The organism is Rapidithrix thailandica (assembly GCF_039710355.1).
Classification (GTDB): domain Bacteria; phylum Bacteroidota; class Bacteroidia; order Cytophagales; family Flammeovirgaceae; genus Rapidithrix; species Rapidithrix thailandica.
In genome coordinates this window covers 1-57,671 of the sequence record NZ_JBDKWZ010000002.1, presented here as the reverse complement: position 1 = coordinate 57,671, position 57,671 = coordinate 1, and the positions used below count along the sequence as shown (strand labels likewise).

41 protein-coding genes and 1 CRISPR repeat array (1 of these 42 running past the window's edge) are annotated in these 57,671 nt (G+C 40.7%); of the genes, 7 read left to right on the top strand and 34 right to left on the bottom strand.

Annotation, left to right across the window (positions count from 1 at the left end; genetic code table 11):
- The 3 genes from chrA to AAG747_RS03695 all read right to left on the bottom strand — a co-directional run.
- Positions 1 to 325, bottom strand: the 5' portion of a protein-coding gene (chrA, locus tag AAG747_RS03705; protein WP_346819784.1) for a chromate efflux transporter. It extends 845 nt beyond the left edge of the window; 325 of the gene's 1,170 nt are visible here — the first part of the coding sequence; the start codon lies at positions 323 to 325; its stop codon lies beyond the left edge, outside the window.
- 102 nt (positions 326 to 427) lie between these two features.
- Positions 428 to 1,360, bottom strand: coding sequence for an AraC family transcriptional regulator (locus AAG747_RS03700; RefSeq protein ID WP_346819783.1), 933 nt, complete (start codon positions 1,358 to 1,360; stop codon positions 428 to 430).
- Positions 1,361 to 2,237: 877 nt separating this feature from the next.
- The gene (locus tag AAG747_RS03695) at positions 2,238 to 2,678 is read right to left on the bottom strand and encodes a VOC family protein (RefSeq protein WP_346819782.1); all 441 of its coding nucleotides are present in this window, start codon (positions 2,676 to 2,678) and stop codon (positions 2,238 to 2,240) included.
- A 202-nt stretch (positions 2,679 to 2,880) separates the two neighbouring features.
- Between AAG747_RS03695 and AAG747_RS03690 the strand changes: the two genes are divergently transcribed.
- Positions 2,881 to 3,861 (top strand): GlxA family transcriptional regulator, encoded by a 981-nt coding sequence (locus AAG747_RS03690; protein WP_346819781.1) that lies wholly within the window; start codon positions 2,881 to 2,883, stop codon positions 3,859 to 3,861.
- Positions 3,862 to 3,956: 95 nt separating this feature from the next.
- Here the strand turns inward: AAG747_RS03690 and AAG747_RS03685 are convergent, their stop codons facing one another.
- Together AAG747_RS03685 and AAG747_RS03680 are read right to left on the bottom strand one after the other, a co-directional pair.
- Positions 3,957 to 5,393, bottom strand: a complete 1,437-nt coding sequence (locus AAG747_RS03685) for a pyridoxal phosphate-dependent decarboxylase family protein (RefSeq protein WP_346819780.1) — start codon at positions 5,391 to 5,393, stop codon at positions 3,957 to 3,959.
- Positions 5,394 to 5,539: 146 nt separating this feature from the next.
- Positions 5,540 to 5,932: a rhodanese-like domain-containing protein gene (locus AAG747_RS03680; RefSeq protein ID WP_346819779.1), complete on the bottom strand. Its 393-nt coding sequence runs from the start codon at positions 5,930 to 5,932 to the stop codon at positions 5,540 to 5,542.
- A 130-nt stretch (positions 5,933 to 6,062) separates the two neighbouring features.
- Between AAG747_RS03680 and AAG747_RS03675 the strand changes: the two genes are divergently transcribed.
- The 4 genes from AAG747_RS03675 to AAG747_RS03660 all read left to right on the top strand — a co-directional run bounded on the left by AAG747_RS03675 (position 6,063) and on the right by AAG747_RS03660 (position 8,942).
- Complete coding sequence (locus tag AAG747_RS03675; protein ID WP_346819778.1) at positions 6,063 to 6,953, top strand: LysR family transcriptional regulator; 891 nt, start codon at positions 6,063 to 6,065, stop codon at positions 6,951 to 6,953.
- Between the two features lie 480 nt (positions 6,954 to 7,433).
- Positions 7,434 to 7,679 carry a hypothetical protein gene (locus tag AAG747_RS03670; RefSeq protein ID WP_346819777.1) on the top strand — a complete coding sequence of 82 codons (246 nt, stop codon included), beginning with the start codon at positions 7,434 to 7,436 and terminating at the stop codon, positions 7,677 to 7,679.
- 18 nt (positions 7,680 to 7,697) lie between these two features.
- Positions 7,698 to 7,946, top strand: coding sequence for a hypothetical protein (locus AAG747_RS03665; protein ID WP_346819776.1), 249 nt, complete (start codon positions 7,698 to 7,700; stop codon positions 7,944 to 7,946).
- A gap of 243 nt (positions 7,947 to 8,189) precedes the next feature.
- Positions 8,190 to 8,942 (top strand): hypothetical protein, encoded by a 753-nt coding sequence (locus AAG747_RS03660; protein WP_346819775.1) that lies wholly within the window; start codon positions 8,190 to 8,192, stop codon positions 8,940 to 8,942.
- Between the two features lie 142 nt (positions 8,943 to 9,084).
- Here AAG747_RS03660 and AAG747_RS03655 read toward each other — a convergent pair whose 3' ends face one another.
- The 15 genes from AAG747_RS03655 to AAG747_RS03585 form a co-directional block, all read right to left on the bottom strand.
- The gene (locus AAG747_RS03655) at positions 9,085 to 9,774 is read right to left on the bottom strand and encodes a hypothetical protein (protein WP_346819774.1); all 690 of its coding nucleotides are present in this window, start codon (positions 9,772 to 9,774) and stop codon (positions 9,085 to 9,087) included.
- A gap of 121 nt (positions 9,775 to 9,895) precedes the next feature.
- Positions 9,896 to 10,449: a CRISPR direct-repeat array (repeat unit 38 nt; unit sequence TGTCTTAATCCTTCTTATAGTGGACAATGCATTCTGAC).
- Positions 10,450 to 10,575: 126 nt separating this feature from the next.
- Positions 10,576 to 10,878, bottom strand: coding sequence for a CRISPR-associated endonuclease Cas2 (gene cas2 / locus AAG747_RS03650; RefSeq protein ID WP_346819773.1), 303 nt, complete (start codon positions 10,876 to 10,878; stop codon positions 10,576 to 10,578).
- Between the two features lies 1 nt (position 10,879).
- The gene (locus tag AAG747_RS03645) at positions 10,880 to 11,416 is read right to left on the bottom strand and encodes a DUF3761 domain-containing protein (RefSeq protein ID WP_346819772.1); all 537 of its coding nucleotides are present in this window, start codon (positions 11,414 to 11,416) and stop codon (positions 10,880 to 10,882) included.
- 96 nt (positions 11,417 to 11,512) lie between these two features.
- A complete protein-coding gene (gene cas1, locus AAG747_RS03640) occupies positions 11,513 to 12,502 on the bottom strand; it encodes a CRISPR-associated endonuclease Cas1 (protein ID WP_346819771.1) in 990 nt (329 codons plus the stop codon).
- Between the two features lie 243 nt (positions 12,503 to 12,745).
- Positions 12,746 to 13,129 (bottom strand): CRISPR-associated protein Csx20, encoded by a 384-nt coding sequence (csx20, locus tag AAG747_RS03635; RefSeq protein WP_346819770.1) that lies wholly within the window; start codon positions 13,127 to 13,129, stop codon positions 12,746 to 12,748.
- On the bottom strand, positions 13,126 to 14,418 hold the full coding sequence (cmr6, locus tag AAG747_RS03630; RefSeq protein ID WP_346819769.1) for a type III-B CRISPR module RAMP protein Cmr6: 1,293 nt from the start codon (positions 14,416 to 14,418) through the stop codon (positions 13,126 to 13,128). The genes csx20 and cmr6 overlap by 4 nt, the downstream gene beginning before the upstream one ends.
- A gap of 8 nt (positions 14,419 to 14,426) precedes the next feature.
- Positions 14,427 to 14,858 carry a type III-B CRISPR module-associated protein Cmr5 gene (gene cmr5 / locus AAG747_RS03625; protein WP_346819768.1) on the bottom strand — a complete coding sequence of 144 codons (432 nt, stop codon included), beginning with the start codon at positions 14,856 to 14,858 and terminating at the stop codon, positions 14,427 to 14,429.
- The gene (gene cmr4, locus AAG747_RS03620; RefSeq protein WP_346819767.1) at positions 14,845 to 15,876 is read right to left on the bottom strand and encodes a type III-B CRISPR module RAMP protein Cmr4; all 1,032 of its coding nucleotides are present in this window, start codon (positions 15,874 to 15,876) and stop codon (positions 14,845 to 14,847) included. The genes cmr5 and cmr4 overlap by 14 nt, the downstream gene beginning before the upstream one ends.
- 40 nt (positions 15,877 to 15,916) lie before the next feature.
- A complete protein-coding gene (locus AAG747_RS03615) occupies positions 15,917 to 17,347 on the bottom strand; it encodes a hypothetical protein (RefSeq protein WP_346819766.1) in 1,431 nt (476 codons plus the stop codon).
- Positions 17,348 to 17,349: 2 nt separating this feature from the next.
- On the bottom strand, positions 17,350 to 18,486 hold the full coding sequence (gene cmr3, locus AAG747_RS03610; RefSeq protein WP_346819765.1) for a type III-B CRISPR module-associated protein Cmr3: 1,137 nt from the start codon (positions 18,484 to 18,486) through the stop codon (positions 17,350 to 17,352).
- A 1-nt stretch (position 18,487) separates the two neighbouring features.
- A complete protein-coding gene (cas10, locus tag AAG747_RS03605; RefSeq protein WP_346819764.1) occupies positions 18,488 to 20,413 on the bottom strand; it encodes a type III-B CRISPR-associated protein Cas10/Cmr2 in 1,926 nt (641 codons plus the stop codon).
- Positions 20,414 to 20,444: 31 nt separating this feature from the next.
- Complete coding sequence (locus AAG747_RS03600) at positions 20,445 to 21,152, bottom strand: HNH endonuclease (protein WP_346819763.1); 708 nt, start codon at positions 21,150 to 21,152, stop codon at positions 20,445 to 20,447.
- A gap of 6 nt (positions 21,153 to 21,158) precedes the next feature.
- Positions 21,159 to 22,874, bottom strand: coding sequence for an AAA family ATPase (locus AAG747_RS03595; RefSeq protein ID WP_346819762.1), 1,716 nt, complete (start codon positions 22,872 to 22,874; stop codon positions 21,159 to 21,161).
- Between the two features lie 4 nt (positions 22,875 to 22,878).
- Positions 22,879 to 23,742 carry a type III-B CRISPR module RAMP protein Cmr1 gene (gene cmr1 / locus AAG747_RS03590; protein ID WP_346819761.1) on the bottom strand — a complete coding sequence of 288 codons (864 nt, stop codon included), beginning with the start codon at positions 23,740 to 23,742 and terminating at the stop codon, positions 22,879 to 22,881.
- Positions 23,743 to 23,768: 26 nt separating this feature from the next.
- Positions 23,769 to 24,539: a CRISPR-associated endonuclease Cas6 gene (locus AAG747_RS03585; protein ID WP_346819760.1), complete on the bottom strand. Its 771-nt coding sequence runs from the start codon at positions 24,537 to 24,539 to the stop codon at positions 23,769 to 23,771.
- A gap of 337 nt (positions 24,540 to 24,876) precedes the next feature.
- Between AAG747_RS03585 and AAG747_RS03580 the strand changes: the two genes are divergently transcribed.
- Positions 24,877 to 25,095 carry a hypothetical protein gene (locus tag AAG747_RS03580; RefSeq protein ID WP_346819759.1) on the top strand — a complete coding sequence of 73 codons (219 nt, stop codon included), beginning with the start codon at positions 24,877 to 24,879 and terminating at the stop codon, positions 25,093 to 25,095.
- Between the two features lie 110 nt (positions 25,096 to 25,205).
- Here the strand turns inward: AAG747_RS03580 and AAG747_RS03575 are convergent, their stop codons facing one another.
- The 6 genes from AAG747_RS03575 to AAG747_RS03550 form a co-directional block, all read right to left on the bottom strand.
- On the bottom strand, positions 25,206 to 26,564 hold the full coding sequence (locus AAG747_RS03575; protein ID WP_346819758.1) for a cadherin repeat domain-containing protein: 1,359 nt from the start codon (positions 26,562 to 26,564) through the stop codon (positions 25,206 to 25,208).
- Between the two features lie 129 nt (positions 26,565 to 26,693).
- A complete protein-coding gene (locus tag AAG747_RS03570) occupies positions 26,694 to 27,446 on the bottom strand; it encodes a LytR/AlgR family response regulator transcription factor (RefSeq protein ID WP_346819757.1) in 753 nt (250 codons plus the stop codon).
- Positions 27,447 to 27,448: 2 nt separating this feature from the next.
- Entirely contained in the window at positions 27,449 to 30,358 is a 2,910-nt protein-coding gene (locus AAG747_RS03565; protein WP_346819756.1) for a sensor histidine kinase, read from the bottom strand.
- A 404-nt stretch (positions 30,359 to 30,762) separates the two neighbouring features.
- Positions 30,763 to 31,740: a hypothetical protein gene (locus AAG747_RS03560; protein ID WP_346819755.1), complete on the bottom strand. Its 978-nt coding sequence runs from the start codon at positions 31,738 to 31,740 to the stop codon at positions 30,763 to 30,765.
- 116 nt (positions 31,741 to 31,856) lie between these two features.
- Positions 31,857 to 32,441 carry a hypothetical protein gene (locus AAG747_RS03555; protein ID WP_346819754.1) on the bottom strand — a complete coding sequence of 195 codons (585 nt, stop codon included), beginning with the start codon at positions 32,439 to 32,441 and terminating at the stop codon, positions 31,857 to 31,859.
- A 216-nt stretch (positions 32,442 to 32,657) separates the two neighbouring features.
- Complete coding sequence (locus AAG747_RS03550; protein ID WP_346819753.1) at positions 32,658 to 33,050, bottom strand: hypothetical protein; 393 nt, start codon at positions 33,048 to 33,050, stop codon at positions 32,658 to 32,660.
- Positions 33,051 to 33,384: 334 nt separating this feature from the next.
- Between AAG747_RS03550 and AAG747_RS03545 the strand changes: the two genes are divergently transcribed.
- Positions 33,385 to 33,852, top strand: coding sequence for a DinB family protein (locus AAG747_RS03545; RefSeq protein ID WP_346819752.1), 468 nt, complete (start codon positions 33,385 to 33,387; stop codon positions 33,850 to 33,852).
- Positions 33,853 to 33,907: 55 nt separating this feature from the next.
- Here the strand turns inward: AAG747_RS03545 and AAG747_RS03540 are convergent, their stop codons facing one another.
- From AAG747_RS03540 to AAG747_RS03505, 8 genes are all read right to left on the bottom strand, one after another.
- Complete coding sequence (locus AAG747_RS03540; RefSeq protein WP_346819751.1) at positions 33,908 to 34,870, bottom strand: archaemetzincin; 963 nt, start codon at positions 34,868 to 34,870, stop codon at positions 33,908 to 33,910.
- A gap of 281 nt (positions 34,871 to 35,151) precedes the next feature.
- A complete protein-coding gene (locus AAG747_RS03535) occupies positions 35,152 to 35,622 on the bottom strand; it encodes a retropepsin-like aspartic protease (RefSeq protein ID WP_346819750.1) in 471 nt (156 codons plus the stop codon).
- 232 nt (positions 35,623 to 35,854) lie between these two features.
- The gene (locus AAG747_RS03530) at positions 35,855 to 36,604 is read right to left on the bottom strand and encodes a 4'-phosphopantetheinyl transferase family protein (protein WP_346819749.1); all 750 of its coding nucleotides are present in this window, start codon (positions 36,602 to 36,604) and stop codon (positions 35,855 to 35,857) included.
- A 159-nt stretch (positions 36,605 to 36,763) separates the two neighbouring features.
- Positions 36,764 to 37,609 (bottom strand): 3-deoxy-7-phosphoheptulonate synthase, encoded by an 846-nt coding sequence (locus AAG747_RS03525; RefSeq protein WP_346819748.1) that lies wholly within the window; start codon positions 37,607 to 37,609, stop codon positions 36,764 to 36,766.
- 194 nt (positions 37,610 to 37,803) lie between these two features.
- On the bottom strand, positions 37,804 to 41,574 hold the full coding sequence (locus AAG747_RS03520; RefSeq protein WP_346819747.1) for a non-ribosomal peptide synthetase family protein: 3,771 nt from the start codon (positions 41,572 to 41,574) through the stop codon (positions 37,804 to 37,806).
- 98 nt (positions 41,575 to 41,672) lie between these two features.
- Positions 41,673 to 42,962 carry a diaminobutyrate--2-oxoglutarate transaminase gene (gene ectB / locus AAG747_RS03515; RefSeq protein WP_346819746.1) on the bottom strand — a complete coding sequence of 430 codons (1,290 nt, stop codon included), beginning with the start codon at positions 42,960 to 42,962 and terminating at the stop codon, positions 41,673 to 41,675.
- Between the two features lie 111 nt (positions 42,963 to 43,073).
- Positions 43,074 to 50,987 (bottom strand): amino acid adenylation domain-containing protein, encoded by a 7,914-nt coding sequence (locus AAG747_RS03510; RefSeq protein WP_346819745.1) that lies wholly within the window; start codon positions 50,985 to 50,987, stop codon positions 43,074 to 43,076.
- 131 nt (positions 50,988 to 51,118) lie between these two features.
- Positions 51,119 to 57,671: SDR family NAD(P)-dependent oxidoreductase (locus AAG747_RS03505; RefSeq protein ID WP_346819744.1), on the bottom strand; the 6,553-nt coding region annotated here is incomplete at its 5' end.

Sequence of the window (57,671 nt, the reverse complement as noted above, 5' to 3'; positions counted from 1 at the left end):
ATATGCCGGTGGAAATGGCCGCGGGAAGGATAAAAGAGATGCCGGCCAAAAATAAGCCTTTCCATCCCGCTCTTTCATGCCCGCAATGCATCGTCATCTCCGTAGAATTCGGCCCGGGAATTAAATTGGTCGCCCCTACCAAGTCCAGAAAATGCTGTCTGTCCATCCATCTTCTTTTGGTCACTATTTCTTTTTCCATCATGGCAATATGAACCGCAGGACCGCCAAAAGCGAAGAGGCCTAATTTGGAAAATACTTTTACAACTTCTATCAAGTCCTTTTTTTGATTCACTTCTGGTGGAGCACTAGGAGTCTTTTGCATCATAACGCGTCAAATTTCAAACAATAATTTCTTTATTTTAGCAATTCCAAAATTAGACAATGATCTCCTTGTAATATGGTCGATTTGAAAATAATCTGGTATCCTTTACTCTTGGCTGTTTCTAAAGGATTGCGGGGTGGTACCCACATGACGTTTGAAATACTTTACAAAGTGGGAGGGATCTTTAAAATTCAGCGAAAAAGCGATTTCGGCAACTGACAATGCCGTGTAAATCAGTAGTCTTTTGGCCTCATGGATGATATACCCGGCAATGACTTTTGTGGCAGCTTTCCCCGTATTTTTCCTACACAGTTGATTCAGGTTTTGCGGAGTAGTATTCAAAACCTCCGCATAGTAAGCAATGTTGTTTTTTACCGTTTCCGAGTTGTTCAGCAACTCCCGGAAAGCATGAAATAAATCTTCCTTGGGTTTTACAACCCCCGGGCGGGTTTTGGGATAGGACGCGACCTTGGCAAAAAAAGCTTTCAACAAACCTTCAAGGATGGTAAACTGGCACTTACCAGCTGATGCACTTTCCGAAAGGATAATCTTCAGAAGGTTTTCTATGGTAGAGCTGTCTTTTAATTCTATGCAATTCAAATTACTGATTTCCGAAAGCAAGGCCTTTAATTCCTGATCCAGACTTTGCTCCAAAAAGCTCTTTTTTAAAATCATGACATACCCTTCCGGCTCACTTGTCAACTCCCAATGATGAACTTGCTCTTTCCGGATAAAAAACAACACAGGAGGAATCACCTTGAATTTTTGGTGGTCAATGGTATGAAATCCGGTTCCTTTCGAAAGATAAATCACTTCAAAATAATTATGATGGAGATGTGGCTTAGTCTTTCTTATATGCTTTCTGAAAGGTGAAATTTGTATACTTTGGCTATTGTTCGACTTATCTTTGGTTTCTATTTCTCTGGTCATAGGATCATGATAAATTTCCGGGTAAAAATAATCAACACAGGAATAATTTACTTTGTGCTTTCTACTGTGGTAAAAAAACTGAACCACATAGGGCACAGTAGCGCACATAGGTTTGGAATCAGGGAACCGCTTTTTCTATTGCGGCTCTATGTCTCTATTATGGTAAAAAAAACTCTGAACCACATAGGGCACAGTAGCACATATAGGTTTTGAATCAGGGAACCGCTTTTTTCTATTGTGACTCTATATTACTACTGTGGTAAAAAAACTGAACCACATAGGGTACAGTAACACATATAGGTTTTGAATGAGAAGATCGCTTTTTTCTATTGCGGCTCTATGTCTCTATTGTGGTTAAAAAAACTGAACCACATAGGGCACAGTAGCGCACATAGGTTTTGAATCAGGGAACCGCTTTTTCTATTGCGGCTTATCTCTCTATTGTGGTAAAAAAACTCTGAACCACATAGGACACAATAGTGCACATAGGTTTGGAATGAGGGAATCGCTTTTTTCGATTGTGAATCTATGTCTCTATTGTGGTAAAAAAACTCTGAACCACATAGGACACAGTAGCGCACATAGGTTTTGAATCAGGGAACCGCTTTTTCTATTGCGGCTCTATGTCTCTATTGTGGTAAAAAAACTCTGAACCACATAGGACACAGTAGCGCACATAGGTTTTGAATCAGGGAACCGCTTTTTTCTATTGTGAATCTATGTCTCTATTGTGGTTAAAAAACTGAACCACATAGTGCACAGTAGCACACATAGGTTTGGAATCAGGGAATCGCTTTTTTCTATTGTGAATCTATGTCTCTATTGTGGTTAAAAAAACTGAACCACATAGGACACAGTAGCACATATAGGTTTTGAATGAGAAGATCGTAAATGCTATTAAATACCTACAACCCGGACAGGGTAAATACGACAATCTTGATCATTGTACATATTTAAAAATCAAATGAAGAATAATTGAGCTATTTTAACGGGGCGACCTTCCGTTCACCAGAGTATTTTCGAATTTAAAATTAAACAGCCAACGGTTACCAAATTTATCAATCAGTCCCCCGAACAATGCTCCCCAATAGTTTTTTTCAATCGGATGAACAGATTGGCCTCCCTCTGACAGTTTTTCATAGTAGTCCCTCATTTCCAGCTCACTATTACAATCTATCAACATGGACATGGCATTACCTCGAACCAAACCTTGTTCTTCTACCATATCCGTTCCCATAATCACCAAATCGTTGATTTTCAACGAAGCTTGTACAACACAGTTTTTGAAAGACTCGGGCAGTTCTTCATTCAATGGGGAATCTCCTAAAGTTTGAAGATGAAGTTCACCTCCCAAACATTCATGATAAAATTCCATCGCACAGCGACAGTTCCCATTAAACGTAAGATACGTAATGATTCGGTTCATATAAATTGTTCTTAGGGTTCCATACATCTCATTTCCATCCAGGTATTCTTCCAGGCAATACCCACCTTTATCCGATGTTTGGCTGTATTTGCACTAGTTGTTATTCTCACTCAAAGATGGGGAGTTCGCACAAATTTCAGGAGGCGTAAAAACGACAGTTTAAAGGGTTGATTCCGCCAACACAAAAATTTATATTTGCTTTATGAAAAATGTGTCCATATTCGTTCCGGAGTCTGCCGTACTGGAAGCGGTGGCAGACCCCCGTTACCTGTTTTCCGCAGCCAACCAGTTTCTGCAATCCTCCGGCAGACCACCTCTGTTTGAAGTACAGTTGGTCGGACTCAACAAAGAAGTTAAATTACATGACGGCTCTTTTTCCGTTCATACGGATAAACTACTGGAAGAAGTCGAGCAGACCGACCTGATTGTTATTCCAGCCTTGTTTGGCGATATGTCCTCGGCCATTGAGAAAAACAAAGAGGCCATCTCCTGGATTATCCGGCAGTACGAAGGTGGAGCCGAAGTTTCTTCTCTCTGTGTGGGCGCCTTTTTGTTGGCATCCACAGGACTACTCAACGGAAAGAGGTGTTCTACGCATTGGGCATTTTACAATGAATTCCAAGAAATGTTTCCCGAGGTAGAAATCGTAGACGGAAGTATTATCACTGAAGAAAACCGTATTTATTCGAGTGGAGGCGCGAACTCCTATTGGAACCTGCTTTTATACTTATTGGAAAAGTATACGGACAGGGATACGGCTATTTTGGCGGCCAAATATTTTGCCATTGATATCGACAGGGAAAGCCAAGGGGCCTTTGCCATGTTTAACGGACAAAAAAGTCATAAGGATGCGGAAGTAAAAAAGGCGCAGGAATATATTGAGGAAAATTATTATGAGAAAATTACGGTGGATGATTTGGCAAACCTGGTAGCCGTAAGCCGTAGAAGTTTTGAACGCAGGTTTAAACAAGCCACGAACAATACGATTATAGAATATATTCAACGGATAAAAATCGAGGCGGCCAAACGCAGCTTCGAAGCCACCCGGAAGAATATCAACGAAGTCATGTTTGATGTGGGTTATACGGATACCAAAGCTTTCCGGAATGTTTTTAAGAAAATCACGGGTCTCACACCGATCGAATACCGAAACAAATACAATAAAGGCGCGGTCTACAATTAGTGCTCGAAAGTTGGAAAAGTGAAGCAATAAAGAAATGGACATCCGGCCCGTAAACTTGACCGGATGTCCATTCAGGGCGTTCGGTATACCCCGGTTTACCCCTTTAAATATTTCTTCCTCAGTTTGTTCAATAAGTTCACCAAGTCTCCCACTTCCTTTTCGGTGCTTGTATAATTTGTAATACAAGCCCTTAAAGCAGGCATTTTCTTTATGGTGTAAATCGAAATCCAGGCCTTTCCGGAATTGACTACCTCTTGGCAAAGAGCCGGCACGAATTGGGAATCCGTTGTAAACCTGGCGTCTGTAAAGCAAACGATAGGCAAACAGGTATCGTTGAGCAGTTCCCAATCATGCTCAAGCAATTGTTTCTTTAATAATGCTCCGGTTTCCGACACCGACCTGACCATACCGGCCAATCCTTCCCAGCCCACCATCAAGAGCTGTAAATAGAATTTCAAACCGATAAACCGGCGCGACCACTGAAGAGAGTGCGTATAAGGATCGGTCACCTTCATTTCGCTCGCTTCTTTCGGCATATAGTCGGCAGTAATTCTGAAGGTTTGGTGCAAGGAGGCAGGATGCCGGGTAATAAACATACTGGTAGCCATAGGGGCTGAAAACCACTTATGAATATCAATGGTAATGGAGTCGCTTTCTTCGATACCTTCCAGGTATTTTTTTAGCTCAGGTTCTACAATCAAAGCTCCCCCGTAAGCTGCATCTACATGGTACCAAAGCCCGTACTTTTTGGCGGTTTGCGCCAGCTCTTGTAAGGGGTCCAGAGCACCGGTTCCCGTAGAACCTGCATTGGCGATAAGCATAAATGGCTCGCTCCCGTTCTTCCGGTCAGTTAATAGTTGCGCTTCCAAACAGTCCGGTTGCATTTTTCCCATTGCATCTACAGGAATTGGCCTCAGGGCATCCCAACCTAAACCCACCACCTTTGCAGCCCGGATGACTGAGTGGTGCGCTTCCGCGGAACAATAGAGTACCGGAGATACTTCCAAGCCTCTCAAGCCTTCATTGGCATATTGAGGAAAGTGATGATTCAAGGCACAGAGTACCGCAGTAAGATTCGCCTCTGCTCCACCCGTACAAAACGTGCCGTCAATGTACGACTCCTCATACCCAAACATTTTACCCAAGCCTTTGATACAATAGTTTTCTACTTCCGCAGCAAAAGGCGCATGGCTCCAGGCGGCCATCTGAGGATTAAACACCGCAGTAATCACATCGGCCAGGATGCCGGGAAAATTCGACCTTGGGTTAAAAAGCCCGAAATAAGAAGGGTGAGAAGTATGAACCGTAAATTCGGAAAGTCCTTTGAGCACATGTTCCAATGCCTCCCGGGCAACCAATGGCTTCTGAAAATCGTGCTGCTCCACCAGCTTTCTGATGGCTTGCATTTCCAGTGCCGGCGCAACTTTTTGACGGGAAGTATTTTCATAGTACTCTTCCAAGCGGGTAATCAGAAACTCCCAAATATTCTTTCGTTCCCTTGCCGTAAAGTCAAGTGTTACTTTTGTATTCATATTTTCGAACATAGTTTATCGACTCAAAAAAATCCTCCTTGAAATTTCGAAGTTTTGTTTGTGGGTTGTGCTCCGCAAAATATCAATTTAACCGCCATCATACATTTTAGAACACAACCCATACCTGTTACTCAGGTAGTTGTAATTTAACAAGCACAGGAGACGAACTCTCCGGAAGTTGCCTTTTTCCCTTCGGTGGCATAACCATCGCGTTTCCACCAATCCAAGCCACCCATCAACTCCCTCACGTTAAAGCCTAGTTTTGTCATTTTTAAGGAGCCTCTGGTTGATCCATTACACCCGATTCCGTCACAATAACATACATAAACAGGCCCCCGGTCCAACGCTTGGGTGCTTTGCTCATTCATAAACCGGTGGGGAAAACTAATAGCTCCGGGAATATGCTCTTCCTGATAAGCAAACTCCTTACGGGTATCCACTACTACGATGTGCGTTCCCATCTCCAACGCTTCGAATAAATCAGCCGAATCCCATTGAAAATCCAATTTGTCTTGGTAATGTTTAATTTGTTCGTTCATAAGGCATTTGTTTTTTCACAAAACTGGACATTCCTTCTTGAAAGGAGAAAAATCATGGTTGAGGTCTTTTGCTCGTATAGTTGAAAATTTTTCATTAAAAAATTATGGGAAATTAGCGTAATTCGCTGGTATGGAAATAAAATACTTACGACTGATCCAAACCATTGCCGAAGAAGGGAACATTGTCAATTCGGCTGACAAGTTGTTTCTGACCAAATCGGCATTAAGCCATCAGCTCCGGGAAATAGAAGAACGACTGGGCTTTAAAGTATTCATTCGTGCTCGCAACTCCTGGAAACTGACGGAAGAGGGAATGGAACTGTATCATTTGTCCAAAACCGTTTTGGCTGAGATCGAAGGCCATATGCAAAAAATACAGCATATCAGGGAAGGCTCGAAAGGTCTCATCCGGATCAGTACCGAATGCTATTCCTTTTATAGCGGTTTGCCCGGATTTATTCAAAAAATGGCTTTACTCTACCCCGGTATGGAGATCCAATTGGTAGTAGAAGCCACTCATCACCCCGTCACTAAAATACTCTCCAACGAACTGGATATTACCATCACCACCACTCAACCGGAAAGCAAAACCTTAGGAGCCATAGAGTTGTTTGAAGACGAAATATATGCGGTGGTACACGAAGAAAACAGACTCTCGGAAAAGGCCTATATCGGCATTGAAGACTTTTGGGACATCCATCTCATCATCCATTCTTATCCCCTGGAAACCGTTTCCGTATATCAGAATTTCCTGAGGGTTCACAAAGTGGAGCCTAAGAAAATCACCGCCATTCCCCTCACGGAAATTGCTTTGGAGCTTGTAAAAGCCAACATGGGGATTATGTGTATTCCCAAATGGGCTTTAAAAGCCTTTAAAATCCCGGACCATTTGATGTTCAAACCCATCGGTCAACAAGGTCTGAAAAGAAAACATTACTTGGTTTTTCGAGAGGAAGACCGCCACAAAAAGTACCTACAAAACTTTATTCAAAATATGGAAGAGGAGTTTATGACCTATTAAAACGAATGAAATAAATGCTTTTTGTGAGAATCTATGGATATACCTGTTTAGGTAAAAGAGCTCTACAACATAAAAAAGAGGACAGCAAAAAGCTACCCTCTTCCTACATCTCAAGCCCTTAGGGGGCAACTTCGTTCTTAAAGATTTTTCTTGTAGAAAGGCACTCACCAGCCCCGGATTACGTCAACGACTCTAATAGATAATCACCTCATTCTTATTTGATTATCTTTATTTATTTGATTTCCTATGCAAGATAAGTGGTGTAAGAATAATCAATAAAAGGTATGGGGTACCGGTTTAGAGTACCTTGTAAACAACCTGTCAATATTTAAAAAAAATCAATAGCGACAGTATTTTTTTACGTATTAAATTGTATTTTCGCAAGAAATATCAAAACCATTCAATTTTTATAACAATTTAAGTCTAAAATAAAAGGGCTGAGAAAAACACTGTGTAACATTAGAAAAGGGAACAAGCGAATTGGAACTAATATATACGATTGAAATATCCCCATACGATTACGCCGGTTCAGAATATGAATATCCGAATAGTAGCTTAACAGATTCAGCAGAAGAATGGGATAGGTTTTGGCGGGAGTGTTTGTCGGAGAAGAACCTCGAAAATTTAAAAAACATAAGAAAAGGCTCCTATTTGGTTGACGTTCCTTCAATCGGAGACAAGGAGCTCGAAGAGATCATAAAAAACGAACTTAAAGAAGTTGACTGAACAAATTACAAAGAGGAGGTGTCCAGCATTTCAGGAGGAATTGTCGTTAAAATGGAAGATGAGTTTCCTATTGAGCCGACTTGTTGTGGAGACCTTGGAAACCTGCTGGAATGGGAAAATATTTTTAAAGAGGGTACTGAAAAGTGGCAGCCATTATGGATTGGGCATCCCTGGATATTTTACAGAAAGACAAATAACAAAATTGAGTTTTCCGATTACTTCGAAACCAATATTGAAGCATTGGGAAAGGTACAAGCCTGTACTTGATATTCAAAGGGATGTATTAAACGTAAAAATAGCAAGCATCAAACGCTGGCAAACCGAGTTCGAAAACAGCATTCGGATACTACTTGAAAACATGGGAATTCAAGATTGCAAAATTGATGACAGGAAATGCATAAAATCGCATACACCAGATCGTTATAAACGGCCCAAACCCATAAGCATCACAAATCCCGTTTAGCCCCTATGCTAAACTCAAATAATGTAACCAAACAAAATAAAACAGATATGAGAAAAACAGTACTGATTTTTGTATCAGCTTTGATACTGACTGCATCACATGCATTTTGTCAAAATTCAGAAAAAATGGCCCAGGAATATGTGGTACGAGGAACCATCATCTTGAAGGGAAAAGAAATTGACGGGTACATAAAAAAAATGGGTCATAGCCTTTTAGATGATAAGCGCTTTTCCTCTCCTTGGGAATTCCAGAAAACCATCAGATTTATTTCGAAAGACATTTTTGAAAACAAACAAAAAATTAAGAATAAGGATTATGTCAAATATTCGCCAAAGGATATTGATGGGTATCATTATAATGATGATTCACTGATCTATATAAGTGCTAAGTATTCAGATATGTCAGCGGTAGGAACAGGAATGATTGCAAAACGGAAATTTATGAGAAAGATATCCGATGGAAAAATTTCTTTATTCTTACATTATCAGTCACCTCCATCCGTGTCATTCGAAAAACCTTCTGAGTTACAGAAAATTTATACGGAGTGCGCAGAAAATCCGGATTTGGTATTCAGAAAAGGAGCCGATGGAAAATTAAAGCTGGTGAATAGCCTAAATGTTGAAAAAGAATTCGAGGATTGCCAAAAAGTAGTTCTTAAATTCAAGAATGAAGAATACGGAACGCTGGAAAACAACAAAGAGAAAAAGTCAAAACTAACCAGCCTTGTTAATAAAGTGGTTTTTCGTGACGAAGCCAGGTTAAAAGCAATAAAAGACTATAACGAAACTTGCGGAGAGTAGATAGATATTAAACTATCCTGAGTTTACGAAGGTTTCTGCAAAGGCTGACTGTCAGACCTCGACTTCTAATTTAATTCGCTTTAACCTCAACAAGTACAAAAGCCCCGCCTTCGGGGCTTTTACCTTTCATTTATTCTTCTTCTCATTTACCAGCAGAAGGCGATGCATAAAAACCATCCGGAATTTCGTCTTCTCTCTTACGAGAGAAGGGCTTAGCCACCAGAATGGCTACCAGCTTCGAAAACCAGTCTTCAAAGGAATAGGCCACCGGATCCTTACAGGCATCCTCTATCCACTCTCCCGTATCGACATACTTGGCCAGGTTACATTCGTAATCATTGGATTCACACAAGACCGGAAGTTCCCCTTCTACTTTTCTTTCAATATCCGTATCCGTATAAAAGCACCACCGGGAAGCTTCTACCGAATAGCCAGCCGTAGCAAATGCCGTCAGAAAAGTAGTATGGATTTCCCTTCCGTTAAGCTCCCAACCTCCCCTAGTAAAATATTGACTTTTCACCAATTCAGTGGACCCATACAGGTTAAAGGGTTCATAGGTTTTCCATTTGTCCTTCCCGGTGTTGTACTCAATTCTGGCAAAAGAGTGCAGGCTCATAAAATACCGATAACTTGCAGGGATCACAAATTGTTCGGGCTGAAACGGAACCTTCTGTAGGAATGCAGTAGAAGCCGCGATTAATCCCGGCCATGAATCAATTTCTTTATTATCTACGGGAGGCCCGAGCACCAAGCGGACTTTTTTTTGCGCTGCAGCCCAGCTCTTGAGCTCACTCAGGGCATCTATTATTTTTTGATGTTTATCCGGCTTCATTTGAAAAAGGATTTATCTATTACAAAGAATAGTTACCTGAAAATTTCCTTGTTTATAAGTCAATAAGGGAAAAACAGTGGATGACTTATCTTAAACCAGCCTATAGGAAGCCTCTTCTCCCCGTCTTAATCCTTCTTATAGTGGACAATGCATTCTGACACCGGAATTAAACTTTTTTTAAAAACTTGAAGGGGTTGTCTTAATCCTTCTTATAGTGGACAATGCATTCTGACTCAGAATAATGCCACAATTAGAGCCACTCATGGAACACCTGTCTTAATCCTTCTTATAGTGGACAATGCATTCTGACAAGAGGTTACCTTTATGCCTACTCCTAGTTCTTGTCTTAATCCTTCTTATAGTGGACAATGCATTCTGACTTCAATCCATGAATATCGACATACTTTGCAACATTGCTGTCTTAATCCTTCTTATAGTGGACAATGCATTCTGACTTGTGGAAGGAGAAAAGGCTGAAAAGCATCCAGTAATGTCTTAATCCTTCTTATAGTGGACAATGCATTCTGACTCTCTACTCCTTCTATATGTAAGAATTCTCCGTCTTGTCTTAATCCTTCTTATAGTGGACAATGCATTCTGACCTACTTAAGGTGGCAGGAGTTGCCTTTCTTATCACAGTCTTAATCCTTCTTATAGTGGACAATGCATTCTGACAGCATTTTTCAGAGACCTTGATTATCAGTACTTTGCAAGCAAAAACCTTGAATAATTCTATTTGACCTCATAAAAATCATATAAAATCCAGCGATCTTACCGGGTTAAAGTTACAGGATTTTGCGTTTAAAAGAAGCGAAATCCATTGAATTTTTCACAAGCTTCTTGTATCCGTTCTTCACCGATCAAAGAGATGGAGGCCAGATGGTCTTTTTCAATGGGAATCAACAACACACTGTCGTTTTGACAACTGGCATCACTTAAAAGCTCCTTGAGTTCTTGACGCAGATTTTTAAGTTCTTTCCCGGTGAGCTTGCTGTTAAAATACACCGATAGTTGCACACGGACAAAACCATACCGCAACAACAGCTTGGCCGCTTTGTTGCGATAGCGGTTTTTATGAATATCATAGCTGGCTAAGTAGTGCATATCACTCTTTTAATAGTTTTTTCATACTGATCCACAAGGTGATAAAAGAGCAAAATATCAACAACACATAGAGCAGCAGGCGAAAGGAAGGTTCTTTTTCAACAGGCAACTCTTCCACCGGTATGGGCAAAACGTCTTCTACTTCCAGGGTTTCCTCCAAAGTGGAGGAAGGTGCTAAGGCTTGCCGTTTGCTTTTTGGCACCAAAGCCACTACTGCCCCGGCTATCTGCAGGCTATCGGGATGTTTGTACAACCAATAGGCCACTCCCCCATGCCCCGAACAGGCTCCGTTACGGGTGGCTTTACTCAAAGACCCGTCTTTACACACTGAGCCTATACGTACCTGCCCTTCAGTGGGTGCCGGACGAAGGCGTACATTTTTAAACTTCATCCGGGAAGTCCTCAAGACTTCTTCTATTGCCTCCTCTTCCGGAAAAGCCAAAGGAAATTGGGAGGCCTGGGCCAATAGCAAAGGGCCCGCCCCCGTGCTGTATATAAAAAATAGCAGCAGCAAAAAATACAGTACTTTATTCATCATCAAGATATTGTTTTTTTTAGAAGTTGCAAATCCAGTATCCTCAGTGAAGGGTGAAAAGGAGCAAAGGCTTTTACTCCTTCTCCCCTGCCACCTTACTTACTCCCTTTGCAACAAGCTTTTGGCCAATTGGCGGCATTCCACCGACAAGTGTTGCATCCGGGTTTTCTGCTTTTTTTTCAAGGAATACGGCTCGTACAGGTACTGGTGAAAAGCCGGAATGACTTCCCGTTTACCGGAGCCGGCCAACCAGAGCCCTCCTTCGCAGGGTTCAAAATCCCGTTCATTCAATGCATAGCGTTGGAACAGACGGAAAGCCACTGTGTCGGCCCATATCCGGTAGGACTCGATAAAATCATACACGAACACAGGCCGTTTGTACTGGTCGGCATGCAACACCCCGATATGCGGATCTATCCCGGCTTTCAACAATTCAACCTCCACAAAGGAATACAACATGCCGTACAGGTAGTTCAACACACAATTGAAAGGGTCTTTGGCCGGGCGTTTTGTCCGTCCGGCAAAGTGATAGCCCGGAGGCAAAGCCCAGGCCAAACCCTGAAAATAATGACGCGAAGCGGTGCCTTCCCAACCGCGACAGGAAGCCGCCAAGCCCTTATCCCTTCCCTTGGCACTCCTCAGCAGTTCTTGCAATTGCAAAGCAACGGCCTCTATGGTTTTGATACAAGCGTCTATTTTTTCCGGAGAAAGTACCGAAAAGGAATAGCGCAATTGATATAAAAAAGCGGCTTGTTGCTGCATTTTCTTCCATACGCGTTGGCCCGCCCAAGCCAGTCCCTCTTGGCTCTCGGCAAATTTCAACTGGTTTTTGCGTATGGTGGTCAGCGGCCCGAACTTATGACTCCAAACCCTGGCCTGAGGCTTTCCGGATTTGTCGACAAAAAGAATATCAATTTCATTTTCTACCGCCAGGATGACTGCATCAGAGCTTATTTTGGCAGCACAATTTAAGACAATGGTTCTGATTTTCTGAGGAGAGACTCGCTTTTTGCCCTCTTTATTGACAATTTCAAAAGCATTCTGTTTGCGGTGCACAGAGGTGCCAAAGGTATCAATGACTAATTGCATCTAAATCATTTATTTTTGGTTTGACTCAGCATACACCGAAAATAAGGCCATCCGGCAAAACCAGTTGTACTGGCTGAAAAAGGGGATTTATAATTTAGGGGTGAGCAATTATAGGTGGGATAAATGTCAAAAATTGAGCATAAACGAGGGGCATACCTTGTGCCAAACCCGCAGGAGCAACGCTTACCTCTTGAAGAGTTCGAAACTCTTCAAGAGGTACTATTGCATATACCGTTATTAAAATCAATACTCCCGGAAGCATTGGTGTTTAAAAATCCGCTGGGTCACCACCGAGCCGTCCGGTTGGGTTTCATCCACCGACTGCCGCGCAGTAGTGGCGTATACCGGGATGCCGTAGTTGAAGGATTTGATAAAGTCCACGATTTTGTAGGTAGCCCCGAAGTCCCCCTGCACCAGAAAGTAATCCAGCTCGTTGGCATGTTCCCCGATCCAGTCGTAGACCGGAGTCAGGTATTCGTTCAAGTCATCGATATCCGGCGGTATATTGCTAAAGCGCTGTTGCAAATCCTCCGGCAAGCTCACAAATTCCTCCACCCCCAAACTGCGCCTGGCATCCGCCATTTGTTCCGGAGTGAGGGAATGGGAGAAAAGGAGGTAGAGTTTCATGCTTGTTCCGTTGAGTTCATATAACCGTAGCCTACTGCGGTTTTGGCCCCGATGCCGTGGTTGGTGAGGGCTTCTTTCAGCCACTCTTCAACATTTTTATCTTTATCTTTTTTTCCAATCCCTAATTCCAATGGATTTTTTCCATCAGCGTCTGTTCTGGCAGCTACCATAAATTGGAATGAGCAACCTGTTACCGTAAGGAAAAACACAGGAACAGGGTTATGATAATCTGCCGGCGGTGTTTTAGCGTTATTGGCAGATTCTGAATAATAAGGTTGATAGTGTGGATTCATTACATCAGGCTCAATAGTTGGTGCAGAGGTTGAAAAAGCATCGAAAAAGATTACTTTACCTTGATTTTCTTCTTTTAAGGCTGTTTTTTTCTTTTCGGTCTTATATTCATTTTTTGCTTTGTTTTTATATAAAGGATTCCCATCAGCAGTAAAAAGTATTTTATCACAATCTGAGGGGCAACCAAACCAATGACAAAAGTTTTTATCTTGGTAAGCTCTGTACTCAGCATTGTGAAAAGGATATTTCTTTTCTAAATCAGGGACTCCATGTTCACCAAAGTAGTGTGTTATTATCCAACTCCTCACTACACCTTTTATAGCGCTAGCAGGGATATAGGGAATACCATAAATATGATGGAGGGTGATGCCTGTTTCATATACATTATCAATGCCTAAACCCAATGCTAATCGCCAATCAATCACTAACTCTGTCTCAAAAAAGTCTGATTCTTTTTTATTTATTTTTGCATTTTTCCTATGTTGCCGGGCAATTTCAGCAAATGGAAATCCAGAAAAATCGGCTTTAAGTTGAAAATTCTCACCTTTTCGTTCTCTTTTGAAAAAAGTAAATACTCCCCTTTTCTCATCGTAACGGGCGGCCTTATGGAATTTTAAGGCAAAATTAGCAATCTCCTCCTTTTCGGCTAGACTAAATATTTCTTGAGTATCCTTGGGTAAAAAAGTTTTGGAAATGTTCAGACTATCATCAATTTGGACAATTGAGGTTTGCCTGTTATTTTCCCAAGTCCGATTTTGAGAACCTGTTTTAGGAGATCTTACCTGTTCAGTTGGATATAAAGTCTTTCCATCTACCACTAATTTCATTAATGTACCGCCATTTCTTTCAAACTCACACTCTTTTCCATTTAAAGACCCATCTTGGAATTTATAAACTGAAACCGGCAGTTGCCCACCTTTGCCATTGGGCTTTGTAAACTGAATTATCCCGGCAAATCCTTTTTTAGTAGCATTAATTTTAAGAGTCCCTTTTTCCATTTTTCAATTCAATTGTTTGGGTCATTAGTTTCTCCTTCAATTAAGCCTTCGGCAAACCGCCTAAGCCAACCAAAGAAAGCTAATACTTCTACTGTAACCGCTCGGTAGGTATAGCTTTCAACTTGGGTTAATTTTTGAGCAAGCTTTGTTTTTTCAAAGCTGATTAATCCTTTTTCATCTCCTTCCAATAACCAATTTTCAATTTGGGTATAAATTAAACCCCAAGGGGTATTTGCTTGAGGCACCCCATTTTTACTTCCTTTGGAAAAAGCAAAAGCAATAGCAGCACCTAACCCATTTGTTTTTATGAGCATAGGCATTTTTTTGACATAAGCTTTATATTCTTTAGGTTTTCCTAGACTTTTACTCGCATTTTCAGCACAAGTATAAGCAAAAGCAGCCCTGCCTTGTTCTAGTGTTGTTCTTTTAGTTTCTGCCATTTTCATTTAAAAATTTAGTGGTGACAATTCCTTTTCCCAAGGTGGCATTACCACCAATTTGTACAATTGGAGGAAGGTTTTCATTAAAAAAGTTTCTGATACTACCTTCTTCTATTCTATCCTCGGCTTTAAACTCTGCTGCGGTAAGTACAAGTGAATACATGATGCTTTCTGCCGGGAGATACTCTTCGGTAAACAAAGCACCTGTGGCTACTGTGCCTGTGGAATTGTCTATTTTAGTGCGGGTAATTACTTCTGTACTCAGGTTTACAAAATCTTTAAAATCATCATTAGGGAGTATGATAATGTCTTTTGCCAGCTTTTCTGCCCATACTTGATTGCCCTCATGGAGAATATTATCTGCCAACCATTTTCCTAGATTCTCCAATTCTACTTTCACTTCTGAGACATTAAAGGTATATTCTTCTAAAATAACATTACTGCCTTTATCTCCCTTTAAAATGACCTCTGCTTGAGAAGTGGTAATGCAACTATGTTCTTTAAGGGAAAAGTTGGCAACTTCTTCTAGTGCAGCGATTTGTAGCTTTGCCATTTTCATATCTTCTACAAATTGTTTGAGTGATTTGGGGCATGTGACCCAGGCAAAAACCCCTTTCATTGACTTAACAGGAAAAAATAACAGACGAGCATCAGTGAAGCCTAAGGCTCCTGCAAAATCTGTGGCATACTCTCCTTTTTTATTTTTGTTTTCAAAAAGGTCTTTCAATGCTTTTTTCTCAGAATCTTTCAGACTACCCTCATCGTACCCAAATGCTCTATGAATTTTGGTGTCATTAGCATCAAGGGATTTAAAAGTTTTATTGGTCTCTGGATTATTATACACTTTCCTTTCGATTGCCTCACGGATTGCTCCTTTGAGTGAGGAACTTTCAATTTTAGGAAAAGAAGTATGTCTTTCACGTTGAATGGGTAAGTCAACAATGCCCAATTCAGAACCGCTACCTGCATGAAGCGGTGATTGACAGATTAAAAATAGTGGAGTTGCTTTTCGGTACATTTTATTTTTGTTTTTTTGATCTTAATTAATAATTTATGTCTTAATCATTCACATCCACCTTTTCAAACTTTGCCCCGTTGTCAAAAACCTTTTTTGTAATAGGCAACCCGGTAGATTCATTAATAGGTAATTCAAATTGGTACAAATTAAATGCGATATCCTTACCCTTAAACAGGGTATACATTTGGTTAATAATCTTTTGGTACTTCGTAATTTCAACTTTTGGTAGCCTGTAAACTAAAAGCCTTATTCCTTTTAAATTAGGATATGAAGCTTTTTCAACAAACTCTAATATGTTTTCAATTTGCCGTTTTGCTTTATTTAGCCCTTTACTCGAACAAGATTTTACTTCACACCATATTTCGTTACCTTCTTTTTCCTTCAAAAGGATATCAACATCAAAAACTCTTTCTTTTTTTGCATCTTTACCAAATTTCGGTTGAGTACTCCAAGAATTATCACTGAAATGCCACCAAATTTTTCTCCCATGCTTTATAGTTAAATCCCCTGTTTTACATTCTAGTAACCCTTCAAAAGCAACCATTTCCATAAACATACCTAAATCACTTTTCTTAGCATCAACCTTTGGTTGAACAAAATCACGAAATATCTGGCCTAAAGGAGTAAGTTTATATTTTTCTTGTTGAATAAGTCCTCTCTTCTTAAGTATTTGAAGTATTTCAGGCATTTGACCTATCTCTTTTAGTCCTTCTTTAGTGAGAAAATCAAAATACATTTCTGCAAAACCTAAATCAAACCCAAAAGGCAAGTTACCAACTTCAAGTAAAGGACTTTCTCCTGTTTGTAACTCATTTTCTTTATACATATACTTTAAAGACACCTCGTGGAGCTGCCCTAAAAGAGTAACTATGGGAACAATGGCTTTATAGCCTCCTGTAATATTGAGTATAGTATTATGTTTATATTTTTCTATGAGTTTGTTGAGTACATCTACCAAGTTCATAAAACCCTTTTCAAAAGTGTCTTTCTTATTCACCCGCAAACCTTTAATTACATAAAGCTCTTCTCCTTGTTGGCTAAATTGTTCAGGAGTTACAGGTTTTTGAAAGTGACAAGCTTTTAAGTTTTCAGGCTTTTCTTGGTTACCCTCTCTTTCAAACCATTCACAAATCAGTTCAGCCGCCAATACACTTAAAACTGTGTCAGTAGCTAATAGATGCACTTCATATTCAGCCTCATCTTGCTTGCAGATTTCTATGATACTGCGGATTTCGGCTGAGGCGTTTGGGGAGTTCCAAAATTGATTATTTTGTTTGATAGTAGTTTTAATATCTTCACGATATTGAGTAACTGAATTCGATGTGTTATTCCACTCTTTATAAGCAAAATCTTTTTTCTTTAAACCTACTTCATCATGAGTATAAGCGAGTTTAAAAGTGTCATTTTTTTTTCCAAGACCTAACGAAAAGTTCTCAAAAATAGAGGTGCCAACAGTTGTAATAATTTTCATTGTTATCCAAGGTTAGGTTTAGAGACTATACTAATTCCAAATCCTTCATTTTGACAAAAATCACTAATAGATTTTAATTGAAAAGCCTGATTGATTCTAGAAATGTCCTTTTCATTTTCAACTTCAAAATAATAAACTGAGCCTGTAGGGATAGCTTTTCGCAAAGGTTTAGGTTCTTTTTTCTGCATATCAAAACCTCCAATTCCAATAGGTTTACCAATGAATGCCGTTAATAATTTAACTTTGATTTTTTCTTTATCTTCGGCATGTTCAAACTCCCCACAATATTCATTTTTTTCTTTATCGAGTTGAATCCAGCTTGGAAGCCAGCCATTTTGGAAAATAGCAGGAGTTAGCAAGTATAATTTGAAAATTTTGGAATTTGTATCTATAAATTGAGGAACATCAAGTGCATCTCCAAAGGTTTGAAAATATACAGTTTTACCTTCCCCACCTAATTTCAAAAAGCCGTTATTTGTATCAATATTTAAGTCTTCAAAATCAACTACAAAATAGAGGTGTTTTGATGCACTTTCTGTTTCATACACATCTAAGGCTGTATCTCGATAAGAAAGTCTTTGCATTCCTACACGATATAAAAGCCCTTCTGAAGTCGCATTAGTTTGTTTATTACGCCCAATACCTACTTTAGGCTCATTTTTAATATAGTCTGAAAAAGGAAGCACTTTAAATACATTTTTACCATGTTCTATGTATCTTCTAAAGCTATCTTGCTTTATAAAACCTTCAACATCTTCTACTACCAAATTTTCTTCTGGGATTACAACTTGATAAGGTAATGAATTGGAAGTTATAAAATCTTGCTTTTTAAGGTTTAAAATATGGTACTCATCTTCTTCATCTACATTTACTACCGAGTCTTTAGGATTGATAAAATGCAAAGCATTATTGAAGTAGAAGTAAATACCTTTAATTTTTAAATTTTTGGTAGGGTCTTCTTTAGTATTAGCCAATCCGATTTTATCAGGGTTTTCGGAAAAATATAAAGTCCTTAAAGCACCATAAAACACACTAGGTGGTGGTGGAAAAATGCCATCAGCCCAAGTTTCCTCTCCCATAGAAAATGGTTTGCCATCTCTAAAAAATAAGGTATCCAATGCTTTTATTTTTATTCTCATTTTAAGCTAGTTTTCGGTGCATAAAATCAATGATATGTAAGGCATGAATAAAGTTTTCAACCGTATTTGCTTTTTCAACCTTTTGAGATGATTTAAAAAGCTCTATTAAGCGACTGTGAACATAATCTGCTACATCAAACTTTTTTAAAGCATCTTTATCAGTAGGGGTTTCTTTCTTTATATTTTCAATTTTCCTTTGAATAAAAAAGTCTTTGTTATTCTCTAGCAACTTATTGACTTTTGAATCAGAATCTTTTGCTAATGCCCTTTTTAGAAGTCTTTTTATTTCTGCAAACAAGGCTGTATTATTTACCTTTCCCATGGCATCTAATTGCAATCCTGCCAAATCATATAATTCCGTAGTCAGATTGGTGATGAATTTATTGGAGAAAGTTTCTGTCTCTAACATGGTAAAAATGGCTTCCAAATCTTGCCAGTTGGAGCAAGCAGAAGCTTCATTACTTTTACTATCCCATTTAAATACACACTCTTGTATTTCCCCTGAATGTTTGAGGGCGGCAATAGCAAAAGCATTACGGTCACCTTGTTTTTTGGCTTTTTTTTCTATTTCACGAGCCTTTTTTAATACTTCAGAAAGTGGGGCTTTGTAGTGAGCGATTACAATTCCTGCTGAAAAAGTTAGGTGTTCGCCCATTTGCTTATAAGTCCCCAGTTCGTTATTGACCAGTTTATCAAAATCGATTCTTAATTGCTTTATGACATCAAACAAATGATGGAGATTTACAAAACCTAAAAAATCATCGCCTCCGGCATAAACAACTTGCCCATTGTGTTTACTGGTATTTAAAATATTTTCTCTGGCATGTTTGCCAAAAGCAGCCAGTAAACCTGAAAACTTGTTGTGGAACTCTTTTAACTTTTCTGTTTTGTATTCTTCTTTTAAAAAGTCTCCTGAAAGCCATTTGCCCATTTGGTCGCCATCAAACAGGATGAGGGCATAGTGGTTGGTTTTGAGTTGGTGACTAAACTTTTGATGGGTTTCAACTATTTGTTTCAGTTTAATCAAATAATCTTGAAGACCGTTATTTTTGAAATAGGTTTCGTTTAAATTTTCTTCAAAGAACAGTTGCTCATCAAAATCACCATTTTTAAAGAAATGCTGAAAGGCTAGCCAAGCATTTAATTTATCTACATCTGTAGTTTTCGAAAGCAGTTCAATATCATGTATTAAAGCAACTTTTGCAGTTGAAGGGAATTTAATTTCATTTCCATTTTTATCTTTGAATTCGCTAAATCTCTTGACAAAACTAATAGCACTTAATCCTTCGTTTTGAGAAGCTTTCCCTATTTTTGATATATCTTTTTTGAGGCCATTAAGTGTATAATATTTTTCACGAGTACCTATTCCAAAAAACAAAGCATTATTCTCTCCATCTAAGTTGCACTTTCTACCTTTTTCTCCAATTATTGTTTCTCCTCCAACTTCCTGATATTGGTACTGCTCAAATACCCTCACATTTTTGACAGAGCCTAGTAATTGTTCTAAGGCTTCGTATGCTTTTGCATAATTTTCATAATCACTTATTTTCACAAAAGCCCAATGAATATCCAAAACTTGGGCTAATTGCTCATCAAAACCGTTAGGTTTCGGTTTTTCTTTCAAGTTTTCACTGGCAAGTGCAACAAGTTTAGCTTGAACATGTTCTTTGATATTTTTACCTATATTGATAAAGTCCTCTTTGGGATTTCCAACTTCCACCAAAAAACGATTGGGTTTAGAGCTTGTATTTTTGACAGGGAAGATATACTCACAATGTTCAAAATACGCTTGAGTTGCCCTCATACCAGCATCGATCAATTCAGATAAAATCTGGCTACCAGCAAACAAATCTTGTGTTTTGCGAGCCTGCGCTATAAAGCTCTGCACAGAGGAAATGGTGAAGAGGAAGAGGTATTTATTGTTCATTATCCGGTATAGTTTCTTGTTTGAGATCTGATTAATCAATTAATTCACTCAATAAATCATCAAAATCGTTTAGTATTCCATCAATATTTATAAATCTCTTAATGTAAAAACGATAAGGTTCATTATCTAATGGGCGTATGCGAAATATTGTATCGATGTTGTGACTAGTAGTCAATGATTCTAAGAATTCTACTTTCTTTCTTCTTTCTTCAACTAATACACCTCTATTTAGGTCATAAAGTGTAATAGTTTCTTCTGCTCTATTTTGACTATGATTATCTTTGATTGGGTTAGGCCTTATCTCACCATTTGCATCAACAATAAAATAATTATCAAATTCATAATGATGCTCATCTGGCTTCAAAAGAAGATAAGAAAAATTATCTGATTTTGCATTATTACACTTCTGACAAATAGGAAAGAGGTTTTCCCATTGGTAAGCATAAATCTCAAACCCACCATTTTTCTTTTTTGGAAAAAAATGTTCTATTGATAACCCTTCTTTTAAATGTGCATTATTTTCCACAGGAAAATAATCACAAAAAGCACAATGATTATTGGTTAATGCAACAAGTAACTCCTTCAAGTTTTTTTTCAAATCAAAAGAAGAATTTCCTTGCAGTACTTTTTTCCAAGTCCATCCATCGGTGGTATTTTTCCACTCATCACCCCAAACTAACCAGTTATTTAAAATAGGCTGTAGCTTTGGGTTAGTATTTTCTCGTATAATTTTTTCCATAATCAGTTATTGAAGTTGTGATTTAATATACCTTAATTCCCTTGCAACAAGGCCTTTGACATCTTCACTTTTTTCGGAAAAATCTTTCAATAGAGATAAAAATCTCCTGTCTTGTATAGGAATTTCTTTTTTGAGTATTTTGGTTTTGAAATCATATAATTTTTCTAAAAGCAACTCTGTTTCATTATCAAAAAGCTTGTCGTCCTCAAAATAATCTCTCATAATTGCTTCATAGCTCAAATCATCTTCACGATTTAAAATCCTTATTCCACTCTCTTCCAATATGAATCTTTGATGAGACTCAATAGACTGAACCACAAAAGGACTGTGAGTAGTAACTACAAATTGAATTTCAGGGAAAATACTCCTTAATTTCGGTATTACTTTACGCTGCCAAAGTGGATGTAAGTGTAGGTCTATTTCATCTATCAAAACAATTCCTTGCCCCATTTTAAGGGGATTTTCTATTTTAGGGTTAAGTTGAATTAAGCGAATTGCAATATCTCCTACAATCGCTAACAGGTTGCGTTCACCGGAAGAAAGCTGATTGATATTGAGTTCACTTTCATGGCCATTCTGTTGTTTGTCAATTTTTAATTCAGGTATTCCCTCATTATATTCTACTCTTAGATTAGAATAAGTTGCTTCTTCGTCATTCATCATCTCAAGGATGGCATTTTTTACTAAGGTCAACCGCTCTATTTCCTCAATTTGAAAGGCACTACCTGGGTTTTTATATAGACTTTCAATACTGTTTGCCTTACCCTTTGATGAGCCCTCAGAGTTCAGAATTTTAAGCGTTTCATTTTTAATTTTCTCATTGCCAATTTTCTGTTTATTTTCAAACCAATTAAAGAATGTGTTTAATGAAAAACGGGAGGGGGTAAGTGTATTGAAATATGCACTTGTCGGAGAAAATGAAAAATCTGCCACATAGTTTGTCTCCATATTTATAGAAGCTGCTCCATAGTAGGCAAAAAGGGGTAGCGGCCAGTTGCGATCGGATTGTACTTCTAATGAGGCTTTTATATCTTCAAAAAATACTTCCTCCTCTTTATTAAGTTCAGAACTTTTTTGTACGGTGGTAAATTCTGGCTTTCTCTTTTTTGAAAATTGAAAATCTATACTAAGATTTTTACCCGTGTAATCTACGTTGTTCCAAATATTATCATTCTGTATCTTAAGGTCTTCAATATTTAAGTCAAGTTCCCATTGATGGTTTTGGTACTTGGCAATTTGAAACTCATGGTTATTTAATTTCAGGGCTATATCAGCAACAATAAGGTTTTCTAAGTCTTCATCAATGCTTACCCACCAGCTTTTTTCCTCTCCATCAAATACCAACTTAGCCTTCTTTCCAGTATAGTCATGCTGGTTAAGCATCTCAATAACTTTATCAATTTCACTTAACGTACTTTGCTCAATGAACTCAAAAATAGTGTTGAGTCTAATTTTGCCATAGGTATCTTGTTGGTCATTTTTTACATCTGTTGATTTAAACAAAGGAGAGAACTCTTGCTGTTTTGTAAGAAAAGTCTGTTCAACAAAAAAGTGTAAAAAGCCTGCAATAGCATCTAGAATGGTAGATTTACCACTTCCATTATTGCCAATTAAGACCGTTAAGTTATTATCAAAATTCAATTCAAGATTCGGAAAACCCCTAAAGTTGGTAAGCGACAATGTCGACAATCTCACTTCCGGGAAAAAAATACCTTTGTCCATAATTCTATTCTAATATTGCGTCTTTAAAATTTTCCTGCAACAGGCTACTTACATTCTCTTTATTTTTATTAGGCGCAGTATTTAATGTAGTAATGATCGGACAAGTACCGCTTTTCAATACAGACACATAAATAGGTGAAGCAAACCTGCCCCCTCTTGCTGTACCAATAGAAGCATCATATTTCCACGTTTCCTTTTGATGAAAATCATGAGTGGTATCACTGATTTTCCTTAGCACCTGTTTAATACTAGTACCTCCCTCTCCAATCTGAATTTGCCTAATGGAGGCGTATTGTTCTAACCTACTGGAAAAAGTGCTATATATTTTGTTGCCATCATTTACAAAATGGGAAGAAAACTTTTTTAAATGAATGAATATCTCTTCCAAAGTAGTAGGTTGTATGTCCTCAGGTTTTGTGATGGAAAAACTACCCATTCCTCTGCGACTACGTTTACCTATGTCTCCTAAAGTAGCAACTAGTACAAATAAACTCTCTAAATGCTCCAAAGAGAAATAACTAAACTCCTGCATTAGTTTCAGGGTAACTTCGAAAGTTGTTTCCTTGGGCACAAAAGCCATTTGTTTCATAAAGGGTTTATGAGGTACCAGTAAGCCTATTCCTGTTTTAGATGATAACTCTTTGACCCTCACTACCACCTTACTCCTCCCTTGCCCACTATCCGTCCCCCCAAAAATAGCAGCTTCTCTTTCCTTTAAGGTTTTCAAATCCAAATGCCCATTCATCGCCCGCCACCAAAACCGCAGGGCTCCTTTGATGCTGGGGGGGCGGAGTTCCGGGGTTTGTCCATCGGCTCCGGAGAGGAACATGGGGGTGATGGTTTCACAGGTAAAGGTGATTGTTTTCATATCTTTAATGTTTCTGTCTATCAAATTTATTTTCTTACCTCTTGCACCGTTCCGTAGCCTAAACTTACTTTGCCGCCTAGACCTAAAAAGTTGGGAATAAACACATTGCTTCGGAATGTGAGGTTGAAGGCCAACAGCTTTATGCCTTTTACCTTCACCCATTTGGTGTTTCCCATTTCCAGGATTTTGCAGCGGATTTCTTTGTCTACCTGCCAGCCTACGCCCTTGGCCAGGCTCAGGATGTTTCCGCAAAGCTTGGTTTCCAGGAAGTGGAGTTTATCGCTCAGGCTTTCCATCTGTTGGTAGTCTTGATAAGCTTCCTGATGCAGGGCAATCCAGTGGCGGAGTTCGTAGGTAAACTCTTTGTCCCACACCTGCAGGGTAAACTGTTTCATATCCAGCCGGGCAATTTTCATTTCCAGCTCCCTATTGGACAGTGTTATATTCCAGCTTTTTTGTTGGAAAAACTGATGAATCTCCTCCACTCCCTCGCCCACACAAAGAATTGCCGGTTGCCTTCCGATACATTTATATTGGATCAAAGGATACCCATAACGGAAGCGAGTATCCTGATGGTTGTGAAACAGCACTGCCTCCTTCCCTACTTTGGCAGCAATGGCTCCCCGGAAGGCGGGAAGTTCATAGGGCGCGATTTCGGTATCGAATTGTACTTTTAAAAACTTGAGTTTATGCATTTTTACTTTTTCAGGAAATTGTACACGCTTCCTTTTGAAAAAATACCTTGCCAATGCCTCATACAGCAGGCAAGGGCCATTTCTCAAAAGATAAATGGTCATTTGTTGCAGTCCCGGTTAGTCAATTATTGCCAGGCTTGGTTGCATGCCAAGTTTGTATGGCTCTCAGAAGTTGTCTTGTTTAAAAATATATAAAATGGAAAATCTAGCCAAACATCATGTAAGTATTTGCTGGTATTTACAAGATTTTATAAAAAAAGTCCAATTCCATTCAAAACTTCCGGAGTAAATACCGGCAGCTTGGGAACTGCCCGCTCATCAGAAAAAAAACACCCTTTTCAAACGGTGAAATTCAAACCTGCTCTGAAGCTCCGTATAGGCAAGCAAAACAGATGAACAGAGGGATAAAAGTTCTGTATATAAACAAGCCGGCAAACCTATGTACCCAAGTGTAAAAAAATTTTTCTCCGAATTAGAAAAATACGAAAAGGAAGGCACTGACTCTATGGATTGGGCAGAGTGGGCGTCCCTTACGATTGATCAAGAAATAGTCCGAAAATTCACCGTTCGGGATTGGAGCTTTATCAAAGGTCAGTATAAAGAAATACAGGTAGCCAACATCCGTTCGGACAAGGATCAACCGGTGGTATTTGGGTGAGTATAAAAAGATGGCTTTCAGAAGTAGTATCCGAAGAAAGGCTGCCCGAAAAACCCGGGCAGCCTCTTTTTTTAAAATTCTAAGAATTTAAAGCAACAAGGGAGAGCCGTTTACATTCCGTCTATATCATTTAGCCGGATCTTCACATTGATGGTTTGCGACTGTCCGTTTCCTAAGGTAACCTGTACTTGAGCCCTGATGATTTGCCTTTGTTCGTAATCGAATAAAGAAGGGTTACTGACAAGGAGAGCGCTTCCCATACTAGGATTAAAGGTGATGGCACCAGCCGGTTGCTGATTAAAGGCTTCGTAGGTAATATCAGCCATATTGCCATGCTCGGAAGGATTATACCCCTGAATACCTACGTAGGTAAGGACATTAAACTGGCTTTGGTTTTCATCTACATAAATATCTATATCAGATACTGACCAAGTCATTTCTGTTACATCATTCAAATGGATGGTGATAGAGGCTGAGTTTGAAAACCCGTTAGCATCCGTTGCCGTAACAGTCGCAGTAATAGTAGGGTTGGTTTCGTAGTCAAAGAGAGACGCATTATTAACATTTACATAGGTCACTCCAGATGCATTAACGAGCTTTAAGGCTGCTGTGGGAGATACATTTGAAAGCGCATAGGTAATCATTCCGTCATGGACAGGATTATAGCCTTGTAAGGATAAATTACCCAGTTGAGAATCGCTAGGGTTTTCATCAATGGTCACTTCAAAATCGTTGAGGGTCCAGTCAGCTTCATCCACATCATTCAGATGGATGGTGATATTGCCTGTTTGGGTATACCCGTTTTCATCACTAATTTGAATTTTCGCGGTGATGGTAGGGTTGGTTTCGTAGTCAAAGAAAGAGGCATCCTTTACTGCCAAAAAGATTTTATTTGCAAAAACTACCATTGCACCGGCATGCGACTCTTCCAGCAATTGAACGGTGAAGTTTGACGGGTCTTTTTCCGGATTGAAGCCTACGATTTCAATCCGGCCCAATTCGTCTTCATCTTCAGGATTTTCATTAATCGTTATTTCAAAATCGGCAATAGTCCAAACAGGCTCATATACATCTGTTAGGCTGATGGTGAGGGTTGCGGTTTTTGAAACCTCCCCGGCACGGGCTTGAATCTCAGCCGTAAGGCTTGGATGGGTTTCAAAATCCAGCTCGAAGTCTTCATTGAATACGAGGTATTCGCCTGACACACGGAGAGCATTTTCAACGGACTGAGACAGGAGCGCATAAGTGACCTTCACTTCTTTTTCGTCAGAAGACTTGACATCCAGGTAATCAGCTATTTTTACCATTTTTTGGTTTTGCGTATCAAAATTTTCCGGAATGGTAATGCTAAAATCCTCAAACGTCATGGTAATGGTGACTGGCTCAGGGCCCTCCTCATCATTAGAACAGGAGAAGAATGAAAGGAATACTGTAAATAGGAATAAACGTGTAAGACTTGTTGTTTTCATTTTAGTGAATTATTTGATTGATGAACGCAACAAAACTATGATGCAAAGCAGTAAACTTTTTCTTTATCTTCCGAGGGGCCGGATTTAGTTTCTAAACAACCGGATTCACTGCTAAAGCAGGCCGGAGCACTACCAGAATACTTCTTGAATGACTTGGATAAACTCTTTTTTGCGGGATTTGGAAATCGGGACCACTTTCTTGTTTTCCATGACGATAAAGCCATTGTCAGTATTTGTGAGTTCTTTAATGAATTTGAGGTTAACCACAAAAGACCGGTGACATTTAAAAAACAATGATTTGTTTTCCAGTTGTTCGGCAAAGTATTTTAGCGGTTTGCTGATCAGCTTCGTCTCTCCATTTTTCAAGTACACTTTTGTATACATCCCATCAGCCTCTAAGAGGAGGATATCATCATGATTGACAAACAAAAAACCACGGGGGACTTCCAGTGCAATTTTATTGACGGACAACTGCTTGATGTTTTTTTGCAAACTTACCAATCGGCCGTCCAACTCCTGTTTTCGCTGTCTCTCTTCCGCTTTTTGGACCGCTTGTATGAGTTCGTCCGTATCGATAGGTTTTAATAAATAGTCAATGGCAGAAAGCTTGAAGGCTTCGATGGCATATTCATTATAAGCCGTAGTAAAAATGAGTTGAAAGGCCACCGGGGAATCAAAGAAATCGAGAATTTGCAAGCCGATCAGTTCTGGCATTTCAATATCCAAAAACACGATATCCGGTTTTTCCTGTTTGATTATTTTCACGCCTTCCCTCAGGTCAGCAGCTTCTAAAATGGTATCTATCGTTTGGCAATTTTCTTGAATCAAGGTGCTTAAAAGGCTCCTGGCTTTCTTTTCATCATCTATAATGATCGATTTCATCACTACTGTTCTTTTATTGGAATAATAATGGTAACTAAAGTACCCAAAGCGGTCTTCTTTTCTTTGATATCTTGGATCTCTACACTAATTTTATGAGAGCGGTTCAAATTATATAACTCGATCCGTTCCTCATTGGCTTTTGTCGCAAAGGAGGTATGAAAACGGTTCCGGGCATTTATCTTTTGAGCCTCTTCTCTGCCAACGCCATTGTCTTGCACCCGGCATAAAAGTTTGGTTTTACAATCGCTTAAGGCAAAGCGGATTTCCAGCCGTCTGTCGTTTTTTTTATGAAGCAAGCCGTGTTTTATGGCATTTTCCACATACGGTTGAATAAAGATGGAAGGCACTTTTATTTGTTTTGTATTTATCTCTTCGGCCACCTCCAACTGGTAAATAAGTTCTTTTTCGAAGCGAATTTTTTCCAACTCGAGGTACAAAGACAGCGCCTCTAGTTCTGCCGAAAGCGCTACTTCATTCACCTGGCCATGTTGCAAGTACATTCTCATCAACCTGGAAAATTTAACCAAATAAGAACTGGCTAAATTTTTTTGATTGTTAACGATATATTCCTGGATGGAATTGAGCGCATTAAATATAAAATGCGGGTTCATTTGAGAGCGAAGGTTTTCCAGTTTGAGGGTGGTAAATTTCTTTTCTTGTATGAGTTTATCAAAAATTCTGTTTTGTGTTTCCTCCCTTTGTTTCATCTTTTTTTGATAATAGAAAACCAATGCGGCAAAGATCAGTGCAATGCACAAGGCAATAAACCACCACTCCCGCCAGAAAGGCAATTGGATGACCAGTGTTATTTTTTTGCCCGGACTGCTTTCTTCCGGGTGCATGGCAGTGATGGTTTTCACTTCGAAAGTATAATGGCCTGCGGGCAAACTATTGTACTCCACAGAAGAGACTCCCTGGTCGGTGGTTCGCCATAAAGTATCCAAACCCTGCAATTTATATTTAAATTTCAGGTGTTTTACGGCTTCAAAACTACTTGCCTGGAAGTGAAAAGCCACGGCATTTTTTTCATAAGGGAAGACATATTTGTCCCGGAGCTTTACGGCTTTGTTACCTGCCCACACCTGAGTAAAAAACACTTCAGGTACCTTCTTCTTTTTGAATACGTTTTCGTTATCAATCGGCAGGGCAAACAACTCTTTTCTGGAACTAAAAACCAGTAGGCTATCAGAAACGGTCAATCCGGTAATCAGCTTTTCCAGCCCGTCCTGTTTGGTAATGCTTGTGATTTTTCCTGTTTCGGTATTGATGCGTTGCAGGTACCCTTTATAACTACACCAAAGGTTATTCCCCTCCGCCTCCATCTCCTTTAAATTATTGTCCATCAGGCCATTATTCACATCGTATTTCATTGTAATACTATCCCCCTGAAGCACAGCAATTCCCCTATGGTTTACATTCGCCCAAATCATTCCATTATCCGTTTGTTGTAGGTTACTCACTTGTACATCTTCAGCATTATGTTTTAAAGCATTCGGATGCCAAAGGCTGTCGTAACGCACGAGTTCATCAATATAGCTCAAATACACTGCTTTTGCCGCCTTGTCATACAACACCGTATAAGGCCTTTTCTTTTTAAGAGGTTTCACAGTTTGTTGTTCTGAAAATGCATTCAAATACACTTGCGCTCTGTTATAAGTAAGGTAGACAATATCGGATTCCGTTATGGCTAAGCCTTTGCTTGTGGCAAACTTGTTTCTTTCACTTTGCAGTTTTCCATTTTTCAGATCATAGCGGTAACTATTACGGCTATTGGTGCTAATGTATAACTCGTTTCTGGAGGCATTGTAAAATAAATTATTTACGGTAACTTGATGCGCTAACCGGATGGTCTCGACTTTTTCAGAATGAGTATTCAGCAAGTACACAATGCCTTCTGTGGTGCCCATAGCAACCAAATGATTTCCTAGGGCTTCCAGGGAAGAGATATTGCCTTCGACAGAAATATTTTTATACTTACCAAGTAAAATATTTGGCATTACATATATGCCATTATGTAAGGTAGTAAACCAATAATTTTCATCGCTATCTTTATAAAGGTCACTGATAATTTCACCTGAAAAATAACGGGCAGAAAGACGCCAACGGGCATTTTCATCTAAATGGTAAACAAACACCCCCCTATTGGTGACAAACCAAAGCTTGTTATCAAGTTCTTTTGTCTGGATGATTTTTGAAAGAGAAAGCTCCTTAAACACCTCAAAATCAAGCCGGGTATTTGTAGTTAAATTCAAAAAATAACGCTTACCTGCCTCACGGTAAGAAGTATAGATATTGTTTTTAAACTTAAAAAAAACGGCATCTACTCGGGTCTCGGTGCTATCAAATGAATAAAATGGGACCAGGGAATAATCATGCCCTAGGTTATAAATGACTCCCTGTGAGGTAAAAATATAAATTTTGCCATTTAACTTTCGGATTGCAATCTTATGTATTTTTTTGTAGTATTTCTGAGCGGATGTCTTCAGATCAAAAACTAAAATCCCATCTTCCCATACGACTATCAAATCATTTTTTTCAATAAAAATACTTGCAAGGCTCCCTTTTAATACCTGGTGTAAATCTTTAAAAATATGCAATGAATCATTTTGGGCATACATGATTTGCCCATAGAGATTAACACACCAAATACGGTTGACGCTGTCTTCCGTGAGGTAAAAAACGGATAAACCCTTTTGTTGTTTGCAATCAATTTTTTTAAAGTCTGTTCCATCATACCGAAACAACCCGCTATGAGCCGCCAGCCAAAAATTTTTTTTTTTCCCTCTTATGATACTATAAAACTCCACTTCAGGCAAGCCGTCTTTTTCCGCTATATTGATGGTGACCGGGTGTTGGGCACACAGCACCTGAATCGTAAAACAAAAACATAAAAAGCCTAATACAAATTTCATATTTCAAAAATACTGATACACTTTAGTAAAAAACCTAAAATCTTCTGAAACTACTGAATTTAATGCTGAATACCGGTAATTTGAAGTTCAGTACAATAAAGAAACGGAAGCGTTTGCTCTGGGGAGGTCTAATTTCAGCGCTAAAACACAATACCATACTTCTGACATTTTCCATATCCACAAGCATGTTTAATATTCGTTGCGGGAGATACTCCTTCGAGAGGCGCTCCTTTGAGAGGTATAGGTATGATCATCTTTCAACCCAATACTGCTCGCAGCGCATACGAGAAACACTACCTGCACCCGGGAGAAGAAAAGGATTTTGTTTCCGGAGAAAACTTACCCAAGGAAGTAAATATTCACCTGATAGATTGGTCTCCGGTGAAACGGGTTTCAATGAATATTTACTTCTTTTTCACTCCTGCTTTCCCCAGTTGCCTTGCTACTTTGGCTAAAAACATTTGTGGAGCCACCCAAGTGCTGTTCACCCGGATACTCTTTTTATTTTTCGAATCGATATTCAGGAAATACCCGGATGCATATCGAGTAGGGTTTTCATATTCAAAAGAAAATAGAAGATCATCCGTATCAAACTCTTCCACTCTCTCTTTTCTGCCGATGATAAGATTTCTGAATTCAAACTTTACTTTAGTTCCCTCAAAGGAAACTTTTCTTAGGTACTTGAGGCCATGTCCCAAATAATTTACCAAGGAGTTTAAAACAAAGGTAAGCACAACCAATAAAATAAGGTAAAGACTCTGAGACTCTAGGACCATGAAGGGGATACATCCAAAAACCGAAAGAAGTAATAGCAATAAAATAGCATTTGAAATTATCAATCTATTTCTGGCACCTTTGTTTACCAAGCCATATTTATCAAACCCCTCTCCCCTATTCTCTATGAGTTTTGATGCAAGTACTATGTTTGTTCTTTGGGTTAATTTTAAACTTAGTTGATCCAAAAAATCGTAATGATAATAATCAGCAGCACTAACATTCAACTCAACAAACTTCCCATCCTCTTTTTTCAAAACAAAATAAAAGCGATCCTCTCCGTCATGATATACCCTTTTATTGAATAATATACGCCCTGTAACGATTTTATAACGCTGTTCCTTAATATCCTTTTTCAAACGTTGGTGTTTCACCCAGGTAATCAGAGGAACCGGTAAGGTAAGGCAGGTTAATATGGAGGCTTTTTTAAAATAGTCAACAAAGTTTTCGGGTGGAAAACCGATTAAACTTGAAATTCCCTCTCCCAAAAATACAACAAGGATAGGGCTGGAATAGGAAATTATTACCCATAGTATAAATACCTGAAGAAGGTACTTGGAAGAAGCATCCAACTTTTCTTCAAGTATCTCATGTATTTGAGTATCCATCAATTTATTTTTTTAAGTTTACTAACAGTCCCACAGCTGTGCATCACACGGTTTTTTATCAAAAGCAAAGGAACCTAAGTTGCTCTTTGGGAAAAGGCCATTGCGTTGGAACATTGTTAGCCATGGCGTTGTAACTTAGCCTTCGCTTGATCAACAACCGGTTGTATTAAATCATCAATACCCTCAAACTTCTCCACCAGCATCTTCAACATCTGCTTGCCAACTTCCATATACATTTGATCCATAAGCATTTCCGCATCCATTTCATACCCTTGAAGTTCGAGTAACTCATATTCGGGTAAAGAGGCTCCATCATCGAGCGTTTGCTTAAACCTATCCAGATACTTCTGAAGTGCTGTCAACCCCGATTCAATATCATGATCCATAAGGTTTCCGACAGCTCCATTATAGAGGCTTCTTTGCATCTCCAAAAGCGGGTAGCCGTACTCATCACATACCTCATCCGCTAAAAGCGCAATAGCTTGATGGTAATTTGCTTTATCAGTCCATTCATATGCCATCTTGTTTTCATCCAGTAACTCCGCAGCTCTCTTTAATTTTTTGAATTTTAACTTCTGAAACTCCAGCCGTGTTAACTCTTCTTTCAGGCGTTCCGCGTTTTGTTTCCAATACCGCTTCCAAGTGATACCCGTCTTTCCTTCAATGAGATTTTTGAAGGAAAGCAGATCTGATTCTCTCATGATTAAAAATAGGCAATGAAGTGAATTAAACTTTTTTTTTTTCCTGAAAAATGTTTCAAAAAGGCCTCCTCTGTGTTACTTTTTTCAACAATAGCTTTGACTATTCTCTTCAAAAAGTGCCTTGATGAGCCGATTTTGATTCCATTTTCGATCAAAAACTATACGTTTAAACCACTTCAATAGTTCTTTTTGAATACGCTATGAAATGCTGTTGCTTTATTTCCTGTAAGGGGATTTTCGTTTAATGCGAGGGGGCCGTTCTGATGCTTGCTTCTTTCGATTTGCCCTTCCTTTAATCATCAGGGCAACTCCCGAAATAATTGCCCCATAGGCAAGGATAAATGAGCTTCCTCCCGATAAAAATGTATAAACAGTTACCCCAAATCCAATTGAAAAGAGAAGGGCTCCCATCAAAATCAGGTTCAATGAATTTTTAGCCGATTGTTTGTTGCTAGCAATCCGCATTTGTTCTTCATCCACCACCTTCATGATTTGCTTTATTTCTTGATCGGAATACCCGTTGTCAACAAGTAATTTTCGTATTTCCGAATACTCTTTTTTCTGATGGGTAAATTCAATGATGGAATTGATATCTATTTTTTGTTTCATCTTTTTCGATTGTGAACACCGAATCTAATTACCTTGGTTGTAAATCATCCGGCAAAACCTACAGGAATAACAAACCGGCATTAAAAATAAGTAGTCTTTTGTATAATTTAATAATCTCGCTAATTTTAAATGCAAAAAAGCAAATAACCTTCTCATAAAACAAATACACTGCCCTGTAGAGCGATGCCAAATACTTTCCCAATAGATCAAAAGTCGTCTCAAATTCCGTTATGTAGAAACACTGGTCCTCTCAAGCAATTTTCCGATCGATTCATTCGGGTAAACTAATACAACAAAAATTTAATCATCAGTTTCTAAATAGATTATGGAAAAAATGACAGAATCGGAACTAATAACATTGAATTTTAAAGAAATCAGAAGACGAAGCATTAAGTTGTGGAGGGAGTTACCGGAACAATACTATTACTGGAAACCCGATCAAGAGGCAATGAGTGCAATGGAAATGATAAGGCATGTAGTAAGTGCGGACCATGGATGGAATACCATCATCAACAAAGGCGATATGTCAAATTATCGTTCACCCTGGGAAGGCCGCCCTTATCTGAATTTGGATGACGAACTGGAATTTGCCAAACCTCACCGGCAAGCATTCCTTGATAGTGTCCGGAAATTTTCGGCAAGTGAACTGGCCACTACCGAAATCATCCATCCCGGAAACGGACAAAAAAGAAAACTCGGTGATTACTTGTTAAGAACCGGTTATCATGAGGCCGTTCATGCCGGGCAATTTTTATCTTATTTGAGAGCCATGGGAGTTAAACGACCGCATATTTGGGATTGACATTCAATATTTAAGCTTTTAAAATTTTAGCACAACGCCCATTCGTTTCAAAAACTCAACCGGCTTTGTTCCATAAAATCTCTTGCGATTTTTTATAGAATTTTACTTTTTCAGCATACCCCTGTTTCGTTAAAAATGAAATTAATGCCTCGTACCGATCACTGATATCCGTACCTGTACACCAAGCCAACTTTGCCAGGCATTCCGGGCATAACCACGAAGGCTTGTGATCAGCCTCTTCCAGACTAATACTTCCGTTCATGATACATTTATATGTAGTACAATGTTTTATTGAAAAAGTATGACCTAATTCATGTGTAGTGGTTTTCATCAGTCTGTTTAGATACAGGCCCTGATTACCCGATTTTAAATTTCCACTCTTGAGCCGGTATATTGACACTACCCCCACTTTGTGTTTCAAACTTGCTTGCCCGAATACGAAATTCCAAGACTTTTTGGGATACAGATCTTTGCTTGTGATTGAAACATATGCAATCGCATCTTCCGGCAAGCCCTCCCGGACCGTTTGCTTTAAGATATATTTTGTATGAATTTGTTCTATTCCCTTGTGTATTCGTCGGGCTTCTTCCGGAATGATTGAATCCGAAACCGGATCAAGTAGAATGGTTTCCAATCCAAAAAAGACTTGAGTATACTCTCTTAAAGAATTGAAAATGCGAACTTCCGAACTATCAAAAGTTCCTATAGGCTTGAGGTATATTTTATTCTGCTCCGGAGTGGGTTGTACCGGTTTTGAGTTTCTATATTCTTCGTACGATTGAGCCGATTTGTTATAAACATACAACCATTCGCCAGGGTCTTCAGGCCCCGGCAAACGTGTTTGAACGGACTTCAAAGCTACTAAATCCGGTATTTGAATATTTTTATTTTGTAAATTGATCTTACCGGAGGATATCTGATTTTGTTTTTGCTCACAAGACAATAACAGCAATGTCAGCACTACAAAAATTTCAATTTTCAGATAAGGGTAATTTGGTTGTGTAGTTAAATTATTCATTAAAGCTGCTTTTTCAATTGCCATCATTCAAAAATTAAATGCTGTTAACGGTCGAGCTGCATTCCCTGTATCTACTTGAGATGATAAAGCAACTGTCAGAAAGGTAAAGTTCAGATGGGTTTTCATAAGGTAAAGTTCAGATGGGTTTTCATTTAGAATCCATGTTTAAATACTTGCCTTTTCAAACCCCTGAATTTAGGTAGTAAAAAAAGCAACCCAAAACTTATTTTCCCCAACGCATCTTTTACCGATAGAGTGACCCGGACCTTTATTCCCTTATTCTAATCCCTTTTAATACTGATTTCTTTCGCTTCATAATCAATCAAAAACTTATGCTTCTTCATGACGTCAGAGCCGATGATCCCATTGATTTTGATTCCTGAGTCTCTTCTTATGGAAGATGCAATCCTGGAAAGATCAAAAACCTTGAAATACCCTTTCATTTTTTTGTTACCCAAGTGAATGGCCACATTATAGGCCATCCATATTTCTTGCTGATGTTCCGAACCCAAGGCAGACAATTTATAGCCTTGTAAATCTATTTTCCTAAACTTAAAGCGGAATTTATTGGCATCTTTCAAATTTAATAAGGTTACATCCGAACCCGTATCGATAAGGAAATACGCTTTTTTCCCATTTAACTTTCCAATCACGATCGGTTGATTTTTTAAAGTAATAATTTTAATCACCTCCTGTGCAAATGCAATTTGACTCAAAACTCCTAAAATTAAAACAAGGACAATCCACTTCATGATTGAGTATTTTTTGTAAATGAACCGGAAAATAAGGTTTGGTGAATTGTGATGTATCGATACTTATTTCTCGCCAACGTTTGAAACAAAATAAGCCAAGAAGCATACCATATTAAAAAACAGCCGGTAAGGCTGTTTGAAGGGAGGCAAGCTGTTCGATTTTGTACCTTTACGCACATAACCGAACAGTGTACTTGTATAAGGAATACCGGTGAAGGTATAGAGCCATGTCTTACCTTTTCACGAAGCGGTTAAAAGCATTTGCCAATGCGAAAAGATCCGGCAGCTCAAATGTGGATTTTGCTGGTAATACAACCGACCCCACGTAATGTTGCGTTGTGAATGAGATGGCCCGATACTGTGAAAAACTACTAAAGTGACTTATCCAAACGCCTTCTTTTACCTTCTCTAGGTTGCCAATCTGCATATATTTAAAATCCAGCATCAATCCGGTTTTGAGGATTTTGGACAAGGCTTCTTTGATGGTCCAAAAAACAAAATTCCCATAGGGCTCCATGAGCTTTTTTTTGATCAAAGTAATTTCATCATTTGACAAACAGGTTTCAATCACGGAAGTTTTATCCGGGTCAATTCTTTCTATATCGATACCCACCGGATGTTCTTCGAAATGAGCGAGAGCAACTCCCAAGCCATCGCTATGGCTAATACTCACCTGGATTTTCTCTTGAACGCCTTTCACTACCGGAAAGCCAAAAACACCATTATCTACGGTTATTGTATTCAGATCAGCTTTTGTAAGAATTTGCTGCATGGCCAACTTCGCGCTGACTCTTCCCAAGCAGTAGCTGTTCTTTCTCCTCGGGTATTCAAAACTCTCCAATTGCTGCTGTTCCTGGGTACTAAGAAGCAGAGTCAGCTCAGTCAATGATTCAACATCACCTTCTACAAAAGCATAGCCGATGCTATGCCTCTCGTTATTTTCTCTCTTAAGAGAAAAAGACCCGACCTGCGGAGGCGGCATATTAGACAAATAGTTCATGTATCGTCACTGAAAGCAGGATGAACAAACGGTAATATTCGAACTACGAAGTACAAGCATGTTATCAAATATGCATGATTAAATTGCGAATAACTTTTTTCATAGAAACGTAGCACTTGGAATCCTTCAGTATTTTCTTTTTCACATGACTTTCTCATCCACTTTATACATTTCCTGTCCGACTTGTTTTACTACATCCTTCACAGTCGTCAATGAAGCCAATACCTGTTTAAGGACTTCCGGGGTAATCTGTTGCTTGGCATCCGTCCAGGCCTTATCCGGAGCGAAGTGGCTTTCAACCATTAGTCCCTCCATGCCAAAGTCAAGTGCTTTTTGTGATACCTGACTGATAATATCCCTGCTTCCTGCTATATGGCTTGGATCACACAACATGGGTAACTCAGGAAAGCGCTGTTTTAATTCGACAGGCAAAACCCACTTGGGCTGATTGCGATATTTTGTTTTTTCATAGGATGAGAAACCGCGATGAATTGCCGCTAAACGGGTAATTCCTGCCTGATTGATCCGCTCAAGGGCACCTATCCATAATTCCAAATCGGGATTGACCGGATTTTTCACCATCACCGGAATGTCCACGCCTTTCAGTGCATCCGCAATCTCTTGTACGGAAAAGGGATTGACCGTAGTTCTTGCCCCTATCCAAAGGACATCGATACCATGCTTTAAAGCCAACTCCGTATGTTTCGCATTGGCCACTTCCGTACATACCGGTTTACCCGTCTCTTCTGATGCATTCTTCAACCATTTCAACCCTTCTTCCCCAACCCCTTCAAAGGAGTTGGGCCGGGTTCTGGGCTTCCAAATACCTGCTCTTAGTAGGTCTACTTTTTCGGTAGCCGCCAACAAGTTTGCCGTTCTTATAAGTTGCTCTTCCGTTTCCGCACTACAAGGGCCACTGATTATAACCGGTCCCTTGCCTTTGAGAAGCCAGGTCCGGTCAGCAGATATTTCAATTTGTGAATTCATATGTGTCGTTTGATTAAAAAACCTCATCGAATTGTATAGAAGTGAATTAACCTTTTTCTTTTTCCTAAAAAATGTTTCAAAAACTATACGTTTAAACCACTTCCTCGTCAGCTCTCCTCAGTTGCTTCTCCCGGTCAAATAAAATATTTCCTCTCTACGGTCCATTCAATTTAGACGGGGGGTATATGCACCTGTCACTTAAACAGAAAATCCAGTACCTTCCTTTTTCCCTGTTCTTCGTAAGGAAAAACCATATCCTTAGATAGGAAAGCTTCATTTTCAAAATACTTAAAATATTTTTGCACAACGGCTTTATCTATCGGAGGGCAATATATATCGGTACCTTGTAATCCTGCAATCGTATTTTGTTGTGTAAACTTGTGTGTCTTAGACGGATCGTAGTTTTTTGCCGCTTCAAATATTTCATCGGTCACCTCATCCAAAACTTCGTTTTTTCCTTGCAAGCTTAGGATTCTGCTCTTCCACTTTCTGAATGACAATTTTTTAATATCAAAACCCAGTGGCTTTATCCACTTAATAATGTCACTCATCTGAAGATAGTGAGGGGAAATGATATGGTAATTTTTATTCAAGCCTTTCGGGTTTTTCGCCAAATGCACAATAGACCGGCTTGCATAATCCACCGGTACCCAGTTGAACTTTATCGGGACATTGGGTATAGCACTGACAATGGCCATGTTACGCAAAGATTTACAGGCAAAATCAGAGGTATTCCATATTCCGGTTTCGCTATGCCCGGAGATGGTTTCCGGCCGGTAAATATTTACGGGAAATCCGGCTTGTCTTGCTTCTATCATAATCTTGTCTGCCACCCACTTCGACTGGGTGTAACCAAGGTCATTCAGCAGTTTGTCATTCAGTAGAAGTTGATGCCCTTCCGAAATGATAGCACTGTGGTGGTAATTTTCAAAAACTGACAGTGACGATATAAAATGCACCGGTTTTAACCCGTGTAAAGCCGCCAGTTTCAATATTTCTTTGGTCCCATCCACATTGGCTTTTTTCAGGACATGATAAGGGTAGGCAAAATTCACCTGGGCACCGTTATGAAAGATAACATCCAACGTTGTAGCAAGGCTTTCAAACTCCTCCGGCTGCAATCCCAATCTTGGTTTTTCCAAGTCTCCGGGTACAATATGTATGCGCGGCATAAACGCATCTTCCCAGCGTTGATGGCTCTTTAATTGACCTGTCACGCGCTCTCTTCCATGCGATTCCGATTTGCACCTGACCAGGCAATACACCTTAGCCTCCGTACTTTTAAGCAATTCGTATAAAATATTGACTCCCAGTATCCCTGTGGCACCGGTCAACAATACGGATTCAAAATTTGCCAGGGAAGTAATGTCATTCTCTATCCGGATATCTTGCAGTATACACTCTTTCAATGAGAGTCCGGGTTCCTCATGGTTTTCTGTTTCACCTACTAACCTGGCGAGGTGGGTGATAGTCGGCTCGGTCAAAAAGTGAGGCAAGGAAACTCCCGTACCTAACGCTTCTTTTACCTCATTGATCATTTTAATTACCAAAAAGGAGTGCCCTCCAAGGTCAAAAAAGTTATCTCTCACGCCTATGCGTTCTAACTTAAGCAATTGCTGCCAAATCTCCTGAAGTTTGGTTTGCACCGGTCCGGTGGGCGCCACAAATTCCTTTTGCACTTGTAGCGCCTCCAAAGGCAACTCCTCTTTATTGACTTTGCCATTGGGAAGTAGCGGTATTCTATCTACCCGAACATAAACGGTAGGTACCATATGTTGTGGCAACTTATGGTGAAGGTAACTCTTAAAGGACTCATTGTCTATTTCTTTGGTTCCACGGTAATAGGCAACCAGTAGTTTATTGTTGTCAAGTTCACGATCCACCACATATACTTCCGTTATTCCCTCATGCCCGGAGAGTACAGCTTCTATCTCGCCTAACTCTATTCTAAACCCTCTTATCTTCACTTGTTTGTCTATACGTTCCAGGAACTCAATGTTTCCGTCAGGCAAAAAGCGGCCAAGGTCACCGGTTTTGTACAGTTGCCTTTCGTTACTACTGTTGGCATAGGGATTTTGTACAAAAACGTCACGCGTTTTTTCATCATTCTGCCAATATCCAGCCCCTACACCCACCCCGGAAACACAAATTTCTCCGGGAAACCCAACGGGGAGCCTTTTCATATGTTTATCCAATATATGTATTTGCATATTCGCTACAGGCTTTCCGATAGGGACCCTTACGGAATGGCTTGGCATTGCCTTTTCAATCATCGCCTGGCATACATCATCTGCCGCTTCCGTAGGTCCATACGCATTAACTACCGGTATCGTTGGGTACAGCCCCAGCCATTTATTTACGACTGACACTTTAACCTCTTCCCCGGTGACCATAGCAAAAAGCAAGTCCGGTAACGAGCGACTTTTGTCATCCAACTTTTCGGCATACTCAATGACTCCCTGTAGCACGATAGGGACCGGTTCGAACAAAGAGATTCTCTCTTCTCTGAGCACCTTAAATAACTCCGGGGGGTTGCTGACTACCTCCAAGCCTACGACTACCGAAGCTCCTCCCACTAACAATGGTGCCAACATCTGCCAAACGGAAATATCGGAGGAAGCCGGTGCCGATTGTAAAAAGCGTGTTTTTTCAGAGAAATTCAACGCTTCAAATTCGGCATACATATGATTGATCGCTCCATTGTGCCGCACCATAGCCCCTTTGGGTTTTCCGGTGGAACCGGAGGTGTATATCATATAGGCTATGTCGTCACTTTGATTTATGACATGCGGATTGCTTTCCGGCATTTTGTCTATCGCCTCCTGATCGTATACCTCTATTTTACCTTGGTCCGCACCAAAATTCCGGTCCAAGAGCAGAACACTGTTCAAAGAGGGTAAGTCATCCGTCTCAATACCTTTTAACAAGGCGGCCGTAGTCACTATTGTAGACACCTTACTGTTGCGCAACATATAGTTTACACGCTCGGCAGGATAGGCAGGGTCCAGGGGGACAAAAGCCGCCCCGGACTTCACAACGCCCACTACGGAGGTGATAAAGTCTACTCCACGCTCCATCAACACTCCCACAAACTCGTTTCTTTGAACACCCGTTTGCCGAAGCGTATGCGCTATTTGGTTGGCCCGTGTATTTAGGGTTTCATAAGTACACGACTTCCCTTTTTCGACTATTGCGGTTTGATCACAGTACTTCTCTACGCTTTTTTCGAACAGACTGGCGATCACATCATACCCGGGATAATAGCAAGATAGTTCATTGAATTCCTTCAGCTTTTCCAGTTCTTCCGAAGATACAAGGTTCACCTCTGCAAGCGGCAATAGCCTGTTGTCTATTAGACTACTTACTGCATAAGTATACTGTTCTATCAGCGAATGCAGCAACTCTTCTTTAAAGAGGCCTTCCCTGTAGTACATTGTCCCTTTGACACGAGAGCCCTTGTCGGAAAAATAAAAAGAGACCTCCGCATTATCTACATGAACGAGATCATGAAGATCTTCCTGCAATACCAATACCCCGATATCCGATGGTATCTCCTTCGTGTTTTCGTACTCATGGGTATATGCATTGATCAGTTGCTCACCCGTTTCCAATACATGATCTTTAAAAGATGTTTGCCAGTTTATCGAACTCCGTAGAGGTAGGCACTTTCCGGACTCATCGCTCATCAGTGCCGGTACATACAATAACAGCTCTTCCGAATCGGTGTACTTGCTAAAAACAACTTGCAGACCTGACAAAAGCATTGTAAATAAGCTTAATGCCTTGTGCTGTCCCATTTCCCTCAATTGTCCGGAAACGTCCTGACTTAAACTAAAGGTAATGGAGTTCAAGTTTTTATGATCTGCAGGGTGAAGATAATCTCTTAATAGTCTTGCCGGAGCCGGTGAATCTCCCAGTACTTTTTTCCAATATACTCTCCCGGATAGCGTATTGTGATGTTTCATTTATTCTACTCAAATTGATATTTATAGATCATTGAAGGACTCATAGAAGAACCGCTTGCTACCTACATAGGCTATGAGGTTTGTATAAAATGCCTATGTTAGCTTACGGTCTGTTGTACATGCCATGATATAGCTTCTTTTAAAATATCCAATGCTTTATCAAGAAGAGCATCCTCTATCACAAGAGCGGGCAACAGCTTGATGACAGCACCTTTGCGCCCTGTACTTTCTATCAGCAAACCCTTTTCAAAACACCTTTGTGTGATCTTTCCTGTGATATCGCTTTCTTGAAATTTGGCAAAGTCAATTCCCCAAATCATTCCTATGCCTCTGATACGGATATCCGGGTGCATAGCTGCTATTTCATTTTTCAATACATGTTCTATTACTTTGGACTTGGCAACCATGGTTTGTTCCAGGTTAAAGTTCTGATAATATTCAAGGGCTGCCTTAGCTCCTACAAACGCCAACTGAAAGCCTCTGAAGGTACCGTTGTGCTCCGCAGGCTTCCAAATATCCAGCTCTGGCTTCAACAACAGCATTGACATAGGAAAGCCATAGCCGCTCAGCGATTTGGACAATACCACTATATCAGGTTGAATAGTAGCCCGTTCAAAGGAGAAAAAAGTCCCTGTTCTGCCGCATCCTACCTGGATATCGTCACAAATCAGTAAAATACCGTGTTTATTACAGATTTCTCTTAACCTCACCAACCATGCTTCGGAGGCTACATAAACCCCACCTTCGGCCTGTACGGTTTCCACGATCACGGCAGCCGGCTTACTTATTCCCGAATGCGTATCCTTGAGTAATGACTCCATATAATCCAGCGCATCGAAATTGTTGATATAGCCATCTTCGTAAGGAATGAAGGTAACGTTATTCAACTCTACTCCGGAGGCATTCCGGTGTGAAGCGTTGCTTGTCACTGACAGGCCGCCAAGGGTCATCCCATGATATCCCCCCATAAAAGCAAATACCCGGGTACGCTTTGTATAATTCCGGGCCAATTTGAGAGCCGCTTCCACGGCATTTGTCCCCGTAGGGCCGCAAAACATGAATTTATACTTCAGTTCTTTTGGTTTCAACATCGTATCGTTCATCTGTTGGATAAAAGCCTCTTTGGCGTTGGTGTACATATCCAGCCCCTGAATGATACCGTCATTGCTGATATACTTTATGACTTGCTCTTTGATATAATCATTGTTATGACCGTAGTTGAGAGCCCCTGCGCCCATCAAAAAATCGATGTATTCTCTTTTGTGCTCATCTTGGAGTAAGGCCCCTTTGGCATACGAAAATTGTGTGGGAAAGCTTCTGCAATAGCTGCGGACATTGGATTCCAAACTTTCGAAAACGGATGTTTTTATAGCTTCTATTTCTAGCATTGTATGTTGTTTAATTTGTTGACTGATTAAGAAAATATATGACTTGAAAATCATAGAAAGGTCAGGAACCACTCCTGCACATTCGGGTTCCTTTTCCCTCCTCAAATTCTATTAAAGACTAAACCCTATCTGCTCATGAAGTCGTTTTTTACGAATGGTTTCTTCATCTGTCAGAATCGAAAGCTCGTTGATGACGGCTCCGGAGTTCGCCGAAATTTGCTTCAACAGCGCAATGAAATGTTGACTCATTTGTTCCACCGTAGCTTTGTCAAATAAATCGGCATCAAACATCAATTTCCCTCTTACCGAATGTATACCCTCCATGAGTTCAAGTTCCAGATCAAACTGACCTTCCTGGCTCAACATTTCAAAGGACTTTAGTTTCAAAGCATTTTTATACCACTTAGCTTCTTCTCTATAACTGTCTTCAATCTGTGCATTCAAAAATTGAAAGGTAACTTGAAATAGCGGAGAGATATTGGCATTCCGGTGGGGTTGTAGTCTTTCTACCAATAGCGGAAATGGATAATCCTTGTTTTTAAGTGAATCAAATACCCTGGTTCTCACCATTCCTAAAAGCTCACCGAATGTCATGTGTTTATTCAACTGAAGCCACAATACAATGGGATTAATAAAGTACCCGAGCGTATTATTGAATTTACTATCGCCCCTTGCCGTAGCCAGTGTACCTAACACCACATTATCATCGGGAATATATTTATGAAGCAGTACACTAAATGCTGTTAAGAAGGTCATGAACAAGGTTGATTTTTCTTGTTTTGCAATGACTTTAAACTGTTCGTAAACGTCTTTCTCCACTTCAAAATATACCGTATCACCTTGCCTCACCGGTAGGCTTGGCCGGGGGTAGTCATGTGGGAGTTTCATGGTCGGTACCTTTTCTCCCAACAGACGTTTCCAATCATTCAACATGCTTTCTCCTTTCCCTCCTTCCATCATATCTCTTTGCCATTCTACAAATTCCATATACCCGGGCGCCTGATGATCTACTACATGGGCACTAACAGACTCGCCATTTACCATTATGGCATAGGCATCAAACATCTGTTGGATTAACATACTGGTTGAATAGTAATCGGTGATAATATGATGAAGGTTGAGGAATAAATAATGAGATGTGGACGATTGGTGATACAGATATACTTTTATCACTGGCTCCTTTTCCAAATCAAACGGTTCTTGATATACTTCCCCTATATGGTTAACCACCTGCTCATTCGTCCAACCTGCTGCATCAATAACTTGTGGAGAAAGTTTAAAATCATGATGCATTCTTTGAAAAGGCTCACCGTTTTCTTCTCCAAACCTGACTTTTAAAATATCGTGTCGATCTACCACCGCTTGCAGGGCTTTTTCAAATTTTTCATCATCAATTTCAGATAAAATATTTACATGAAAGCCGCTATTATACGCATAACTCTCGGGCGCACTTTTATACATGTACCATAAAGAACGCTGTCCATACGATAGCGGATAGTTTTGCTTATCACTCATTTGCGTATCACCGCTCACCTCCACAGGGTTACTTTCAGGTAAAAAAGCCGGGGCCTTATATTTACTATCAATGTTTTTTAACGAACAGTAATTAAACCTCTCAGGAGTATCTGCAGAAAACTCATTACTTCTTTTCTCTTGATACTGCACCGCTCCTCCCATAAAGCTATGAATCATTAGTTGGGAAGCGTTCAAGTGAAAATCGCCTTTGATTTTGTCAAAAGACATCCCCCCCACAGGCATAAGCCCTATATTGCATTCGGCCTGGTGGTCCATAAGCAGTTGACCCATATGTCCGGCCTCCTTATACACATAGCTTGCCGCATTAGCGCCAAACATATTTTCCAGCTCAACCGTGTCCACTACAAGGAAAAGAAAAAATGAGGCCTTCCGGCAGGTCATGAGATTAAAAGGTGAGTGGCAGTACTCTAAAGGCACCGACAACCTGTTGCTAACTTTGTGTAACTCGTGGTTTTCCGGATGATAGCGATACACTCCTTCTTGCAGGTTTTCCACCGCATCCTTTCTTGTATACAAGTAAAGCTGTATACCATGAAAGTTCCCTACCGAAGGATACAAATACGGAACCGAACGGGAATCCTTCTTTTTGGAAATATATTGCAATAACTTCGACAGCCCTTCAAAGGATATCCTACCCTGATCAAACTCCCTCTGTGAGGCTCTTGTGCTGAGTTGATTATTTGGAAAATAATGTGAATTTAAGATTATTTTTTCCGCATCGTTTTCAAAACTTCTGAGGTGCAGTTTTTTCTCTGCAAGTACTGCTTGCTCCTCTTGAGAAAGCGGATTAAATTGTTTTGCATTGTGAATACGGATAATCTTGGAAAAATCCCTGACCTCCAGTTCCTCCATCAAATTTGCATCCGCGCTTTGGTGGGTATTAACCGCCTCATATTTTGACTGCATGGCGCTATACCGCACCGGATCTTGCACATAGGCCGCATAATCTACGAGCCCTCCTTGCAAACATTCTACAACCACATGCTCCTCTTCTAGTTTCAGACTTTTTCGTATCCGCTCATGTTTGACTTGCTGTACAGGACATATCCCCAAGCCAAATTCGGCCTGCCGGCTCAACAACAACTGGGTCATATACCCGGCCTCCAATGTAGCCAATTCCTGACTAAAATCCATGTACACGGGAGTCATGGCTTTGAGCTGAATCACCAGGAACATTTGAAAAGCGGATAGCTTATCAAGCTCCTGATTTTCCGTATAGTGAATGTCTATAGTTAAAGATTCACTTTCATTCACTTTGTACAGTTGATGTTCTTCGGGGTGGTAATAATAAACCCCTCCGTTTAGTCCTTCTACTTTACCGGGTTTGATATGTAAATACGTCTGAACGGCATTTTTTCCTCCTGCAGAGGGGTACAGGTATTTACACGCTTCTCCAAGGCGATGCTGCCGGAGCAAGGCTATAAATTCGGAAAACTGCGTAAACGGGATTTCCTTCTGCACAAAATCATACTGGGGGGCAGAAAGCACATAGGAGTCCTCATGAAAATACTTCCGCCTTAGCGGAATATTGACAATTTCTCTTTTGTGAATCTCTCCAACGTCATTCTGATCTGTAGTTGTCACTTGTGCGCCATTGGTTTGCTCTCCTTGGCACTGTTCTTCCAGATAGCCGGCGATCCCCTGTAGTGTAGTATGGGTTAAAAAAGCCTCTATAGGCACCTCTATTTGAAGAATATTCTTGAACTCTTCGATAGCAAAAATCAACGTCAATGAGGTACTTCCCAAGTCAAAAATATCATCCTCAGGTTGTATCGCATCATTGTTGAGTATGCGCTGAAAAACAGATCGCACAATATGCAATACTCCCGCTGTATCTTCCTGACTATCGGCACTTTGAGATACAGGTGTTGTAGTTGTACTGTCATGCCCCAGTTCGGCTATGATTTCGCCTATCTTACTTTTTTCAAGAAAGATTTCCATGGGCACTTCTACGCCAAACTTCTCCTGGATTCCCTGACTGATCAGAATCAGACTTAAAGAGGTAGCACCTAAATCAAAGATATCATCCTCATCCGATAGATCGTTTACTGCCAAACACTGCTTAAAAACATCCATAATTCCCTGTTGTTGAGGGGTATTCGGATTCGTTTCTACCACAGGAGCAGGTTCATTGACGGGGGTACTGTGCTGTCCTCCTGATCGCCAAGGAAGTCTGCCCTTATCCAGTTTTCCATTGTGGTTTAGCGGAAGCTCATCAATCTCAATGATCGATGAAGGCAACATATACTCCGGAAGGATTTTTCGTAAAAAACTGCGAAGTTCCTTTTCTTGAGGAATGGTACCGGACGGAGAAGCAGCGATTACATAAGCAACAATTTTGGGATCGTCCGTATCGGCTTCTTGTATCACTACTACGGATTCACTAACCTGCTCATGCCGGTTGACAGCACTTTCTATATCTTCCAGTTCTATACGGAAACCTCTCACTTTCACTTGGGAATCAATACGGCCCAGATAGGCAATCTCTCCGGTATTCAGCATTTTCCCCAGGTCACCCGTACGATACAGCCTCGCACCTGTTTTATTGAGAAAAGGATCGGGGATGAAACGCGCTGCCGTTAATTCAGGTCTATCGAGATAAGCCCGGGCGACTCCCAAGCCTCCTACATACAGTTCCCCTTCTTCACCCGGATGGACCGGCTTTTGATTCTGGTCGAGAATATGAACCGTCAGGTCCGGAATCGGGATACCGATCAGGCTTTCTTTTTCATCCAGATCCGAGGCTAATATTCTTCTATAGGTGACATGTACGGTCGTTTCGGTAATTCCATACATATTAATCAGTTCCGGTTGTTGGTCTCCATGTCGATTAACCCATGAGCGCAGATGCTGAAGGTTCAAGGCCTCCCCACCGAAGATGACATAACGGAGCGCCAGGTGTTGATGGGAGCCACTTCGTTCGTCTGTCCTGCATAGCTGCCGGAATGCCGTGGGTGTCTGGTTAAGCACAGTCACTTGTTCCTTGATTAATAATTGATAAAACCTATCGAATGACCTGCTCACCACATACGGCACCACCACCAGTTTCCCCCCGTGAAGCAAGGCTCCGAATATCTCCCAAACCGAGAAGTCAAAGGTAAATGAGTGAAACAAGGTCCAGGTGTCGCGCTCATTAAAATGGAACCAGTTTCTTGTCGCCAAAAACAAGCGGATCACATTATAATGGCATATAAGTGTGCCTTTGGGCTTACCGGTAGTGCCTGAAGTGTAAATGATGTAAGCCAAATTGCTACCCTTCGCTGAAGGATGCAGGTTTTCCGGGTCTTCCCGATCGATGATGGGCTTTTCAAGATCGTAACGGATGACCTTACACGAAGAATGCCTCACATTATAACTATCAGCCTGTGTTGTAATGATTACTGCCGGCTTGGCATCTTCCAATATCATATTTAGTCGCTCAGGGGGAAGTGAGGGGTCTAAAGGTACATAAGCGGCCCCACTCTTTAGTACACCCAGTATACTGACGACCATCTCCGCAGAACGCTCCATACAAACGACTATCTTCTGCTCTGGCCCTGCTCCATACTGTTGCAGGTATCTCGCCAATTGATTCGCCTGCTCATTGAGTTCGGAATAGTTTAATTCATGTTCTTCAAACTTAAGAGCAATGCGCTCGGGGTATTTTCGTACCTGTGCTTCAAATTCACTTTGAATGGTTTTATCGGCTAACCCTAAAGATTTTAACAAGGGTAGCATCGTATCTTCCTGATCATTGGCCGACTCTTGTTCCTCCATCCTTCCCAGTTGCTCGCGGATAGAAATATCCTTCCAATCCGTGTCAGTTTGCACCAGAAAAGACAATAGCTTCTCGTAAACCCGAAAGGCTCTTTCAGCATCCGCCATATCAAGTGCCGATACATCCCATAAGTATTGTAGCTTTTCGGCATCTGCCATACTCATATTATCAATGAGCACATTAGGAGTGATTGAACAACCATATCCCGGTTTTACCTTGTCATATTTGTGCTCATACGTCTGATCTATAAGGTTGGTGTAGACTACCGGAAAGGAGAGGCTTTTCTTTCCTCGATACATTAACTTTCCCAGCATTTCCAAACCACTGAAAGGCTTCGTGTCCAAATCCTGCTTGATGGACGCCCCACAGTGTTCCATCAATTCCATCAAATTATCAATATTCCTGTCAAATTCCACCCAACTTAATGAAGTAAAATCCCCTACAAGCCCTTCATGCTCAAGGGACCGTTGCCAATCGACATACACCAAGGAAAACTTTTCCTCTTGACAAAGGGTGCTTATTGCCAAAGCGTATAATGAAAATAGTAGAGTATCATTCGTTATGCCATGGCTTTGTGCTTTGTGTTGCAATACTTGCCATTGATCACACTGTCCTCCCAATCGCGTATGCCGGGAAGTCTCCCCTGTATTTTGAGCTATCAGCCCTGGCCCCGGAACAATATTTTCAAACTTATTCTCCCAATACACATTAGCTTTATAATACCTATCCGTTTTACGTTGACTGTCTACATACGAGCGGTAACCGGCATAGCTGTCATTCATTACAGGTAATTGCTTAGCCGGGTTTTGGTATAATTCAAAAAGCTCTTTGTATAGGATTCCCATACTTTGTCCGTCTCCTACGATTCCATCGAAGCAACAGTGCAATACACCTTTCCCATTTTCTAAAAGGCTTACCGAGAGGGAAAACCAAGGATACTGATCGTATTCAAATTGTTTATTAGTTTGTAACTGTCTTTCCTTGTCCAGGTTGCCAGCCTGTTCATCATGACTCAAACCGCTCCAGTCCTTTACCGCTATATGATAATTTGAAGGCATCTCTTCCAAGGTTTGAAAGACTCCGTTTTTGGTGATAACGGCATGCAACATTTCATGCCTGCTCACTACCGTATGCCAGGCCCGCTGAAGCCTATTCACATCCATCTCTTCGATCTCAAACTCCTGATAAATCAAAGCCGTCTCTCCGGACCGCTTACTTACATAATAGGACTGTTGCAAAGGAGTCAGGGAAAAATGGATTTTCGATGGCGGCTGATGACGTACCTCTGTTCTCGCGGTTTCATATCCGTTTTTTTGCAAATCTCCATTAATGGCCAGCTGCCGCAGCATATCGTAATACGTATCCATCATTTTGCGAAGTATGCCGGGTTCGAAAGCCTCTTCTACTACGTCCCAATTGAGGTGCAGTGCCTCATTATACTCATATACCTGATGATCCAAATATATTTGCGGTGTTTGGGAGATGGAATACCCCATTTTTTCCAGCCAGCTGTCTTTACCGGCTACACCCGATTTATTAATCATACTTGTAAACACGACCGGCACAGACAGATGCGTACCGGAACGCCTGTCTCTGGATTCCCTCAATGCCCTGATACCACTTACTGTCCCATGATCCAGAAGTGTCCATAAATATTTCTGATTATCCTGCGTCTTCGCTATAAAGTCCTTTTCCGGGTTTCGACTTATATTAAAAAAGTTTGTAGAGACAAACGGACCCATTACTTTATCGATGTCAGGATGTAAAGGCTGACGGTTAAATAAAGTAAGGATGATTGAAAATTGATCGTTGTGACTATACCGGGCCAACAGTTCTGAAAATACTGTAAGCAAAAGGGAAGTCGGTGTGATATTTTTCGTTACACACAACTGTTTTAAAGCCCCCCAATGGTTTGCTTCCAAGGTTTTGTGGATGCGTTTCCTGTAATAACAGGATTGCCCTTCAGCTTTTACAGGCATTGGCTTTACATAGGGTAAGTCCGGCCCGTTATGTATTTCCATTGCTTTCCAATAAGCCATATCCTCTGCAAACTTTTGCGTGTTCTCCAAGGCTTTACTTTCTAGCACATACTCTTTAAAAGAATAACTCAGTGGTGGCAATGTATAACCAGGGTGAGTATACAGCTGGTGCCATTGATTTAATAACAGGCTCATGCTATAGCCATCCGTGATCCATTCATCAATACTAAAGTGTATGATCGACCTCTTTTCCGGAAGATGGGTAATGGCTATTTCATACAGAGGCCAGTTTCCCGGTTCATATACTTTGTGAGAAAGCCGTTTACGTAACCTCTCCAGTACTTTATTACATTCTATCTCTGTCTTATCCCGTAAATCATAGATTTGGAAGGGAGGAATTTCAAAGTGCTCTTGTATACGCTGGGTGGCATTGCCAAGGATCACCACCCTCAACATATCATGATAGGCAACCAGCGTACACCAGGCTTGCCTCAAACGCTCAGTATCCAAAGAAAACTCCTCAAATTCAAAATAAATATGGCAACCGACATAGTCGTTTTTCTTTCCCAAAAAGCGGCCTGAAAAAAAGGACTCCTGGATATCACTTAAAGGGAATACTGTAAATTTGTCACCGTTTTCCTGTTTATTGTTCACAAGGTTCTCACGAGGACTTTTGCCCATACCGGTCACAAGCCCCATGATGTACTTCTTTTTTTCCTCTTTTGACAGCTTGTAAAAGACTTCCTGATCCATTGGTATGTGTTATAAGGTTTTTGATTTTAATGATTACAGGAAATAACCAAGGTACAAGCTCCGATCTCATCCGACTGAAGTGGAATGCCCTTAGTTATTTCATTTTTTACCTGTTAGAAAGCATATGAAGCTCAATCCGCATCATTGTTGGAAACTGATTTACCGTTCAGTATTTTTCTGTACAATTCATCCAATTCATCCTCTGACAGGGCATCTAACTGATGTTTCATTTCTGCAAGTGGTTGGGCATCCGTATGGCCCGGGCCTATTCCGGCATCATTTGCCTTGATGTCTATTATCTTATTTACCAAAGTCGCCAAGGAAGTATCTTCCATGATTGCCTGACTCAATGCTGAAATCGTATGACATACTGCAAAAAGGGACAGGGGAAACGCTTGTTGCAATTCCTTCTCGATATCGTACTTTAATTTGGTAAGTAAAATAGAGTCAAAACCTATGGTCTGAAACGGGGCATCCTCATCCAAATCCTCGGTTTCCATACCCAGCATCTGAGAAAATTTATTCTTAAAATATTTCACTATGATTTGCCTTGGTGTGGTAGTGGTTCCATTAGATTTTTCCGCTTGATCAAGCTCTGGTTTTTGGTTTTCCTTCCGGGAATAAACCTTTATCCAATGGCTGACTTGTTCGAAAGCATAAGTGGGCAAAGAGACTCGAGTTCTGGGCTTAGCGTATAACAGCGGCCAGTCAATAGCAACTCCTTTGCACCAAGCCACGGCTAACTCAGTCCAATTTTTATCTTCAATGGCCTGGCTTATGTCAACTTCTGACAGTTGCCCGACAGCCTCCTTTGTAAATACGCCTTCTACTTCTTGATGAGTAAGGTATTCTCCAATGCGCTGCGACAATACCTCTTTGCTCTCGGCAACAATGGCTACTTTACTTTCCATAGATTCGCGACCGACCATTAAGGTGTAGGCCATATCACTCAAGTGAATGCGATCCGTTTCCCGGAGAAACTGTTGGAATTGTCCGAAGTATTGACGCAATGCCTTTTCATTTTTAGCGGAAAAAATAAAGAGGTACTCTTCCTGCTCATTCGGCAAGGACACTTTTTGTTCATATTCTTCCACTACCAGGTGCGCATTGGTTCCTCCTGCCCCGAAGCAATGCAAGCTTGCACGCCTTGGAATGGCGCCTTTCTGTTCCCACGTCTCAGACTTGTCTACTATATAAAACCGGGTACCTTCCAGCCTGATCTGTGGATTCAAGGTTTTAAAATTGGCAGTGGCAGGTAAGACTTTATGCTTCAAGGCCAAAAGAACCTTCACCAGTGAAGCCGCTCCAGCGGCAGCCTCCAGGTGTCCAATATTCGGTTTTATTGAACCGATACCACACCTAGCACTTTCCGGCATTTCCAAACCCTGTTCGCTATACATTTGTTTGAATGCTTTTTTGAAAGCATTCACTTCTACCGAATCTCCTATACTTGTGCCTGTTCCATGCGCTTCAATATAACTCACGGTATCAGGGCTGATTCCTGCAGCTTTATACGCCTCTATCATAACATCCGACTGAGCTTCGGCATTAGGAGCTGTCAGAGAATATCCCTTGCCACTATGGTTTACCGCACTCCCTTTGATCACACCATATATAGGGTCATTGTCTTCTTTGGCTTTGCTCAGAGGTTTTAACAACAAAGAAACCACACCTTCACCTCTTATATAGCCATCGGCACGTTCATCAAAGGTATTGATCTGATCATTGCTGCTTAACAAGCCGGCTTTGCTAAAATTCACATTGCTATACGGAGAAATCAACAGGTTTACCCCTCCTGCGATGGCCGTTTCACAGGTACCCGATTGTAGGGCTTTCACCGCATTATGTATGGCCACTGTGGAACTGGAACAAGCTGTGTCAATTGCTTCACTCGGCCCCCTGAAATCATAGAAATACGAGATCCTGTTAGGAATCAGAAAATGAGCATTGGATGTGGAAGCATGCACATTCGACCCTTCTCCCGCTTTCGCCACTAACTCGGCATACTCCGAGCTGCTTACCCCTACAAATACTCCCATGGGTGTGCCCGCAAAATCCGAAGGTTTATACCCTGCATCTTCTATGGTTTTCCACACACTTTGCAGAAACAAGCGCTGCTGCGGATCCATTACTTTACTCTCGTTGGGTGAAATATTAAAAAATGCAGCATCAAACTTATCCGCATGCTCAATAAAGCCTCCCCATTTGCAATAGGTATACTCTCCTTCAAAAGGATTTCCGTAAAACTCCTTCCAATTCCAACGGTTTTCTGGTATTTCCTCTATTAAATTGACTCCGTCAACCAGTTTGGACCAAAACCCGGTAATATCTGTAGATTGGGGCAATTGTGCTTGCATACCAATAATCGCGACAGGTTCTGATGATAGTGACGGATGCTCTGCCTGTTGTTCAACTTTACTTTCAACAGGAAGGGATCTACGTATCGTAGACAGTGATACTTCTGAAACCGGATATGAACCTGTACTTTCATCACTTACAAGGCCTTGCTCATCAACCGAACCTGTATAATAGTTTCTCAGCACATTTTCATACTCGCTATACAGGTGTTGAGCCAATTTTTCTATCGTTACTTCCGCCACCTCAAAAAATACTGCAGGAGTGGTAGACAAACTGTATTTGTTATTTATAGCATTCGATAACTCCGTCAAGGTGATAGAATCAAAGCCATACTGTTGGATGCCGGTTGTTACCGAAAGTTCTTCCTTATTGATCTGTGATATGGCCGATACCATACTCAAAAGATCCGTTTGCAAACCCTTTACAACACCTTGATTATCAACTCTTCCTTTTTTATTCTTACGTTTTGGATCGCTCAACTTTTGAGGCTTACCTGACCCTAGTATAAACGCCGGATTGCCGGGAAACACCATTACCTCAGGGAGTTCAAACTGAAGTAACGATTCCAGTAACTTCAGTGCTTCTTTATCCTCCAAAGGTCTTATTTTCAAAGCCTTTAACATCCATTCCTCCTGTTGTTGAGTCACCGTCATACCTCCGTTGCGCCATAAGGGCCAATTCACGGACAACGATTTACCGGATCTCTTTCCTGCGTCTGTCAGCGCCTTGCGATGAGAGGCGTAATAATCCAGAAAACTATTTGCATAGGCATAATCGGTCTGTCCAAGATTTCCCAGCTCAGCGGATATAGAGGAAAACATCATAAAGAAATCAAGAGGCAAATGACCGGTAAGCTCATCGAGCAACCATGTACCTTTTACTTTTGGAGCAAGTACCTCAGTGGCCATCCCAATTGGTTTATTTGCCATCAATCCATCCCGGATCACTCCTGCGCAATGTAACACTCCGTTTAGTTGGCCGAAATGTTTTTCCGTATAAGCTATCAGTTTTTCTACCTGTTCCCTTTCGGTAATATCACAGTGGAAATAGTGCACATTACTCTTGCCCTTACTTATCTGATGAATTACCTCTTTTATTTCATCCTTATATTCAGAGCGACCGGTCAGAATCAGATTCGCTTGGTATTTGTCGCTTACATACCGGGCAATTTGCCTTCCTATTCCTCCAGTACCTCCGGTAATCAAGTAAGTGCCCTTTATACGAAAAATATTCTGATCCGTCTTTCGTCCTTCCCATTTGGTCAGTGTTTTTACAAACCTTCTTTCCCTTTGATAGCGTACTTCCGCAGAAAAATCCTCCACAAAAAATTCATCGGAACACACAGAGGAGATACTTGTATCCTTATCATACCCGACAACCTTAAAATCCACCTGTTTTTGCTCGAGCTGTACAGCCTTACCAAAAGCTCCTAACGCAGCATGTTCCACCCAGGCACCATCATCATTAAGTTCATAGGCATAGACAATTCTGATTTTCTTATCTAAAGAAAGCTGGGAAAGTGCTTTGCAAAAACTATATACATCTGTAAATGTATGCCGTCCTTCATTTCCAAGCCATAAGATCTCTTTTATACCTCCGGGTTCCTTCAGACACTTTTGGGCCAGCTCCTCAAAGCTTCTGTTGCGGTCTGTGTTATCAATGGTCCAATAGGTCGGTTCGGGCTGTTCTTTTTCCTCGCATACCCAATATATCCTGCTTTCCGGCATACACTTCTGAATATTGGCAAAGAGTACTTTGTCTCCTCCTACCAATAGTAGCTTTTGAAGAACTTTGCTTTGAATGCTACCCGAAGCGGTAGTTTCCTTCCATTCTTTTTGCAAAAGCACTATTTCCTGGCTATCCTTTTCCTGACTTTTGGTATGTTTACCCCCTATAAGACGTACGGTATAATTGAAAATTTCCACTAAGATCAGTCCTTCGTCATTCAGCAGTTTTATATCGTATTTTTTCGTCTCTCCTTCACTTTCTTTCTCTTTTACATAGGCAAATACGGCACCGGGCAGTTTCGCATATATTTTGAGGTCTTCAAGTAAAAATGGGATGTAAGAAGTTTGACTTCCGGCCAGTTGTTGATTTGCCAATACACCTGCTGTTTGTAAGCCCCCTTCCATTAAAGAGGGATGGAGTACATAATCACCGGCATTTTCCTTCATATTTACCGGGATCTCTATCCTGGCCAATGCCTCGGCCTTTCCATACCACACTTGCCGGATAGGCTTAAACGAAGAGCCATATTCAAAGCCTTCCTGTTCGAATACTTTGTAAAAATCCTCCTGCCGAATACTCTGTTCCTGTTCTTTTAGCAGGTCAATATTCAAATAACTATCAGCCGTTGGTGCTGTACCATAGAGTAGTTTGCCTTGAGCATGTATACTTTCATTCTTTTCATTTGTACTAAACTCAAAAGCTATGGCATCCTTGCTTTTATCAAGATGAATGCTAAGTCCGACAGGTTTGTCAGTCACCACTACCGGTTTTGCCCATACTACATCTTTTAACCCAATTATTCTTTCATGGCTGTTGGCAAGCTCTCCTGCCATGCGTGCCATTTCGAGGTATACCACTCCCGGGAGCAAATAATTTCCTTTTACCTTATGATCTTTAATATAATAGGCTTCAGGCTTCAGCAATTTATAAAAACAAAGTCCGTCAAAAGAGGATTTGTTGCTATCTATTAATGCCGTAAGCTGAGATTCTTTGGCATTAGTACTATATAAAAGTTGGGCTTCATTCCCCTGTTGTACCCAATACTTTTTATTATCGAAGGGGTAAGTAGGCAAGCTCAGTTTTCTGACAGGCGCATTGTAAAAAGCGGACCAGTCAATCTCAACACCTGAAACCCATAATTTTGCAATTTGTTCCAGCTCACGGTTCTGAATCGCATTTGCAATAAAAGCGGTTCCTGCTTTTCCTTTTAAGAGTTCCCTTATTTCTTGAGAAACCGTAGTTTGCCCTTCAAACACTTGCCGGCTTTTATCCGGGTGATCCAGCCAAGAGGTTAATTTTGTTTTCAGGTCTTTTAATGAAGATGCAACCAAGGCAAGTCTACACTCCATGGCTTCACGCCCGGTCTGTAGCGTATAAGCCAGCCTCTGTAAATTCAATGAAGACCGGAGCTGATCCGATTTTTGAGTCAAGTCATTTTTATCTGCATTATTTGCAATAAACTTATCCGCTATAACTTGAATCGTAGTACTCTGCAGTACCATATCAGGTGATATAGTCACATTGAACTTCTGTTCCAGCTCTCTGAAAATTTGATTTAAATGGATCGCTTCAATGCCATAATGAGCAAAATCTACCGTAATATCAATTTCAGTCCTCTCTACTTCCATCATTTCCGAAACCTTTGTACTGATACATTCGCATATTCTTTCATGCAAAGTATGGTCAGCAACTTCAAGATTAGTTGTTTCATGTTGCCGTATATAACTTTCCATTTTTTCGGCATACGCTCTCAGCCTGTCCTTATTTTTTGCTGAGAGTACGATCAACTGGGGCGGGTGGCTCTCCGGGGTGGGCTCCGCCTCCGCTAGGTACCCTTCCACCACCACATGCGCATTCACCCCGCCGAAACCAAAGGAGCTGATCCCCGCCACCGGGGCTTGTCCTTCCTCCCTTGGCCAGGCGCCCGTCTCCGACTGGAAGTAAAATGGACTCCCCGAGAGGCTCAGGTACGGGTTCTGTTCCTTAAAATGAACCAGCTTCGGTAGCTTGTCGTACTTCATCGATAGCAGCACTTTCAACAGGCCCGCTATCCCCGCTGCCGTCTCCAAATGGCCGATGTTCGTCTTCACCGTACCAATCCCGCAACGACCACTCGCCGGATCGTACCCATGCTCGCGGTACAACTGCCCGAAGGCTTTCTTCAAGCCCGTCACTTCGATCGGGTCGCCCAGGCTCGTCCCTGTACCGTGCGCTTCGATATACCCTACACGGCGAGGGTCCAGGCCCGAGCGTTCATAGGCTGTGTACACCACCTCACTCTGCGCTTCCGGATTCGGAGCCGTCAATGAACTCGAACGTCCTCCGTGGTTTACCGCACTCCCCCGGATCACCCCGTAGATATGGTCTCCCTCCGACAAGGCTTTGGACAGCGGTTTTAACAGCACCATGCCCCCGCCTTCCCCACGGCCAAAACCCTCAGCCTCCGAGGAAAATGCCTTGCAACGGCCCTCCGGGCTCAGCATCCCCACATGGTCAAACGCCAGGTATAAGGATGGCGTCAGGATCGCATTGATCCCTCCGGCCAAGGCCTGCTCACAGTCCCCCTTCTGGATAGAGCTCACCGCCTGGTGAAGCGCC

Excerpts from the sequence above, each read along its gene's own strand:
- AAG747_RS03700 (WP_346819783.1), bottom strand. The coding sequence starts at position 1,360 with ATGTGCGCTACTGTGCCCTATGTGGTTCAGTTTTTTTACCACAGTAGA.
- AAG747_RS03695 (WP_346819782.1), bottom strand. The coding sequence starts at position 2,678 with ATGAACCGAATCATTACGTATCTTACGTTTAATGGGAACTGTCGCTGT.
- AAG747_RS03690 (WP_346819781.1), top strand. The coding sequence starts at position 2,881 with ATGAAAAATGTGTCCATATTCGTTCCGGAGTCTGCCGTACTGGAAGCG.
- AAG747_RS03685 (WP_346819780.1), bottom strand. The coding sequence starts at position 5,393 with ATGAATACAAAAGTAACACTTGACTTTACGGCAAGGGAACGAAAGAAT.
- AAG747_RS03680 (WP_346819779.1), bottom strand. The coding sequence starts at position 5,932 with ATGAACGAACAAATTAAACATTACCAAGACAAATTGGATTTTCAATGG.
- AAG747_RS03675 (WP_346819778.1), top strand. The coding sequence starts at position 6,063 with ATGGAAATAAAATACTTACGACTGATCCAAACCATTGCCGAAGAAGGG.
- AAG747_RS03660 (WP_346819775.1), top strand. The coding sequence starts at position 8,190 with ATGAGAAAAACAGTACTGATTTTTGTATCAGCTTTGATACTGACTGCA.
- AAG747_RS03655 (WP_346819774.1), bottom strand. The coding sequence starts at position 9,774 with ATGAAGCCGGATAAACATCAAAAAATAATAGATGCCCTGAGTGAGCTC.
- cas2 (WP_346819773.1), bottom strand. The coding sequence starts at position 10,878 with ATGCACTACTTAGCCAGCTATGATATTCATAAAAACCGCTATCGCAAC.
- AAG747_RS03645 (WP_346819772.1), bottom strand. The coding sequence starts at position 11,416 with ATGATGAATAAAGTACTGTATTTTTTGCTGCTGCTATTTTTTATATAC.
- cas1 (WP_346819771.1), bottom strand. The coding sequence starts at position 12,502 with ATGCAATTAGTCATTGATACCTTTGGCACCTCTGTGCACCGCAAACAG.
- csx20 (WP_346819770.1), bottom strand. The coding sequence starts at position 13,129 with ATGAAACTCTACCTCCTTTTCTCCCATTCCCTCACTCCGGAACAAATG.
- cmr6 (WP_346819769.1), bottom strand. The coding sequence starts at position 14,418 with ATGGAAAAAGGGACTCTTAAAATTAATGCTACTAAAAAAGGATTTGCC.
- cmr5 (WP_346819768.1), bottom strand. The coding sequence starts at position 14,858 with ATGGCAGAAACTAAAAGAACAACACTAGAACAAGGCAGGGCTGCTTTT.
- cmr4 (WP_346819767.1), bottom strand. The coding sequence starts at position 15,876 with ATGTACCGAAAAGCAACTCCACTATTTTTAATCTGTCAATCACCGCTT.
- AAG747_RS03615 (WP_346819766.1), bottom strand. The coding sequence starts at position 17,347 with ATGAAAATTATTACAACTGTTGGCACCTCTATTTTTGAGAACTTTTCG.
- cmr3 (WP_346819765.1), bottom strand. The coding sequence starts at position 18,486 with ATGAGAATAAAAATAAAAGCATTGGATACCTTATTTTTTAGAGATGGC.
- cas10 (WP_346819764.1), bottom strand. The coding sequence starts at position 20,413 with ATGAACAATAAATACCTCTTCCTCTTCACCATTTCCTCTGTGCAGAGC.
- AAG747_RS03600 (WP_346819763.1), bottom strand. The coding sequence starts at position 21,152 with ATGGAAAAAATTATACGAGAAAATACTAACCCAAAGCTACAGCCTATT.
- AAG747_RS03595 (WP_346819762.1), bottom strand. The coding sequence starts at position 22,874 with ATGGACAAAGGTATTTTTTTCCCGGAAGTGAGATTGTCGACATTGTCG.
- cmr1 (WP_346819761.1), bottom strand. The coding sequence starts at position 23,742 with ATGAAAACAATCACCTTTACCTGTGAAACCATCACCCCCATGTTCCTC.
- AAG747_RS03585 (WP_346819760.1), bottom strand. The coding sequence starts at position 24,539 with ATGACCATTTATCTTTTGAGAAATGGCCCTTGCCTGCTGTATGAGGCA.
- AAG747_RS03580 (WP_346819759.1), top strand. The coding sequence starts at position 24,877 with ATGTACCCAAGTGTAAAAAAATTTTTCTCCGAATTAGAAAAATACGAA.
- AAG747_RS03575 (WP_346819758.1), bottom strand. The coding sequence starts at position 26,564 with ATGAAAACAACAAGTCTTACACGTTTATTCCTATTTACAGTATTCCTT.
- AAG747_RS03570 (WP_346819757.1), bottom strand. The coding sequence starts at position 27,446 with ATGAAATCGATCATTATAGATGATGAAAAGAAAGCCAGGAGCCTTTTA.
- AAG747_RS03565 (WP_346819756.1), bottom strand. The coding sequence starts at position 30,358 with ATGAAATTTGTATTAGGCTTTTTATGTTTTTGTTTTACGATTCAGGTG.
- AAG747_RS03560 (WP_346819755.1), bottom strand. The coding sequence starts at position 31,740 with ATGGATACTCAAATACATGAGATACTTGAAGAAAAGTTGGATGCTTCT.
- AAG747_RS03555 (WP_346819754.1), bottom strand. The coding sequence starts at position 32,441 with ATGAGAGAATCAGATCTGCTTTCCTTCAAAAATCTCATTGAAGGAAAG.
- AAG747_RS03550 (WP_346819753.1), bottom strand. The coding sequence starts at position 33,050 with ATGAAACAAAAAATAGATATCAATTCCATCATTGAATTTACCCATCAG.
- AAG747_RS03545 (WP_346819752.1), top strand. The coding sequence starts at position 33,385 with ATGACAGAATCGGAACTAATAACATTGAATTTTAAAGAAATCAGAAGA.
- AAG747_RS03540 (WP_346819751.1), bottom strand. The coding sequence starts at position 34,870 with ATGAATAATTTAACTACACAACCAAATTACCCTTATCTGAAAATTGAA.
- AAG747_RS03535 (WP_346819750.1), bottom strand. The coding sequence starts at position 35,622 with ATGAAGTGGATTGTCCTTGTTTTAATTTTAGGAGTTTTGAGTCAAATT.
- AAG747_RS03530 (WP_346819749.1), bottom strand. The coding sequence starts at position 36,604 with ATGCCGCCTCCGCAGGTCGGGTCTTTTTCTCTTAAGAGAGAAAATAAC.
- AAG747_RS03525 (WP_346819748.1), bottom strand. The coding sequence starts at position 37,609 with ATGAATTCACAAATTGAAATATCTGCTGACCGGACCTGGCTTCTCAAA.
- AAG747_RS03520 (WP_346819747.1), bottom strand. The coding sequence starts at position 41,574 with ATGAAACATCACAATACGCTATCCGGGAGAGTATATTGGAAAAAAGTA.
- ectB (WP_346819746.1), bottom strand. The coding sequence starts at position 42,962 with ATGCTAGAAATAGAAGCTATAAAAACATCCGTTTTCGAAAGTTTGGAA.
- AAG747_RS03510 (WP_346819745.1), bottom strand. The coding sequence starts at position 50,987 with ATGGATCAGGAAGTCTTTTACAAGCTGTCAAAAGAGGAAAAAAAGAAG.